At 56.7% G+C, this 56,784-nt stretch carries 55 protein-coding genes, 1 tRNA gene and 4 pseudogenes (2 of these 60 cut by a window edge); 22 read left to right on the forward strand and 38 right to left on the reverse strand.

Annotated features, from left to right (window positions below):
- Positions 1-254, forward strand: the 3' portion of a protein-coding gene (locus tag AC0V6Z_RS12785; protein WP_472638830.1) for a hypothetical protein. Its footprint begins 250 nt before the window's first position; 254 of the gene's 504 nt are visible here — the last part of the coding sequence; the start codon falls outside the window, past its left edge; the stop codon is at positions 252-254.
- A 12-nt stretch (positions 255-266) separates the two neighbouring features.
- A complete protein-coding gene (locus AC0V6Z_RS12790) occupies positions 267-1,205 on the forward strand; it encodes a transglutaminase family protein (RefSeq protein ID WP_472638831.1) in 939 nt (312 codons plus the stop codon).
- 510 nt (positions 1,206-1,715) lie between these two features.
- Here the strand turns inward: AC0V6Z_RS12790 and lepA are convergent.
- The 5 genes from lepA to AC0V6Z_RS12815 form a co-directional block, all read right to left on the reverse strand.
- Positions 1,716-3,533, reverse strand: coding sequence for a translation elongation factor 4 (gene lepA, locus AC0V6Z_RS12795; RefSeq protein ID WP_472638832.1), 1,818 nt, complete (start codon positions 3,531-3,533; stop codon positions 1,716-1,718).
- 86 nt (positions 3,534-3,619) lie between these two features.
- The gene (locus tag AC0V6Z_RS12800; RefSeq protein ID WP_472638833.1) at positions 3,620-4,849 is read right to left on the reverse strand and encodes an EAL domain-containing protein; all 1,230 of its coding nucleotides are present in this window, start codon (positions 4,847-4,849) and stop codon (positions 3,620-3,622) included.
- Positions 4,815-5,819, reverse strand: coding sequence for a diguanylate cyclase domain-containing protein (locus tag AC0V6Z_RS12805; protein WP_486176490.1), 1,005 nt, complete (start codon positions 5,817-5,819; stop codon positions 4,815-4,817). Before AC0V6Z_RS12805 ends, AC0V6Z_RS12800 begins: the two co-directional genes overlap by 35 nt.
- Positions 5,820-5,940: 121 nt before the next feature.
- Entirely contained in the window at positions 5,941-8,676 is a 2,736-nt protein-coding gene (locus AC0V6Z_RS12810; RefSeq protein WP_472638835.1) for an EAL domain-containing protein, read from the reverse strand.
- 207 nt (positions 8,677-8,883) lie between these two features.
- The gene (locus tag AC0V6Z_RS12815) at positions 8,884-11,100 is read right to left on the reverse strand and encodes an EAL domain-containing protein (RefSeq protein WP_472638836.1); all 2,217 of its coding nucleotides are present in this window, start codon (positions 11,098-11,100) and stop codon (positions 8,884-8,886) included.
- 180 nt (positions 11,101-11,280) lie between these two features.
- Here AC0V6Z_RS12815 and AC0V6Z_RS12820 point away from each other — a divergent pair, with 180 nt between their 5' ends.
- From AC0V6Z_RS12820 to AC0V6Z_RS12840, 5 genes and pseudogenes are all read left to right on the forward strand, one after another.
- Entirely contained in the window at positions 11,281-13,023 is a 1,743-nt protein-coding gene (locus tag AC0V6Z_RS12820) for a PHA/PHB synthase family protein (RefSeq protein ID WP_472638837.1), read from the forward strand.
- 137 nt (positions 13,024-13,160) lie between these two features.
- On the forward strand, positions 13,161-14,003 hold the full coding sequence (locus tag AC0V6Z_RS12825) for an alpha/beta fold hydrolase (RefSeq protein WP_472638838.1): 843 nt from the start codon (positions 13,161-13,163) through the stop codon (positions 14,001-14,003).
- A 17-nt stretch (positions 14,004-14,020) separates the two neighbouring features.
- Positions 14,021-14,857 (forward strand): MFS transporter, encoded by an 837-nt coding sequence (locus AC0V6Z_RS12830; RefSeq protein WP_472638839.1) that lies wholly within the window; start codon positions 14,021-14,023, stop codon positions 14,855-14,857.
- Positions 14,850-15,491: an MFS transporter gene (locus AC0V6Z_RS12835; protein ID WP_472638840.1), complete on the forward strand. Its 642-nt coding sequence runs from the start codon at positions 14,850-14,852 to the stop codon at positions 15,489-15,491. The genes AC0V6Z_RS12830 and AC0V6Z_RS12835 overlap by 8 nt, the downstream gene beginning before the upstream one ends.
- Before the next feature lie 75 nt (positions 15,492-15,566).
- Positions 15,567-17,336: pseudogene (locus AC0V6Z_RS12840) on the forward strand (N-acyl-D-amino-acid deacylase family protein).
- A 170-nt stretch (positions 17,337-17,506) separates the two neighbouring features.
- On the opposite strand, the gene AC0V6Z_RS12845 reads toward AC0V6Z_RS12840, so the two are convergent.
- The 11 genes and pseudogenes from AC0V6Z_RS12845 to AC0V6Z_RS12895 form a co-directional block, all read right to left on the reverse strand.
- The gene (locus AC0V6Z_RS12845) at positions 17,507-18,262 is read right to left on the reverse strand and encodes a hypothetical protein (protein ID WP_472638841.1); all 756 of its coding nucleotides are present in this window, start codon (positions 18,260-18,262) and stop codon (positions 17,507-17,509) included.
- A gap of 328 nt (positions 18,263-18,590) precedes the next feature.
- Entirely contained in the window at positions 18,591-18,878 is a 288-nt protein-coding gene (locus tag AC0V6Z_RS12850) for a hypothetical protein (protein WP_472638842.1), read from the reverse strand.
- A 278-nt stretch (positions 18,879-19,156) separates the two neighbouring features.
- Positions 19,157-19,927: a DUF2855 family protein gene (locus AC0V6Z_RS12855; protein WP_472638843.1), complete on the reverse strand. Its 771-nt coding sequence runs from the start codon at positions 19,925-19,927 to the stop codon at positions 19,157-19,159.
- The gene (locus tag AC0V6Z_RS12860; protein WP_472638844.1) at positions 19,914-20,246 is read right to left on the reverse strand and encodes a DUF2855 family protein; all 333 of its coding nucleotides are present in this window, start codon (positions 20,244-20,246) and stop codon (positions 19,914-19,916) included. The genes AC0V6Z_RS12855 and AC0V6Z_RS12860 overlap by 14 nt, the downstream gene beginning before the upstream one ends.
- A 79-nt stretch (positions 20,247-20,325) precedes the next feature.
- Positions 20,326-20,907: a glutathione S-transferase family protein gene (locus AC0V6Z_RS12865; protein WP_472638845.1), complete on the reverse strand. Its 582-nt coding sequence runs from the start codon at positions 20,905-20,907 to the stop codon at positions 20,326-20,328.
- Positions 20,904-21,146 carry a hypothetical protein gene (locus tag AC0V6Z_RS12870; RefSeq protein WP_472638846.1) on the reverse strand — a complete coding sequence of 81 codons (243 nt, stop codon included), beginning with the start codon at positions 21,144-21,146 and terminating at the stop codon, positions 20,904-20,906. The genes AC0V6Z_RS12865 and AC0V6Z_RS12870 overlap by 4 nt, the downstream gene beginning before the upstream one ends.
- A 74-nt stretch (positions 21,147-21,220) precedes the next feature.
- A pseudogene (gene dnaN, locus AC0V6Z_RS12875) lies at positions 21,221-22,350 on the reverse strand (DNA polymerase III subunit beta).
- Between the two features lie 196 nt (positions 22,351-22,546).
- Positions 22,547-23,299, reverse strand: coding sequence for a 3-oxoacyl-[acyl-carrier-protein] reductase (gene fabG, locus AC0V6Z_RS12880; RefSeq protein ID WP_472638847.1), 753 nt, complete (start codon positions 23,297-23,299; stop codon positions 22,547-22,549).
- 63 nt (positions 23,300-23,362) lie between these two features.
- Positions 23,363-24,079: a hypothetical protein gene (locus AC0V6Z_RS12885; RefSeq protein WP_472638848.1), complete on the reverse strand. Its 717-nt coding sequence runs from the start codon at positions 24,077-24,079 to the stop codon at positions 23,363-23,365.
- Positions 24,076-25,014: an ACP S-malonyltransferase gene (gene fabD, locus AC0V6Z_RS12890; protein ID WP_472638849.1), complete on the reverse strand. Its 939-nt coding sequence runs from the start codon at positions 25,012-25,014 to the stop codon at positions 24,076-24,078. The genes AC0V6Z_RS12885 and fabD overlap by 4 nt, the downstream gene beginning before the upstream one ends.
- A gap of 28 nt (positions 25,015-25,042) precedes the next feature.
- Positions 25,043-25,873, reverse strand: a complete 831-nt coding sequence (locus AC0V6Z_RS12895) for an LD-carboxypeptidase (protein ID WP_472638850.1) — start codon at positions 25,871-25,873, stop codon at positions 25,043-25,045.
- Positions 25,874-25,928: 55 nt separating this feature from the next.
- Here AC0V6Z_RS12895 and AC0V6Z_RS12900 point away from each other — a divergent pair, with 55 nt between their 5' ends.
- Together AC0V6Z_RS12900 and AC0V6Z_RS12905 are read left to right on the forward strand one after the other, a co-directional pair.
- On the forward strand, positions 25,929-27,371 hold the full coding sequence (locus tag AC0V6Z_RS12900; protein ID WP_472638851.1) for a glutamate ligase domain-containing protein: 1,443 nt from the start codon (positions 25,929-25,931) through the stop codon (positions 27,369-27,371).
- On the forward strand, positions 27,368-27,649 hold the full coding sequence (locus tag AC0V6Z_RS12905) for a hypothetical protein (RefSeq protein WP_472638852.1): 282 nt from the start codon (positions 27,368-27,370) through the stop codon (positions 27,647-27,649). Before AC0V6Z_RS12900 ends, AC0V6Z_RS12905 begins: the two co-directional genes overlap by 4 nt.
- Before the next feature lie 9 nt (positions 27,650-27,658).
- Here AC0V6Z_RS12905 and AC0V6Z_RS12910 read toward each other — a convergent pair whose 3' ends face one another.
- The 3 genes from AC0V6Z_RS12910 to AC0V6Z_RS12920 all read right to left on the reverse strand — a co-directional run bounded on the left by AC0V6Z_RS12910 (position 27,659) and on the right by AC0V6Z_RS12920 (position 29,655).
- Entirely contained in the window at positions 27,659-28,315 is a 657-nt protein-coding gene (locus tag AC0V6Z_RS12910; protein WP_472638853.1) for a glutathione S-transferase family protein, read from the reverse strand.
- A complete protein-coding gene (locus tag AC0V6Z_RS12915) occupies positions 28,312-29,253 on the reverse strand; it encodes a DUF808 domain-containing protein (RefSeq protein WP_472638854.1) in 942 nt (313 codons plus the stop codon). The genes AC0V6Z_RS12910 and AC0V6Z_RS12915 overlap by 4 nt, the downstream gene beginning before the upstream one ends.
- A 78-nt stretch (positions 29,254-29,331) precedes the next feature.
- Positions 29,332-29,655: a hypothetical protein gene (locus AC0V6Z_RS12920; protein ID WP_472638855.1), complete on the reverse strand. Its 324-nt coding sequence runs from the start codon at positions 29,653-29,655 to the stop codon at positions 29,332-29,334.
- A 232-nt stretch (positions 29,656-29,887) separates the two neighbouring features.
- On the opposite strand from AC0V6Z_RS12920, the gene rpsF reads away from it, so the two are divergent.
- The 6 genes and pseudogenes from rpsF (at position 29,888) to AC0V6Z_RS12950 (ending at position 34,427) form a co-directional block, all read left to right on the forward strand.
- A complete protein-coding gene (rpsF, locus tag AC0V6Z_RS12925; protein ID WP_472638856.1) occupies positions 29,888-30,253 on the forward strand; it encodes a 30S ribosomal protein S6 in 366 nt (121 codons plus the stop codon).
- Entirely contained in the window at positions 30,253-30,477 is a 225-nt protein-coding gene (gene rpsR, locus AC0V6Z_RS12930; RefSeq protein ID WP_299192991.1) for a 30S ribosomal protein S18, read from the forward strand. Before rpsF ends, rpsR begins: the two co-directional genes overlap by 1 nt.
- Before the next feature lie 13 nt (positions 30,478-30,490).
- Positions 30,491-31,144, forward strand: a complete 654-nt coding sequence (gene rplI, locus AC0V6Z_RS12935; protein ID WP_472638857.1) for a 50S ribosomal protein L9 — start codon at positions 30,491-30,493, stop codon at positions 31,142-31,144.
- A gap of 52 nt (positions 31,145-31,196) precedes the next feature.
- On the forward strand, positions 31,197-32,225 hold the full coding sequence (locus AC0V6Z_RS12940) for a hypothetical protein (RefSeq protein WP_472638858.1): 1,029 nt from the start codon (positions 31,197-31,199) through the stop codon (positions 32,223-32,225).
- 2 nt (positions 32,226-32,227) lie between these two features.
- Positions 32,228-32,890 carry a Fe2+-dependent dioxygenase gene (locus AC0V6Z_RS12945; RefSeq protein ID WP_486176491.1) on the forward strand — a complete coding sequence of 221 codons (663 nt, stop codon included), beginning with the start codon at positions 32,228-32,230 and terminating at the stop codon, positions 32,888-32,890.
- 99 nt (positions 32,891-32,989) lie between these two features.
- Positions 32,990-34,427: pseudogene (locus AC0V6Z_RS12950) on the forward strand (AMP nucleosidase).
- A gap of 18 nt (positions 34,428-34,445) precedes the next feature.
- Here the strand turns inward: AC0V6Z_RS12950 and AC0V6Z_RS12955 are convergent.
- From AC0V6Z_RS12955 to AC0V6Z_RS12995, 9 genes are all read right to left on the reverse strand, one after another.
- Positions 34,446-34,895, reverse strand: a complete 450-nt coding sequence (locus AC0V6Z_RS12955) for a YbjN domain-containing protein (RefSeq protein WP_472638860.1) — start codon at positions 34,893-34,895, stop codon at positions 34,446-34,448.
- Positions 34,896-34,958: 63 nt separating this feature from the next.
- The gene (locus tag AC0V6Z_RS12960; protein WP_486176492.1) at positions 34,959-35,513 is read right to left on the reverse strand and encodes a type III secretion system chaperone family protein; all 555 of its coding nucleotides are present in this window, start codon (positions 35,511-35,513) and stop codon (positions 34,959-34,961) included.
- A 20-nt stretch (positions 35,514-35,533) separates the two neighbouring features.
- Entirely contained in the window at positions 35,534-36,643 is a 1,110-nt protein-coding gene (locus tag AC0V6Z_RS12965; protein ID WP_472638862.1) for a Vgb family protein, read from the reverse strand.
- 119 nt (positions 36,644-36,762) lie between these two features.
- Positions 36,763-37,272, reverse strand: a complete 510-nt coding sequence (locus tag AC0V6Z_RS12970; RefSeq protein ID WP_472638863.1) for a hypothetical protein — start codon at positions 37,270-37,272, stop codon at positions 36,763-36,765.
- Positions 37,269-38,015 carry an alpha/beta fold hydrolase gene (locus tag AC0V6Z_RS12975; protein WP_472640919.1) on the reverse strand — a complete coding sequence of 249 codons (747 nt, stop codon included), beginning with the start codon at positions 38,013-38,015 and terminating at the stop codon, positions 37,269-37,271. The genes AC0V6Z_RS12970 and AC0V6Z_RS12975 overlap by 4 nt, the downstream gene beginning before the upstream one ends.
- A 17-nt stretch (positions 38,016-38,032) precedes the next feature.
- Positions 38,033-38,470 (reverse strand): GFA family protein, encoded by a 438-nt coding sequence (locus tag AC0V6Z_RS12980; RefSeq protein WP_472638864.1) that lies wholly within the window; start codon positions 38,468-38,470, stop codon positions 38,033-38,035.
- 17 nt (positions 38,471-38,487) lie between these two features.
- Positions 38,488-39,138: a 2-hydroxychromene-2-carboxylate isomerase gene (locus tag AC0V6Z_RS12985; RefSeq protein WP_472638865.1), complete on the reverse strand. Its 651-nt coding sequence runs from the start codon at positions 39,136-39,138 to the stop codon at positions 38,488-38,490.
- A gap of 48 nt (positions 39,139-39,186) precedes the next feature.
- Complete coding sequence (locus AC0V6Z_RS12990; RefSeq protein ID WP_472638866.1) at positions 39,187-39,741, reverse strand: aspartate-semialdehyde dehydrogenase; 555 nt, start codon at positions 39,739-39,741, stop codon at positions 39,187-39,189.
- Positions 39,742-39,744: 3 nt separating this feature from the next.
- A complete protein-coding gene (locus AC0V6Z_RS12995) occupies positions 39,745-40,770 on the reverse strand; it encodes an aspartate-semialdehyde dehydrogenase (RefSeq protein WP_472638867.1) in 1,026 nt (341 codons plus the stop codon).
- 97 nt (positions 40,771-40,867) lie between these two features.
- On the opposite strand from AC0V6Z_RS12995, the gene AC0V6Z_RS13000 reads away from it, so the two are divergent.
- A complete protein-coding gene (locus AC0V6Z_RS13000; RefSeq protein WP_472638868.1) occupies positions 40,868-41,797 on the forward strand; it encodes an alpha/beta fold hydrolase in 930 nt (309 codons plus the stop codon).
- Here AC0V6Z_RS13000 and AC0V6Z_RS13005 read toward each other — a convergent pair.
- From AC0V6Z_RS13005 to AC0V6Z_RS13050, 10 genes are all read right to left on the reverse strand, one after another.
- Positions 41,757-44,018: a S9 family peptidase gene (locus tag AC0V6Z_RS13005; RefSeq protein WP_472638869.1), complete on the reverse strand. Its 2,262-nt coding sequence runs from the start codon at positions 44,016-44,018 to the stop codon at positions 41,757-41,759. The genes AC0V6Z_RS13000 and AC0V6Z_RS13005 overlap by 41 nt on opposite strands.
- Before the next feature lie 186 nt (positions 44,019-44,204).
- Positions 44,205-44,573 (reverse strand): 50S ribosomal protein L19, encoded by a 369-nt coding sequence (gene rplS, locus AC0V6Z_RS13010; RefSeq protein ID WP_472638870.1) that lies wholly within the window; start codon positions 44,571-44,573, stop codon positions 44,205-44,207.
- Complete coding sequence (gene trmD, locus AC0V6Z_RS13015; protein WP_472638871.1) at positions 44,570-45,436, reverse strand: tRNA (guanosine(37)-N1)-methyltransferase TrmD; 867 nt, start codon at positions 45,434-45,436, stop codon at positions 44,570-44,572. The genes rplS and trmD overlap by 4 nt, the downstream gene beginning before the upstream one ends.
- Before the next feature lie 345 nt (positions 45,437-45,781).
- Positions 45,782-46,744, reverse strand: coding sequence for a carbon-nitrogen hydrolase family protein (locus tag AC0V6Z_RS13020; RefSeq protein WP_472638872.1), 963 nt, complete (start codon positions 46,742-46,744; stop codon positions 45,782-45,784).
- A complete protein-coding gene (locus tag AC0V6Z_RS13025; protein WP_472638873.1) occupies positions 46,741-47,070 on the reverse strand; it encodes a hypothetical protein in 330 nt (109 codons plus the stop codon). The genes AC0V6Z_RS13020 and AC0V6Z_RS13025 overlap by 4 nt, the downstream gene beginning before the upstream one ends.
- A gap of 5 nt (positions 47,071-47,075) precedes the next feature.
- Positions 47,076-47,594: a ribosome maturation factor RimM gene (gene rimM, locus AC0V6Z_RS13030; protein ID WP_472638874.1), complete on the reverse strand. Its 519-nt coding sequence runs from the start codon at positions 47,592-47,594 to the stop codon at positions 47,076-47,078.
- A 96-nt stretch (positions 47,595-47,690) separates the two neighbouring features.
- On the reverse strand, positions 47,691-48,266 hold the full coding sequence (gene rpsP / locus AC0V6Z_RS13035) for a 30S ribosomal protein S16 (protein ID WP_472638875.1): 576 nt from the start codon (positions 48,264-48,266) through the stop codon (positions 47,691-47,693).
- A gap of 43 nt (positions 48,267-48,309) precedes the next feature.
- Positions 48,310-49,806 (reverse strand): signal recognition particle protein, encoded by a 1,497-nt coding sequence (ffh, locus tag AC0V6Z_RS13040; RefSeq protein WP_472638876.1) that lies wholly within the window; start codon positions 49,804-49,806, stop codon positions 48,310-48,312.
- 395 nt (positions 49,807-50,201) lie between these two features.
- Positions 50,202-50,277: transfer RNA gene (locus tag AC0V6Z_RS13045), tRNA-Ala, on the reverse strand.
- A 94-nt stretch (positions 50,278-50,371) separates the two neighbouring features.
- Positions 50,372-50,713, reverse strand: a complete 342-nt coding sequence (locus AC0V6Z_RS13050) for a TIGR02300 family protein (RefSeq protein ID WP_472638877.1) — start codon at positions 50,711-50,713, stop codon at positions 50,372-50,374.
- 188 nt (positions 50,714-50,901) lie between these two features.
- Here AC0V6Z_RS13050 and aroA point away from each other — a divergent pair, with 188 nt between their 5' ends.
- From aroA to AC0V6Z_RS13080, 6 genes and pseudogenes are all read left to right on the forward strand, one after another.
- The gene (aroA, locus tag AC0V6Z_RS13055) at positions 50,902-52,236 is read left to right on the forward strand and encodes a 3-phosphoshikimate 1-carboxyvinyltransferase (protein ID WP_472638878.1); all 1,335 of its coding nucleotides are present in this window, start codon (positions 50,902-50,904) and stop codon (positions 52,234-52,236) included.
- Positions 52,233-52,496, forward strand: coding sequence for a CBU_0592 family membrane protein (locus tag AC0V6Z_RS13060; protein WP_472638879.1), 264 nt, complete (start codon positions 52,233-52,235; stop codon positions 52,494-52,496). The genes aroA and AC0V6Z_RS13060 overlap by 4 nt, the downstream gene beginning before the upstream one ends.
- A pseudogene (locus AC0V6Z_RS13065) lies at positions 52,493-53,114 on the forward strand ((d)CMP kinase). The gene AC0V6Z_RS13060 and the pseudogene AC0V6Z_RS13065 overlap by 4 nt, the downstream one beginning before the upstream one ends.
- 327 nt (positions 53,115-53,441) lie before the next feature.
- A complete protein-coding gene (gene rpsA / locus AC0V6Z_RS13070) occupies positions 53,442-55,151 on the forward strand; it encodes a 30S ribosomal protein S1 (RefSeq protein ID WP_472638880.1) in 1,710 nt (569 codons plus the stop codon).
- A gap of 129 nt (positions 55,152-55,280) precedes the next feature.
- Positions 55,281-56,039, forward strand: a complete 759-nt coding sequence (gloB, locus tag AC0V6Z_RS13075; RefSeq protein WP_472638881.1) for a hydroxyacylglutathione hydrolase — start codon at positions 55,281-55,283, stop codon at positions 56,037-56,039.
- Between the two features lie 5 nt (positions 56,040-56,044).
- A protein-coding gene (locus AC0V6Z_RS13080; RefSeq protein WP_472638882.1) for an NADPH:quinone oxidoreductase family protein crosses the window boundary here: on the forward strand, positions 56,045-56,784 show its 5' portion. Its footprint extends 253 nt past the window's final position; the window shows 740 of its 993 coding nt (coding positions 1-740); it begins with the start codon at positions 56,045-56,047; its stop codon lies off the right edge, out of view.

The following is a 56,784-nucleotide window of genomic DNA, read 5'->3' on the forward strand; positions in this document are numbered from 1 at the left end:
AAGGGCAAGTTAATATTGCTGTACCTACAGATGAAATGAAGGAGAGCTATAATTTTAAAGGTATTGAGTGCCAATCTTTTACCGATCAGGACAATCACGATACATTTTTAATATCCTGTGAATTTGATGCTAAGCGAACGGTTTTTCTATATGGAAGCAAAGGCGTTGAGCGTTATCAAAATATTTGTGACGTCTGCGATTATTCGCTCTATTTTCTGAATAGTCCTGTCGGCATCTTTCCACCTGTTAGTTGAAGGCTTACTCGCGTGAGGTTGTCGAACTTGGCTTGGTGTTTCGTGATGCTGATCGCCGCGATATGCTCTTCTTCAACATCCGCCCAGTCGCCTGCCGATGTGGTGCACGCTGTCCTATCTGCACCTGATAGTGAGTTGAGCTACGAGCGTGCGAAGCTGACCTTCGACCGTATCATCGCACTAGAAATGGACGAGGCGGCGGTAACGGCCGAGATTGACCAGCTCGCCAATGCGGCGACACGCATAGCGGCGGGCGGCAGCGACGTGGATAAGCTCAAAGCAACACGGCAGGTCATTTACGAGGCTGGGGCCTGGAACGCGAACAGGCCATTCGTCTACGACCATGACGATCCCTATGGCCAAGACCTGCGCAACAAGCTCCTCGCAACATACTTTGATACGCGGCGGGGCAACTGCGTCTCGATGCCGATATTGCAGCTTATAGTGGCCGAGAGGCTTGGATTAAACGTCTCACTATCGACCGCACCGCTCCATGTGTTCATGCGCTACACCAGCCCGACAAATGGGCGGAGCATTGCCATCGAGTCTACAAGAGGAGGCCATCCCGCCCGCGAGAGCGAATATTTCGAGCAGATGGGCGTCACACAGGCGCAGGTTGATAGTGGCATCTATCTAGGCGTGCTGACCAAGCGCGAGAGCATTGCCGTGATAGCCAGCACCGTCACTGAATGGCTTATGAGCCAAGGCCGCTATGATGAGGCTATTGCGGTCGCTGACGTGCTTCTCGAATACTACCCGACCGATGTTCACGCGATGCTGACACGCGGTTCTGCGCATGGTGAGCTGCTGCGCACCGAATTCATCGAGCGGTTTCCGAACCCGCAGACAATTCCACCCAGCTTGCGGCCGCGCTTTCAGATGCTCGCCAGCCAGAACGCCGCAGCTTTCCAGCAAGCAGAGGCGTGGGGTTGGGTTACGCCGACCCGATAGGTTCACCTGTGACCGCTTTCACCCGCCAGATGCAGAAGTTTATATCGAGCTTCAGCATTCTCATATAAAGTCAATCAAGACACCCGAACGTCGACATCTAGGAATCGGGCGCAAAACAGGCATGGGATGTCGCTAACACGTCGTCCGGAGTTATAGCCTCTCGTCTCTAGTTTGTCGCTTTCCTGGCCTTCTCCGTCGCGGCCCGGGTCCGCTGGCCCGCCTGGTGGCCTTTGGCCAACTTCGCTTCCGATCCTCGACGCTCCGCGCCGAGGTCGGTCGGAATACGCGATGCGCTAACGCGCACCGGCTTCTAACTTGTCGCTTTCAAGGAAAGCTCTGGTGATGGACAACCAAACCGCCACGCGCCGTTCCGCGATTGCTCGCGCAATCGCTTCATGCGCCGCGTGACGTCAGTCGGGTTCGGCTAAGGCCGACCCGCTGGCCGGAGTTACAGCCTCTCGCTTCTAGCTTGCCGATAGCTGCGCTATCGCCTGCACTAGGCGCGGGGCTTCACTCTTCCCCCATCCGCAGCGCGGCGATAAACGCCTCCTGCGGAATACTCACATTGCCGTACTCACGCATCTTGGCTTTGCCCTTTTTCTGCTTCTCCAGCAGCTTCTTCTTGCGGGAAATATCGCCGCCATAGCATTTCGCGGTCACGTCTTTGCGCATCGCTGAAATCGTCTCACGCGCGATGATCTTGCCGCCGATCGCGGCCTGCACTGGGATCTTGAACAAGTGGCGCGGGATCAGGTCTTTCAGGCGTTCGCACATGCCGCGGCCACGCTCCTCCGCAACCCCTGAATGGACGATCAATGACAGGGCATCAACCGGCTCATTATTGACCAGAATGTTCATCTTCACCAGGTCGCCTTCGCGCAGGCCAATCTGCTCGTAATCAAAGCTCGCATAGCCGCGTGAAATTGATTTGAGACGGTCGTAAAAATCAAACACCACCTCATTAAGCGGCAACTCATAGGTCACCTGCGCGCGCCCACCGACATAGGTCAGATCGGTCTGAACCCCGCGACGGTCCTGGCACAGTTTCAGGATCGCCCCGAGGTAATCATCCGGGCTGTAAATCACCGCCTTGATCCAAGGCTCTTCGATCATTTCAATGCGGTTCACATCCGGCCAATCGGCGGGATTGTGCAGCATGATTTCCTTCGCATCCTCGTTCTTCGTCTTGCCCAATTGCAGGCGGTAAACGACCGACGGCGCGGTGGTGATCAGATCAAGGTCATACTCGCGGCTAAGGCGTTCTTGAATGATCTCAAGGTGCAGCAGGCCAAGGAAGCCCGCGCGGAAGCCAAAGCCCAATGCGGCGGAGCTTTCCATTTCGAAACTGAAGCTGGCGTCATTCAGGCGCAGCTTGCCGATGCTCTCGCGCAGCTTCTCAAAATCCGCCGCGTCGACCGGGAACAGGCCGCAGAACACCACCGGCTGCACTTCTTTATAGCCCGGCAGAGCCTCGCTCGCCCCGCCCTTCACCGTGGTGATCGTGTCACCAACGCGGGCCTGCTCCACCTCTTTGATTTGCGCAGTGATGAAACCGATCTCACCCGGGCCCAGATCGTCCAGATCCTCACGCTTAGGCGTGAAACAGCCGACGCGGTCGACAAGGTGCTGCGTCCCGCCCTGCATAAAGGTGATGTTCTGGCCCTTTTTGAGGAAGCCCTCGATCACGCGAACCAGAATGACGACGCCGAGATAGGGGTCGTACCAGCTGTCGACGAGGCTCGCCTTCAGCGGCTTGTCACGCTCTCCCTTGGGCGGCGGGATTTTGGCGACGACTGCCTCCAGCACGTCTTCGATCCCGATGCCGGTCTTCGCGCTGGACATGACCGCTTCGGACGCGTCGAGGCCGATCACTTCCTCGATTTCCTCGCGCACACGCTCCGGCTCCGCGGCGGGCAGGTCGACCTTGTTGATGACGGGTACAATCTCGTGATCATGCTCGATCGATTGATAGACATTCGCGAGGGTTTGCGCCTCCACACCTTGCGCAGCGTCGACGACCAGCAAGGCGCCTTCGCATGCGGCCAGGCTGCGGCTGACCTCATAGGCGAAATCGACGTGGCCCGGCGTGTCCATCAGGTTGAGCTGATAGGTCTCGCCGTCCTTCGCCTTATAATTGAGGCGCACGGTCTGGGCCTTGATGGTGATCCCGCGCTCCTTCTCGATGTCCATGTTATCAAGGACTTGCTCGCTCATTTCGCGCGCGGTCAGCCCGCCCGTAAACTGGATCAGGCGGTCGGCCAAAGTCGACTTCCCATGATCGATATGCGCGATGATCGAGAAATTGCGGATTTTTGAAAGGTCGGTCATTGGCTGTGCCAATTAGCGAGCCGTGCTGCCCATGTCATTCGCGAAAATCGCAACACCCTCAAAAGAGCATGCAAAACCTGAAGGAACTATGCCGCCTCAGGCTTTGGCGTGTTGGCATAGCCGAACTGCGGCACACTGCCGCCACCTTGGCCTAGCATACCGCCCTCCATGCCCTTGTAGCTCCCCTGAGAGAGCGCCGCTAATGGCGCACCGGCAGATGCCAGAGCATAGGGTGAGACCCGATTGCGCGTGCACAACCCGCCAGAGCCATCATCAATCAAGTGCTGCTCAAACTCGAGGCCTTGGGTATCAGCGCTCGTCCGGATCACAGTCGTAACCGCCAATTGACCGCCGCCAAGGTCGACGACGAACTGAGTGCCCTTAGGAACATCGGCCAGGCCTTGGATCAAAGCGCCAGTCTTCGATAGATTGCGCAAGGTGACCTCATAGGAGTGATCATCGTGGATCACCTGAATCTTGCGAAATACGGTGCGGCGGCGCGCACGCTTCGTACGGTCGCTATCAGGTTCGATGTTCCACGCTTCATCGGTCAGCGCGTCAAAGACAGCGTCGATTGTAATGGGATCGGAGTAAATCGGGCCTTGAAGATAGGATATGCCACATTCACCCAGCACTCGGTGCAATTCCATAGACTCAATGCCATTGGCAACGGTGTTCATTTCCAAAGCGCCAGCTAGTGCGACAATCGCCTTTACCAGGCCCAGCTCGCGGCCATCCTTGTCGGAAGCCTCTGCAATCAAGCGTTCATCGATCTTGATCGTATCGAAAGGCGCACGGCGCAGATAAGCAAGCGAGGAATAGCCGCTGCCGAACTCATCAAGGGTTAGCTGAACACCCAACTTGAACAAAGCAGCCAAAGTCCGGTCTACACCATCAGTGTCACCGAAGAAAACAGCCTCGGGTATTTCCAGCTCGAGCCGTGCGGCGGCAATGTCCGCCTCTTTCAAGGCGTCAGCCACTCCGTCGACAAAGCCGTCAGAATTGAACAATTGCACCGGCACATTGACGGAAACCCGCACGGTCTCTGGCCAATTGGCGGCATCGCGGGCGGCCTGCTCAATAGCCCAGCGGCCGACTTCGATATTTTGGCTGGAGCCCTCAAGGATCCCGGCGAATTCTTCCTGATCGATTTCACCGCGCTGCGCATGGTTCCAGCAGATGTGCGCCTCAAGCGCCTCCACATTCATGCCCTGCGTTGCAACAATCGGCTCGTACTTGAGGAACAGCTGATCCTCGCGCACTGCCTCACCCAGACCTTCTTCAAGCCGCGCGGCGGAAAATCGCCTCGTTTTCAAGCTCGCCTGAGAAGAAGCGGTACTGCCCGCGCCCCCCATTCTTCGCCGCGTAAAGAGCGAGATCCGCTGCGCGAACTACCTCTTCGCGGGAAACACCATCGTGAGGCGCGATGGCAATGCCAACTGACGCCCCGATGACGCAGCGCCCTTCTTCTAGGGAGTAAGGCTGTTTGAGCATCGAGATGATTTTCATCGCGACTTCGCCCAAAACGCCGCGGTCGTCCATGTCCGGCAGAAGCACTTGAAATTCATCGCCGCCCAATCGGCCGATCTCGCACTCATGATCGATCGAGCGTTGGAGCCGCGAGGAGACCTGCCGCAGCAATTCATCACCCGCTGCATGACCCAGCGTGTCATTGACCTGCTTAAACCGGTCAAGATCAAGCATGAGAACAGCGCAACTGCGCTTAGCAGTCTGAAATGCTGTCAGCGTGGAATCGATGATTTGCGCCATCCGGTGGCGGTTTGCGAGACCCGTTAGAGAATCGAATTTCGCGAGGCGAGAGGTCTCTTCTTCGCGATGGAATTCTTGAGTAATGTCGGCACCAGTGCCGCGAAACCCAGTAAAGCGTCCTCGGCCATCTTCAACAGGCCTTCCCGCCAAACGTAGAACGGCATTGGCTTTGCCTTTTGACGCCTCGACAACAAAGCCAGAGAACGATTTGCGTGCGCCGAGCACCAAGGGAAGCGATTTGGTCCGCCCATCCCCCGCACGAGGATTGAAAACACTAGCCAGCGGCTGTCCAATCAGATCCTCCAAAGGAACATCAATGCACTCCGCAAGTGCGCCGCTTAGATAGGTAAGGTTGCCATCGGCATCGCTCGCCCAGAACCATCCTAAGCCGGAATGTTCCAAGTCATTAAGCATTGCCAGTTTTTCATCATCGGAAAGCGCCGAAGCAGCAACGCCGCGCTTGCTGCGTGACGAGCCATTTCCACCCATTGATGATAAGAAACCCTTCAGGGCCACTTTTGTGTTCCTTTTCAATTTGCTCAGACGGCAAACACTATCTGCTGACTAAGATGTAAACCGCGATGGTTACTATTGCCCTAACGGCCGGGCGCTTGATCTCTTTACTGATTGCTATTGGTCAAACGTCACGCAGCACGTCAAAGCCACCATCTGCGCCGCGCTGTAATTGCGCTGCGAATTCAACACCAATCTTGCTTTCTCGGGACCAGCGCACCTGCGCTTTCACTGATCGGTCCTTTGAGAAGTCAATCTTGATCAAGGTGCCCTCTGGAACATTCCAAACCCCATCGATCATTGCCCCGCCTTCTGAAATTGAACGCAGGGTTGCAGGTGCTCGATAGCCGTCATAACTGACCATAATGCGCCGCAACAAGACCTTGCGGGGAGCGCGGGCCGCGCGCGGCCCATCTGCCTTGATGGCGAGATCGCCCGCCACCAGCTCACCCGCATCATTGGCGTTCAAGGCTTTATGATAGATATTGCCCTGAACATGACTGCAGCCGAGCTGCCTGACTAGCTCCAGCTCATCCAGTGTTTCGACACCCTCTGCCGTCGTATCCATCCGCAAGGCTTCGGCGAGACTGGTGATGGAGGCAATAATCGCTCCATTGCGGCTGCCTGTTTCTGTGGCGCCGCGAACGAAGCTCTGATCGATTTTGATCTTATCGAACGGTGCCTTTTTCAGGTACCCCAGCGATGAGTAACCCGTGCCAAAATCATCAAGCGCAAGACGCACGCCAACCCGTTTCAGGCTGGCGAACATGGCCTCGGTACCGGCGCTATCATTGAGGAAAACACTTTCCGTGATTTCCAGCTCAAGCCGCGAGGCCTCAATCCCACTGTGCGCCAAAGCGTTCGCGACAATGGTCGGCAATTCAGGGTTTGAGAACTGAAGCGGAGAGACATTGACGGCGCAGCGAATGCTGTCGGGCCAGCGCGCCAGATCAGCGCAGGCCGTGCGCAACGCCCAAGCGCCGATTTGATCGATCAGGCCAGCGTCCTCTGCAATCGGAATGAATTTCGCCGGAGACTGCCAACCTTTGGTCGGATGATGCCAACGCAGCAATGCCTCAAAACCGGTAATTTTCTCGTTCCCCGCAAAGACGACCGGCTGATAGAACAGTTGTAACTGCCCCTGCGCGATGGCTTCGCGCAGATCTTTTTCCAACTGCGCGCGCGCTTCTGCGGCAGAATGCAGGTCCGCTGCATAAAAACGAAACGTACCCCGCCCAGCATCTTTGGCGGCATACAGGGCCAAGTCGACATTGCGGACCAGCTCCTCATTCGAGAATCCGTGTTCGGGCGAAATCGCAACACCAATAGAAGCACCTATGACAACGCTCTGCCCTTCGATGGAATAAGGCTGAGAGAGGACTGCGATGATTTCATTGGCAAGGTCGCCCAGCATTTCACGCGAATTATATCCGGGAATGATGACTTTGAACTCATCGCCGCCCAAACGGCCACAGCGTCCTTTGCTGCCTACCGTGCGTTCTAACCGCTGAGCCACCTGCTTCAACAAAGCATCGCCCGCCGGATGGCCCAGGGTGTCATTGACTTGCTTGAAGCGATCGAGGTCCAGCATCATCAGTGCACATGCCCGATCACGCTCTCGTGGCGAGCCCAAGATACGCTCCAGCGACTGCGACATTTGCATCCGATTGGCCAGCCCGGTGAGGCTGTCATAGTGGGCCAAGCGTGAGACTTGCTGTTCGCTGCGGCGCTGCTCGGTTAGATCGGAGCCGTGACCGCGAAAGCCGCAGAAATTCTTGAAACTGTCGTAGACCGGCCGCCCGGTTAGGGCCCACCAGCGTTCTGGCGTGGTCCCTGCTGCCCGCAGCTCCACCTCATTGAACGGAGAACGCGCCGAAAGGTGGAACGTCAAGGTGCGTTCTGCCCCTGACGGTCCCGAAGTCATATCGACAATAGCGTTTAGTGGTCGCCCTAGGATGTCTTCAACGGGCTTTTCCAGAATTTCCGCAGCCGAGGGGGAGATATAGCTGATCAGACCGCGCCGATCAGTCTCCCAAAACCACCCTTGGCCGGTTTCTTCAAAGCTGCGAAGAATGTCCTCTGCCCGCGAGGCGAGCCGCTCTCGCGCCTCACGGGCCACTTGGCGGCGATGGGCGCTGAGCCACTCAAACCGCGCGACCAGCATCAATACGATCGCAGCGCCAGCCAATGCCGAGAATGTCAACGGACTTGGATCGACCAAGGCAAAACCGGCCCAAACGCCGAACTTTGCGGTAAACAACGAAACGATGCGCATCCCGAACAGAGCAGCACAGGCAGCGTTGATACAAACGATCGTGCCAACCGCCCACTGCCATGCAAGTCCTTCGAGCACCCACAGACCGAGCACCATACCCGCGCTGAGCATCGGGATGGCAACGCCAGTGAACAACACCACGAGCCGCATGAAATAAGGCGTCTCGTCGCGCCGTTCGAAGGCGGAAAGAGTCCCTCCAAGCGCGAAAATGCCAACAGACAAAACTACGCCAATGATCGCCAAGGCCCCAAGCGGGACCGCGCCCGCAATCGCCCCTGCAATCACATATGTAATGAGCAGAAAGCCCGCGATCACGCGCGGTCGCGGTGGCAGGTAATAGCTATGCTCAGCGTTGGAAGCAGCCTCTTCGCGTACGGTTTCCGGTGCAATCGATGTACGCACACGCTCCGGCCCGCGGCGATCATCGCTGGTGCGATTGGGAGCCTCGGCCCCATTTTTGAGCGATGGAGTGCCGTTGCCCTCTCCACCTTGCTTAGAGATCGCAGTTGTCTGCGCCGAAGGAATACGCGCAGCGCGAGGGCGATTGGCGCCCTTCTCATCGTGGTCCAGATGCAATGGTTTCACCGGCGAATTCATAAACCGGGATTGGCGCGAAGGCGCTTAGGAAACCGTTAATTTGGGCAGCGATATTCGGCCTGATTTTAGCGCGTTTTAACCAAGCCTGCGCGTTTCGAAAAAGAGTGGTTACGGGTGAGCACTCGGTTTCATGGTTAATTTCGGTAAACCATAATTGGGAAGGTCTAAGGACAATACCGCGTTTTCAATAGCCTGCTAGGCTGCGACCCCTGCAGTGCCGCTGATGTCGACCTCGATGAACGCCTTACTCGCCCCTTTGACATTGTCGGCAAGCGCCGCATAGGCATCATTACCCAAGGAGGTCAGCGGCCGCCCAACTGCCTCAATTTGGTAAGGCGACACGCGGTGGCGTGTACACAGACCGTCGGCCCCATCATTAATCAGCGGGGTCTCAAACTCGACACCTTGGCTGAAGCCCTCGGATCGCTTCACAGTTGCTACTGCTAACTGTCCGCCGCCAAAGTCCAGAACGACCTGAGTCCCCAATGGAACATCCAACAGGCCTTCGATCTTTGCGCCCGTTTTGGAAAGGTTCCGCAACATCACTTTGTAACGGTGATCATCGTGGATCAATCCAATCCTTCGGAATTCCGTGCGGCGATCCGGTCGGTATTTTTCAGGCCCCAACGGTTCATATTCAAACGCGCCGCGTTCAAAACGGTCCAAAACCTCTTGCGCTGGCACAGCGCGTGAGAACAAAATGCCCTGCAAATGACTGGCGCCGCGCTTTTGCACCATCGCAAGCTCGTCTTTGTTCTCAACGCCCTCGGCAACCGTCTCCATGTCCAGCGCTTCTGCAAGGCTGACAATGGCAGCAATGATCGCGGCATTGTTGTTGTCATCAGCTGAACAACCGCGAACAAAGCTCTGATCTATTTTAATTTTATCGAAAGGCGCATCACGCAAATAGCTGAGCGAGGAATACCCCGTCCCAAAGTCATCAAGCGCCAGTTTGACGCCGAGTTCCTTGAGCTCTCGGAACAATCGGAATGTCCGGTCCAGATCCCCGACGAATACGCTTTCTGTTATTTCCAGCTCAATCTGAGCAGGATTGACGCCTGATGTTTGCAGCGCGCCACGAACAACTTTGACAAAATCATCGGATGCGAACTGAACTGCCGAAACATTCACGGCCGCACGGACTGACTTTGGCCAGAGCTTTACCTGATTGCACACCTCAAGCAGCGCCCATTCACCCAATTCGCGGATGATCCCGACATCCTCCGCCACTGGGATGAAGTCCCCGGGTGAAATCATACCCCGATCACTATGTTCCCAGCGCATTAACGCTTCCATGCATTCGACCGTATGCTTCTCAGCCGTTACGATCGGTTGATAGTGCATTTGCAGTTCGTTTTTGGCGATCGCATCGCGCAGATCTTCTTCAATCCGGTGGCGGTGTTTCACCCCTTCTTTGAGATCGCTGGAGTAGAACCGGTATTGCCCGCGCCCTTCACCTTTCGCCGAATACAGCGCTAGGTCAGCGGCCTTTACCAATTCGTCGGCATCGATCCCGTCATAGGGCGCAATTGCGATGCCCATGGAAGATCCAATGACCGCGCGCATACCATTGATCGAGTAAGGCTGTGAGAGCATTTGAATCACGCGCTGCCCTAAATCACCAAGCACCCCGCGATCATCGATGTCAGGCAAGATGACTTGGAATTCGTCACCACCAAGGCGCCCTATTTCCCCGCGATCACCGATCAGCCGCTTCAGCCGCGCTGCAACCTGTTTGAGCAGTTCATCACCCGCGGGATGTCCCATGGTGTCATTGACTTGCTTAAAACGGTCGAGGTCCAACATCATCAGTGCAACACTGCGTTTCGCGGACCGGAAGGCGGTCAGCGTCGAAGTCAGCTGCTTCGTCATGCGGTAACGATTGGAAAGACCGGTTAGCGAATCGAATTTGGAGAGCTTTTCCGCATCACGGCGGCTTTCATGCGTGGCGCTGATGTCCTTCGCGCTTCCGCGGTAACCAGTGAAATGATCATTCTCGTCAAACTGCGGTTTGGCAGCAATTTCCCACCAGACCTCGCCCTGCGTCCCAGCAAGTCGAACCGTCATCGGAGTAATCGAGTTTCTTGCCGCGAGTACAAATTTCAGTGGCCGTTCAGAACTTTCGGCGGCTTGATCATTGTCCGGCAAAAACAGTTCGGAAAGGGGCATTCCGACCGCGCTTTGCCCCTCTTCAAGCCCCAATTTTTGGGTCGCAGCCTCAGAAAGATAGATCAGCCGACCTTTGGAATCACTCGCCCAAAACCATCCAAGGCCAGCGCTTTCCAAACTGTCGAGCAGCTCCACCCGACGTTGCAAATCGCTCGCACTGATAGGCTTGAGCGGCGCTGGTTCAGGCACTTCCTGTTCCGGCTCCGCTGCGGATTTGGTTAGTTTTGAAAACAATCCGGCCACTGAAGTGACTGTCCCTTCCGAATGTGCAGGCGATCTGCGTAAATTCACTTAGGGGACGGCAAATAGCCAAAAATCGTTGAGATTGTTCTAAGTCGCCCTTCACGGACGCGATTGCCCAGCAAAAACTTCAGCCTATTGCCCCTGTTAGACATTGAGTTAGAGTGTGGCTGAATCATGTAAATGGATGATACCAATGGCTCCGCAGAAGCCAGCAGAGGGGATGAGATGCCAGAAAGCACCGTAAAACTCGAAAACGAAGCAGCCCAATCGACCAATGCCTTGGGCCCGTTAATTGGTGTGGCGCGCGAGGATTTCGTCGGCGCGGTCGCTTTGCTGCTGCGTGAGACCGCATCTGATCCGAAACGCCTTATGAAGCACGCGCAAAGCATGGGCGAAGACGTGGTCAAGATCATGACCGGCAAGAGTGAGCTGGCGCCAGACCCCAAAGACAAACGGTTTATGGATCCCGCCTGGCAGTTCAATCCATTCTTTAAGGCGGGCGCACAATATTATCTGGCGGTGCAAAAGGGAATGCGCAGCTGGCTTGAGGAGTTGGAGCTTGATGAGCTGGAGCGCAACCGCGCCAATTTCATTTCCAACATCATCCTAGACAGCCTTTCGCCAACCAATTCGCTAATCGGCAATCCAATCGCGCAAAAGCAGGTGATCAATTCCGGCGGCCTGTCGCTGATCAAGGGTTTGCAAAACGCCTATAATGACCTCGTGAATAACAAAGGCATGGTCAGCCAGGTCGATAAGCGACCCTTCAAAATTGGTGAAAATATTGCAATTTCAAAGGGCTCCGTCGTGTTACGCACAGACATGATGGAACTGGTGCATTATGCCCCGACCACAGATGAAGTGCATGAAGTCCCGCAGCTGACCATCCCGCCACAGATCAACAAGATGTACATCAACGATCTGTCGCCCGATAAATCCGTGGTGAAGTTTCAAGTTGATAACGGCATCCAAACCTTCGTTATCTCCTGGCGCAATCCGACCAAGGAACAGGGCGTGTGGGGCATGGCGGACTACATCCGGTCATGCGAAGAGGCGATGGAAGCCGTGGCTCAGATCACTGGTTCTAAAAAGGTGAATGTTTCAGCGGGCTGTTCCGGCGGTCAAACCGCCTCGGTATTGGCATCCAAACTGGCCGCGCAAAAGAGCGATCTGCTCGGAACACTGACGCTGATGGTTTGCGTGCTGCACCCCAAGCCTACGGACGTGGAGGCAGCGTCGCTCGTATCTGAAAACGGTATGGCGCTGGCCCGCAAACGCGCGGAAAAGGCGGGCATTATCAAGGCGGATGACCTCGCCCGCGGCTTTGCCTGGCTGCGCCCAAATGACTTGATCTGGAACTATGTGATCAACAATTACCTACTTGGCATGGATCCGCCAGCCTTTGATGTGCTGTTCTGGAATGCGGATGCAACCAACCTTTCAGGTAGTCTGATGGCTGACTTCCTCACATTGTTTGAAACACTCGCCTTCACAAAACAGGGTGAAGTTGAGATGGCCGATCACAAGGTCGATCTGTCCAAGGTCAAATCCGACATGTTCATTCTGGGCGGGGTCACAGACCACATCACCCCTTGGAAGGCGACATATCGCTCTACCGAACTGTTTGGATCCAAGGATGTAACCTATGTCCTGAGCCAGTCAGGCCATATGCAAGCGATCCTGAACCCACCAGGCAATCCCAAGGCCAAGTACTTCATTCAAAAGAAGAAGGGTAAGCTACCGCCGACCGCAGATGAATGGCTGCAAGGGACCGAAGAGGTCAAAGGCAGCTGGTGGCCGTATTGGATGGAGTGGGTTCAGAAACGCTCTGGTAAGACAAAAACTGCACCGCAAAAGCTGGGGAGCACAAAGTACAAGCCGCTGGACGCAGCCCCTGGTCTGTACGTAGTGGAAGAGGTGTAACGCCCAAAGCGCCTTTAGCGAAAGCATGGGGGCTGCAAAAAATTGCAATTGAGGCGGTGTTCATGAGGGATCGATGAATGCCGCGTCAGCCGTATTGAAGGGAATAGAACTTGGACCGGGCCTCGAAAGACGACGCAATGAAGGACGCCGTAGTCGGCCTGCGTGATGTAGGCGGTCGCTCCCTGCGCGTCGCTACGTGGCGGCTGGATAGGGCATCGGAGCATCCGCCCGTCCTGTTTTTCAATGGCATTGGCGCGAATATCGAAGCGGTTGCGCCGCTGGCCGCTGCTCTGCCAGAGCGCGCCTTTATCATGTTCGACATGCCCGGCATTGGCGGATCGCCTGATCCGCTTGTTCCTTACACACCGTGGACGATGTCTTGGACGGCCTCAAAGCTGCTCGATCAACTGGGCGTCGATCTGGTTGATGTGATGGGCATCAGCTGGGGCGGCGGTATGGCTCAGCATTTTGCCATTCAGCATCCTGGCCGCACTCGCCGTCTCGTGTTGATCGCGACCAGTGCAGGTATGCTGATGATGCCCGGCAGCCCGAAAGCGCTGACGAAGATGGCCAATCCGCGCCGTTATATCGATCCTGCTTTCATGCAGAAGAACTTTGAAACACTGTATGGTCAAGGCCTTGGCGCGGGTCCGGGTAAATCCGGCCATATGTCGCGCCTCACCCCGCCTTCCCCGCGCGGTTACATGTATCAACTGCTGTGTATGCTCGGTTGGACGAGTGCGCCTGCCCTGCCCTTCATGAAGAAGGACACACTGATCATGATGGGCGACGATGATGCCATCGTTCCGCTGACCAATGGCAAATTCCTGGCCAGCCTGATTCCCAATTCTGAATTGGTCGTGATGGAGGGCGGAGGGCATCTGTTCCTGCTCAGCCACAAGGATGAAAGCGTGGCGGCAATCCGTGGTTTTTTAGACCCGCCGGAAACTGATGAAGAGCTAGAAGCGCAAGCAGCTTAACTGTCAGGATCGAAGCTATGCAAGCGCCTGACCCTGCCCCGACAATTCCTGGCCGCCCTGCTCACGGTGAAGGGGGCGCGTTAAGTAGAACCGGGTTTGCCTGGGCTGTCTTTGAGTGGGCGCGCAACCCGTATTACATCCTGATCGTCATCTACATTTTTGCACCCTATTTCGCGCGAGATATTATCGGCGCGGACCTGCTCGCGAGCGGGGAATTGGACAGCCTCGATCCACAAACCGCACGGCAAACGGCGAACGCTCAAGGTCAGGCGACCATCGCTTCGGTTACCAAATGGGCTGGATTAATTGCCGCTTTGACCGCTCCATTTCTGGGCGCCGCGCTGGATCGTGGAGGACGACTGAAACCAGTACTCGCGCTCTCACTGGGCACAATAGTGGTCTGCTCCGCCTTGCTCTGGTTCGCCCAGCCCGGCGGCACTGGCCTGCCCGTATGGGCGATCATGATGCTGCTGGTGATCGCCTATGTTAGTTATACCTATTCTGAGGTCACCCATAATGCGATGCTCTCGGTCGCGGGTGAGCCACAGCGACTTTCGATGATTTCCGGTCTTGGCTTGGGCCTCGGCAATTTGGCGGCGGTGCTTATCTTCCTTGCCATCGCCGTATTGTTCATTCTGCCCGGCGCAATCCAATGGCCGTTCCTCAAGCCGCAATTCGGTTTTGACCTTTCCAGCTTCGATCATGCCAGGATAGTTGGGCCCATCTGCGCGGTTTGGCTCGCAGTCTTTTCCATCCCGTTTTTCCTTCATGCCAAGGATCCCGGTGTAGCTAAGCGCAAGTTGGCGAATTGCCGTTATCACGGGGTCTCAAGCTGTCCTGAAGACCGTGCGTGAAGCGACCAAATATCCGGATCTCGCGAAGTTTCTAGTCGCTCGCATGTTCTATCAGGATGGCATGGCAGCACTACTGGCATTGAGCGCCGTTTACGTCGCGTTGTTCCTCGATTGGGGTTTCCTCGAAATGCTCTGCTTTGCGATATTCGCATCAGCCTGGGCCTTCCTTGGTGGAATTTTCGGGGGCTGGTTAGACGGGAAGGTTGGTGTGAAGAACGCGCTGATCATCGAGATTCTGGGCATGGTGCTGGCCTTTTCGCTTCAGCTCTCCGTCACGCAAGAAAGCCTGCTCTTTGGGTCGATCGCAAACTATCAGGTGTGGGATGGTTTGGTCTTCCAGTCACTCTCGGACCTGGCCTATCTGTCTCTCGTCAGCATCGTCGCGGTCATGGCCACTGCCAGTATTTCTTCGAGCCGCGCGATGCTCGTAACCTTGGCCCCGCCGGGCCGCAGCGGCGAGTTTTTCGGACTCTACGCGATTGCAGGAACGATTACTGTTTGGATGGGACCATTGCTGGTGGAGATATTTACCACCGCTTTCAACGACCAGAGGATCGGAATGGCCTCCATTTGCTTGCTATTCTCCGCCGGATTGGCTGCGTTGCTATTCGTCAGGATGCCGCATCGAACCTAAGCTAATCATGCCATGATGCACTGGACATAGCTCTGCACTTGAGACACTTTCGTTCTCTATAGAGGAGAGAGAACCATGCCAGCATTCGATCTGATCATCAGGGGCGGCACTATTGTCGATGGCACCGGGGCTGAAAGCTTCGCAGGCGATGTGGCAGTCCGGGACGGTATCATCGTGCAAGTTGGCGACATTCACGGTGACGCCGCGGAAGAGATCGACGCCAGCGGACAAATCGTTACGCCCGGTTTTGTCGACATCCATACCCACTATGATGGTCAGGCCACATGGGACCAGGAAATGGCACCATCTAGCTGGCACGGTGTCACCACCGCCGTCATGGGCAATTGCGGAGTTGGCTTTGCGCCCGCCAAGCCGGATCGACACGAATGGCTGATCAGCCTGATGGAAGGAGTGGAGGACATTCCCGGCACGGCTCTGGCTGAGGGCATTACATGGGATTGGGAGACATTCCCCGAATATCTTGATGCGCTAGAGAAGCTGCCGCGAACCATGGATATCGGCACACATGTGCCTCACGGCGCAGTGCGCGCTTATGTGTTGGGCGACCGCGAACAACCCGGAGCGGTCCCGACCGATGACGACATTGAGGCGATGGGCAAAATCGTTGAGGAAGGTGTACGTGCTTAGGCGCACTCGGTTTCTCCACCTCACGCACGGTTCTGCATAAATCCGTCGATGGTGAGCTTGTCCCTGGCACAACAGCCACAGCTGACGAGCTTGTCGCAATTGGCCGTGCCATGGGACGTGCGCAAGCGGCCGAGCGGCCATGCCGTGTTCGAGATGGCTAGCGACCTGCAAAAAGACTGGAACGAGTTTGAGTGGATGGGGAAGTTGAGCCGCGAGGCTGGTATTCCGGTTACATTCGCTGCGCTGCAATCCATTGCCAAAGAGCTACCTCTGGAAGAACAAATCTCTGAAATGCGGGCGCAGAACGACAATGGCGCGAACATCGTTGCTCAGATCGCGCTGCGCGGAAATGGCATCATCATGGCGTGGCAAGGGACGGTGAACCCCTTCGCCTTCCGTCCTAGCTGGCAGGAGATCAAAGATCTCGCTTGGCCCGAGCAGAAGGCAAAACTGCTCGATCCCGCCTTTAAGGCCCAGCTTTTGTCGGAGGCAAATGACTATTCTGAGGCCCCGGCCGACATCATCCAAGTCGTGATGGTCATCACCCAAGGTTGGGCGCTGCAATATGAGATGGATCCCGATTTCGACTATGAACCGGATGCCAGCGCCAGCGTGAATGCGCGGGCAATCTCGGCAGGCGTCGATCCTCAGGAATACGCCTATGACATGCTGTGCCGCGATGATGCGACCGGCTTCATCTACCTGCCCATCCTGAATTATGCCGATGGTAATCTCGACTTCCTGCTGCCCCTGCAACAGGCCGATGACACAGTGAATTCCCTGTCCGATGGCGGCGCGCATTGCGGCACTATTTGCGATGCTGCCTCGCCCACCTTCATGCTGCAGCATTGGGTGCGCGACCGGAAACGCGACGGAAAGGTCAGCCTTGAGCATGCGATCAAGCGACAATGCCGCGACACCGCCGTGCTGTATGGTCTGGAAGATCGCGGTGTAATCGCGCCGGGCTATCTCGCGGATCTTAACGTCATCGATATTGAGCGCCTAAAGCTGGGCCGCCCATGGCTCGCCTTTGACCTGCCCGCTGGCGGCAAACGTCTGCTGCAAAAGGCAGATGGTTACGCCTATACGATCAAGAACGGCGTGGTGACCTTCCGCGAGGGCAAATGGACCGGAGAAGCACCCGGCGGTCTCATCCGCGGCCCGCAAAGAGCAGAGTTGGCTGAGGCGGCGGAGTAAGGGCGGACGAGGTCGGCTGATTGAGCACTGTTTATAGGACCAGACTTTCAGCTTACGACCCAACTGCGGACATTTGTAGCCGCTAAATCAGATAGGCAGCCTTCTTTGAACGATATAGTTGCTGATTGCACTTCGAGCGCGCCATCAATTCAATAAGACAAAGAGCGGAACTATCTGCCAAAAAGCCTTTGCCAGATTGTCTTTGTTTTTTGCGGGCCTGAGGGTTGTGAGGCCTCGTCTTCTGAGGCAGCACTGGCGGTTTCTTGCTGAAAATTCGGCGCTTGATCGTCAAAACGCGTTTTCTCAATTGGGCGCCAAAACACATTAATGCAATCAAGAATAGTTCGTTCGTTCAAATCATAGAGGTTGAAAAGGTCGGATTGAATCACACGCTCGTGCTCGTCTGGGTTCAGGTACAAGAACGCGACCCCATCTTCGAGATAGTCGCATTGCACGCCATAAAATGAACCTGCTGCTCCCGTCTTTGCGAAGGCAGCAAAAATTGGCCTCAGAAAGCCGAAGTGCAGCCCTCTTCCACGGTTCAGCTCAGCCACAAACTCTCCTTGGTCAGTCTCGATCTTTAGTTCAAAATCATCCCCGTCCTTCGCTGCGCAATAGCCATCACTGACATGCAAGATATTGATGAGGTCACCCGCAATTGCGTTCAAATCTCGAACTGCATCGGCATAGGGTTCGCCTTGGTAGAGATCGTCCTTCCAGACCGTTTTGCATACATGCTCCAAAGAGCGCAAAATTTGGGTCACAGCAATAAGTTCAGAATCAGCGCCAATCTTCTCGAAAACGAACTCAAGCGCTTCCTGGCCATAATAGGGGCGTGGCCCTAGCACGGCGAGGATGTGATCGATCGCAGTCCTGCGATCTTGCGGTGTCTCAAGACTATGAAAATCGATAGCTGGGGTGTCCACAGGCTCTTGGTCCTCCTTGTAGTTCTATCGCCCAAACATCTGCGAGAAGACCATTTGGGTGAAGAGCAGTAAATGAGACTAACCCGTGTACTGTTGGTATCAGTCAAACTTCAAAAGACGACCGGCAAGACCCGCTGTTAGACCTCAAGAGCCAAAAGCAGTTGCCTGCTCTAAATCCATTTGCGGTTGCAGTTTGAGCGCGCTGTGTCAGTTTAGTCTTTCGCTCCACAACAAGCAGAAATTCGGCTAACGACCCAATTGCGGACATAGGATCGGGAATTAGCTGTTAGCGAGAATTGCGCATTGCCTTCCAGTTCTAACGGCTTTCCTAGAATAGCTTCGTAACAAAAAAGGCCGCTGAGAACGCGGTCAAGAATGCTATCAAGGTGGGTAGCCAGTTTCTTTTTAGAAGCTGCATAAATGCCCTGCTTGCATTGGCTAGTGTATCGAAATTCGCCCTATTCAAATATCCGTCGATAAATCTGCGAAGTGCCTCGCTCGGAGTGTCCCCTTGGGCGTCACATGCTTCTTGAAATTCTCGCTTCTTGGAGTGCGCGAGTCGCACTTCCAAGCGTTCGCTTTTCTTCTCCCAGTCCTCGGTTTTCGCATCGGCCATCTTATACTCCTAGTTTGCCTTAACTGATCGATAAGCGCCGACTGGCCGTTTCACCAGTCAAACACTACCCGTACATACGCAGATTGATGTCCGTACAGCTCTGAACCAACCATATCGTGTTCAAATTTGACCTAGGGAGCTTTAACTTGCTGCTGTGTCCGTTATCCACCCATTGGCTGCCGTTCGAAAACTTGCCGCTGCTAAGTTCCGCTTTCACCCCCAACTTCAGACCAACAGAATTAATCTAACGTCACTCTAAAGCAGGTGCGAACCCACCCCTAAGGTTCGATCACGATGCCTTTGGCTGGATCGACATGGCCGCCCACCATTTCCAGATAGGTCGTGCGCGCGGCATCCAGACCGGCATGCCTTTCGATCTGAACCGAACCGTCCACTGCGCCAAGGAAGCCGTGCCATGTCTTTGCGATCATCATCCCCCCTTCGGCTGGACCATGTTCTTTAAAGAACGATACGAAATGATCCGGGGCAAAGAACAAAGTCGGCTTCGGCCCGGGCAGCCCGCGTTCTGCGCGCATTCCGCCCTCGCCGCGTTCCTCAATATGGGTCGCGCCGACCAGACATGAGTATTTCAGCGCATCGGAAAAATGCTCGTGAATCTTTGCGAGCAGTCCAGCGTTGCCGGCAAAATCTACCACGACCGCTGGCAGCAGGCTGATCATAGCCACCTCATCATAGGAGCAGACCTTGTCGTACAGACCGGTGCTCTCAACAAATTCGACATTGCCCGGCGAGGTCAAACCGACCCGCTTTACACCCGGAGAATTCTGCTGCGCGACACTGGCAAGGCCCATGGCCGTCTTTGACGATGCGCTGGTCAGGATCACCTGCTCGGCCCCGAACCATTGGTTGTTGCGCATGAAATAGTCGATGATGAAGCCCGTTTTGAACAGCGGGCCATAGATCATCCGTTCCGCCTCTTTACTGGCGTCATGCTCCGGATCTGCGGCGAGACGCGAGTATTGATTGTAAACCGGGCTCATTGGCTGGCGATAATCGGTGGTGTCGATGAAGCTGTTAAGCCGACACATTGCCCGGGATCACGTCGAGGTGCGTTGCCATTGGCAGGTATCCATAGACCCGCTCACCCACTGCAAAATCCTCAGAATTGCTCTCAATGACTTTTGCATGTCCCCACATTGGTACGATGCCGCTACCCTCGGGCGCGGGGAAGAAATTCCAATAGCCAAAGCCGTCGCCGACCACCGCATAGGTGATGTTGTTGGCCGTGACAGAGAAGCTCTCAATTTCGAGCCGAACTGCGCCGCTGACAAGCTCTCCATTGTCGAGCTCAACAAGAGCGGCGTTGGTGAGTTCATCCTTGCGAACGTGGACTTGTTGGACTGTCATGACTGATCTCCTCTTTACGCGGCATGCTAGACGATCACGGCTCGCTTTCCCACCGCGTTGAGGCGATTGAGGGACGTTTTTAGCACATGCGCATCCACTGCTGGAGGCCATCGCATTGCTCAATGCCCACCGCACCTTGCGGGGTCATCTCCAAACCGCGCAGTATGGGGTACAGAAACACATCAGCCAGATCGAATGGCTCGCCGGTCCAGGCACCATCCTTGTCGATCTCCGCTTCTAGGAAGCCAAGCGCCCGGCTGATTTGAGGAAGCGCGCGCTCAATCTTTGCCTGATCCAGGGGATGTCCGGCGTAGCGGTGCATGATCCATGGCATTACCAGACCAATTTCAAACAGTGGAAACAGGTAGTTATTGGCGATTGCGACCCATTTATCCATCACCGCTCGTGCCGCCGGATTGGTGGGTTGAAGGGCGCCGTCGTTATGCGCATTGTCGAGATATTGCGCGATGGCGACGCTCTCAATGAGCTCCAGCTCATCAACCTCAACCACCGGGATTTTGCCGAATGGATGGCGGTTTTGCGGGCTTTGCGCAGGCGTCGGGGTGACTTCGTGCGACAGGCCAGCCTCCTCACACGTGATCTCTACGATCCGCGTGTAAGTCGAAATGACAGTTCCAAAGATGTGAACCTGCGCCGTCATTCCATTTCTGCGCACTTGACTTGAAACAGGTGCACAGCCCGCTCGTCCCATCGATGAAGAAGTTCACGTGCAGAACTGGGAATATGAGCGACCGTTGCATCCGGTCCAACGAGCTTCTTGATCGCTTCTTCGTCATTGAAGCGCAAGATCGTGGTGAATTCCGACTCCGTGCTCAAATCCCGCCGCAATATCTCATAGCCCAAGAAGCCAGAACCCCGCTTAGCTGCGATATCTGGCATGATTTCCTGCTTTAACAGGCATTCATACTTCTCAGTATACTCAAATTTGACCCAACCATGCCAAACTCGCGCGATCACACCCGCATTGGCATCAGGACATACAGAGCTTAGCGACTTATCATCCTTGCGGATCAGAGTCGGCGCCCCGGCATCGGCCAGGTGCAGCTCGACCGTATCACTGTCGATTTGGCTAAGAATGTCCTTCAAGTAATTGGCGTTAAAGCCAATCTCAAAGCCTTCAGACTTGTATTCACCAGCCAGCTCCTCCGCCGCGGTGCCATTGTCAGGTGATGTCACTGACAGGGTGACCCGGTCGGTATCGAGACCCATTTTGACTGCACGCGTTTTCTCTGTTGCGATGGTCGCAACCCGGTCAACACCGTCAAAGAAGCTCTTCGGATCAAGCTTGAGCAGCTTATCATTCCCGGTCGGGATAACCCGGCTGTAATCTGGGAAGGTGCCGTCGATAAGCTTAGAGGTCAGGACAACGCCGCCCTCTCCGCCGAGCGTGAAGCGAACTTTGCTCGCCGACAGGTCGATCTGGACATTGCCGTCCATCGCCTCTTCCAGCAGCTTGCGCAGCTCCGCAACCGCTTTACGCGGTACGATGACGTCCGGCATGCCCTCTGCACCTTCTGGACGGGCCAGAGTAAAGCGCGCAAGTCGGTGGCCATCGGTCGCAGCAGCCTTAAGCACGGGCTCATCATCATCGGTCACGTGCAGGAAAATGCCGTTGAGGTAATAGCGGGTTTCCTCGGTGGAGATAGCAAACCGGGTCCGGTCAATCATTTCTGCCAAAGTGCGAGCCGAGCAGCTCAAAACTGGTCGGCAGATCGCCTTCGACGATCACAGGGAAGTCATCGCGCGGCAGGGTTGGCAGCTTAAAACGGCTACGGCCTGCCTTCACTTCCATCCGATTTTCAGCCGTTTCCAAGCTGACCTGACTGCCCTCTGGCAGCTTGCGCGCAATATCGAACAGCAGGTGCGCGGAAACGGTGATCGCCCCTGCCCCTTCGACCGAAGCGGCAGCCATGGTTTCAACGACCTGCAAATCGAGATCGGTCGCCATCACCTTCACACTGCCGCCATCGCTGGCATCGATCAGGACGTTGGACAGGATCGGAATGGTGTTGCGGCGTTCAACAACCGACTGAACATGGGAGAGACAACGCAGGAGCGTCGCGCGTTCGATCGTAGCCTTCATTGCTTAGCCTATTACCCTTACTTTGCATGACGCGCTCTAAGGGCAGGAATCGCCCAATCGCGCCGGAATTCCTCCGAAGACCTTAGCGGGGCTGAACCCACGGGCAAGCTTGGGGTGTTACCTGCGGCGATTCCTTGGGGATAACGGCCCGTTTACCAGACAATGACCATCAGCAACGGCCGCCCGCACGAGTGAGTTACCCGAGCATCGCCATGCCGCCGTTCACGTGCAGCGTCTCGCCGGTAACATAGCCAGCCTCGCGGCTCGCCAGAAAAGCCACAGCCGCACCAATATCAGTGCCCTCGCCCATTTTTCCCGCAGGAATACGGGCATTGAGCGCGTCTTTCTGAGCGTCGGGTAATTCCGCCGTCATCGCGGTGCGGATAAAGCCCGGTGCCACGCAATTGGCGGTGATCCCGCGCGAGGCAACCTCTTGCGCGAAGCTCTTGGTCAGGCCCGTCAGGCCAGCTTTCGCTGCGGCATAGTTCATTTGCCCGGGATTGCCAGTGCTGCCGACCACGCTGGTGATGTTGATGATCCGACCAAAACGCGCCTTCATCATCGGGCGGGCGCTGGCCCGCATCAGGCGCATGGCGGCCTCGAGATTGACGGAGATCACTTGGTCCCATTCCTCGTCCTTCATCCGCATGGCTAGGTTATCGCGGGTGATCCCAGCGTTGTTGACCAGAATGTCGATCCCGCCGAGCGTATCGAGCGTGGCTGGGATCAATTCCTCAACCTGGGTGCTGTCGGACAGGTTGCAGGTAATCTCAACGTGATCGCCGCCGATTTCATCGATCATCTGTTCCCTGAATGCGCGCAGCTTGTCACCGTTAGAGCCCGACAATGCGACACGCGCGCCTTGACTGGCCAGCGCCATCGCGATCGATGAGCCAATGCCGCCGCTCGCGCCCGTGACCAACGCATTCATACCAGAAAGTGAAAACATACTATGTACTCCGAGGTTGGGCGGTAAGCCTCTTACCGATGCAGTAGTCCTGCAAATTGTCGGCTATCGATTGGGAGGAGGAGGCGGTATATCCGTCAACTCTCTCGGCGGTGCTTGAGATAAAGGAACCTCTTCGGGAGCCGCATTAGCAAAGACTTCAGCAGACAGATCACCCATGGTTTTTGTGAGCAAAAGAGCTATTGCTCCTTCTCTTGTCTCGTCGGACACATCGGGAGCCTTTTGCTCGAGAACCTGAGTTAGCGTCCCCAGAGCCAGCAATGTCAAGAACGATGGCTGCTCTTCCGCCCCAGACACGCTAAGGTCGGTCAACGCATTTGATGCGAGCTGCTTTGCTGCAGTGGCGACCCTCCTGTTTTCGTCTTCATTAAGTTGCTGCATCACTGCCGCCAGACTAGCAGAGGCTTCTGGGTCGGATTTTTCCATTTTGAACTGGGTAAACCGGACCCCAGCATACACTTGCGAAGCGAAGGTTTGCTCTTCGTTCCAACCCAATTGCCGCGCGCATTCATTGGATTTGCTCTTGATGATGTCCAAATTTCCGCTTTTCTCTTCTTCGTCGACAGCTTCGTCGACAGCTTCGTCCTCATTCTCGTCTTCGGACGGACTAGGCGAGCGTAATTGCGCCTCTTTTTGAGGGGTGTAGCCCGTCAAGACACAATCAATCTCATTTGATTGTCCGAGCACAGGCACAGGAACAACCGCTGCGCAAACCGCACTACCAAGAAAAAACCGCAAAGCGTTTTTGAACGGAACTTTCATGTTCTCTCCTTCGCAAAACCTTCGAGGTCTTCCATGGTGACGAGGCTGACGGTTTCCGCCTCGCCAGCGATCTTTCGGATCATTGGGGCGAGCACTTTGCCGCCCAGTTCAACAAATTCATTCACGCCGTCGCTGTGCATTTGCGCCACACTTTCGCGCCAGCGCACGCGTCCGGTGACTTGCTCAACCAGCAACTTCTGCTCCTCGGCCGGGTCGGTCACTTTGGAAGCGGTGACATTGGCATAGAGTGGCAGCGCCAACGCGGCAGGAGGAGTCACGGCCAAAGCCTCTGCCATGCGGTCAGCGGCAGGTTGCATCATCGAGCAGTGGAACGGCGCGGATACGGGCAGCAATACGCCGCGTTTGATCCCATGATCCTTCACCATGCTGACAGCGCGCTCTACCGCGCCCTTCTGGCCGGAGATAACCACCTGACCCGGATCATTGTCATTCGCGATCTCACACACTTTACCTTCCGCCGCAGCGGCGGCCAATGCGCTTGCTTTCTCAATATCTGCGCCGAGCAGGGCCGCCATCGCGCCCTCGCCCACGGGAACCGCCGCCTGCATCGCGCTGCCTCGGAGTTTCAATAACCGCGCCGTATCCGCCAGCGAGAATGCGCCAATCGCGCAGAGCGCCGTGTATTCGCCAAGCGAATGGCCTGCGACACAATCGCCCGCCTCGGTCAGCGATACGCCGAACTCAGTTTCGAGTACGCGCAAGGTTGCAATGGCATTGGCCATGATCGCTGGCTGGGCATGTTCCGTGAGCGTTAGCGCATCTGCCAGCCCTTCGGCCATGATCGCGGACAGGTTCAGAGACAAAGCTTCATCGACCTCTTCAAACACGGCCCGCGCCGCAGCGCTCGCCGCCGCAAGCTCTGTACCCATGCCTACCTTTTGGCTGCCCTGTCCCGGAAAAACGAATGCTCGCATTTAAGAAACTCCTCTTCAGCCCGCGCGGTTACGAAGCCTTGGATGGGCTGGCAAGACCGAACGGCACAACCCTGTTGGCAGAGGTGTGGCCGATCTCAGCGCGACCTAGATAGGGTATGCCTGCACGCGCGCACCAGAACTTGGCGATCTCCTCTGGGCTTTGGGTGAATTCACGGTAGTTTTCCGGCACATTGGTCACCGAGCCAAGCCGCAATCCTGCGACCCGTGGCAGCGAACCAGCCAAATTGAAGAACAGCCGGTCGATCGAATAGAGGTGCTCGCTCACCTCCTCTACCATCACCACATGGCCAGACAGATCGGGCATCATCGGCGTGCCCGCGATCATTGACAGGGTGATGAGGTTGAAAGCGACCACTGGGGTCTTGCCATCAACACTTGGTTCCAGCCCGCTGTTATCGCCCGCAAACCAGCGCAGCACGCGGCGTACAGCCTCGCGCCCGCCTTCGCTGCGCGCACTGACCGGCATAGAGCCATGAACGCTCTGCCCAATCCCATGGCGATAAAGCGCAGCAAGCAAATAACCTGCATCTGAAAAACCGACATAGGTCTTAGACCGAGCCGAGGCATTCATCTGCGCCACCGCAGCCTCCGCAATCCGGTTGGAGCCATAGCCCCCTTTCGCAAACCAAACCGCGTCATAGGCGGGATCATTCGCGCATTCGAGCAGCGCCTCTAGCCGCCTCAAGTCAGGGCCAGCAAAATGACCATCCAATTCAAAGCACTGATCGTGGAACGTGACATTGTGCATCGGGAACTCGGCCGCCACCAGCTCATTCAAGGCATCCGCTTGCTCGCGAGTGATCGGCGTCGCCGGGGCGCAAATCGCAATATTCGTCATACGGCCCAACTAAGCCCCTTGTTTTGACAGTCACATCTTAATAGCGGTGGTTCGCATGGGCAAAGGGATCGATCAAGCGGCGCTGACACAGCGGCCATTCTTTTTTTGCGGCATCGGCGGATCTGGCATGCTTCCGCTCGCACAAATCCTGCGCGGCATGGGCTGCGAAGTCGCTGGCTCTGACCGATCCTATGATCAGGGACGCACGCCGGAGAAGTTTGCATGGCTTGCGAGCAATGGTTTCACCTTGCACGCGCAGGATGGCAGCGGGCTGACCTCAAGCAATCAGGTCTTGGTCGCCTCCGCTGCGGTTGAAGACACTGTTCCTGATGCTGCGCGCGCTAAAGAGCTGGGATGTGAGCGACTGACCCGGGCCGAAGTGCTCGCGATGCTGTTCAACCAAGCGGGATATTCGGTCGCGATCGGCGGCACATCCGGCAAATCGACTGTTACTGGCATGATCGGCACAATTCTGGCCGCTCAGGATTATGATCCGACGATCATGAACGGTGCGGTGATGAAGAACTTCATCGCAGCGGACAATCAGTTCGCGAGCGCGCGTGTTGGCCGCCCAGAAATTTTCGTCAGCGAAGTGGATGAAAGCGATGGCTCCATCGCGCTATACCGCCCCACGATCGGCGTGCTCCTCAACGTCAGCCTCGACCATAAGAGTCTGGAAGAATTACGAGATCTGTTTGGCAATTACCTCGCATCATCAGGCTGCGGCGTCGTCAATTTCGACAATGACGAGGCGCGCATGCTTGGCCAAGCTAGCATGGCCGATGGCAAGGGGCAGATGATATCCTTTGCAGTGGACCATCCGCACGTTGATATCACCGTCGAGGCGGGTTCGATTGTCGAAGGCCCCTTCACGCTTCAAGCCAAGGTGATCGACAGCCGCGCGAACGAGGCTGCGGCGCTAACTCTGCCAATGCCTGGGTTGCACAACCTTTCCAACGCTTTGGCGGCAATTGCTGCGGCAAATGCAGCGGGGATTTCGGTGGCGGATGCTGTGGCTGCTCTCAATCAGTTTCAAGGTCTGGCGCGCCGTTTTGACGTGATCGGCACCAGCCCCAGCGGCATCACCGTGATCGATGATTTCGGCCATAATCCGGAAAAGTGCGCCGCCACATTGCGCACTTTGAAGGGCACGCCTGGCCGGGTAATCGCCTTCTTCCAGCCCCACGGATATGGCCCACTTCGCCAGATGGGCGATGAACTCGCTGAAACCTTCGCGCGCGAACTTGACGCGAATGACATCACCGTAATGTGCGACCCAGTTTACTACGGCGGAACGGTCGACCGCAGCGAAGGTACTGAGCGGATCATCAAGCTGATCGAGGATGCTGGCGGATCAGCGCGCCATATCGCAGCGCGCGAAGATTGCGGCGCGCATATTGCCGAGATCGCTCAGCCGAGTGACCGGATTGCGATCATGGGCGCCCGCGATGACACGCTTACAGGCTTTGCCAAGAGCCTGTTCAGCCAGCTTAAATGACGGTTTATTCGCTCGCTGTGCGGCACGCCCGATTGATGGGCGCAGCCATGCTGGCAGCTTTCCTGTTCGTGATTACAATTGACCGGATGTTCGGCCATACGAGCTGGGCGTTTGCCGGGGCGATCATCATGCTGGTGCTGGTCAATGCGCGCATGCGCCTGTTCAATTGCCCCAATTGTGGAAAGAACTTGTTCTTTCGCGGGATATTCGCGGTCCCCTGGCCCAATCGCACATGCACCAAGTGCGGGATGGAACTGGATAAAAAGGATGCTGAGTAAGTCGCTTGCTTAGGTGCTTTTTAGAGCCTTTCGCCCCTCTTCCTCTCGCTCAACTGCACGCTTGTAAGCAGGACGAGCGACTAAGCTCTCGCGGTAGGTCTTCAAGCTATCAGGAATGCCATCATCGAGCCCCACATTCTTGGCCAAAATCAGCGCATAGCCGACGCATATGTCCGCGACGGTAAAACGATCTGCGCATAGATATTCACGTCCTTCAAGACGCTGCCCAACCTTAACCAACCGCTTGTGAAACCACTTGGCATAGGCCTCACCCGCCTCGGCCAGGCCCTTCTCCTTTTCAAAAATGGCAAATCGCATGTAAACGGTTTGGGGAAAGGTGATCGTCGCATCGGCGTGATAGGTGAAATCGCAATATTCCGCATAGTCCGTCTGACCTGGGGCGATCGCCATATCTGTCATGCCGTTGCGGGTCGCAAGATAATGCGCAATCGCGCAGCTTTCCGTCATCCGCACGCCGCCATCGACCAGCATAGGAACTGTGCCTAACGGATTGATCTCCATATATTCGGGCGCAAGATAGCGCGGAGGGAACGGCAGTATCCGCAAGTCAATGTCAGCGCCTGCCTCCTCTGCCGCCCAAGTCGCGCGCAAACCGCGCGAGCCAGCGCAAGTGTAGAGGAGCGGAGGAACGTTACTTTGGTTCAATGCGCACCTTCATAACCGATCACTTTGTGCAGTACGAAGGCGATGACCGCGCCCAGCGCGAGGCCGAGTACCGCAGAGATGCCCGCATAGGTAAACCATCCCAGGATACCGCCCATCGCGCCCGTGCCGCCGCCAACTGCTGCCTCTGCGCCATGCGCGATGTCATAGAACAGGTGGAAGCCGACCTCATGCGTGCCGTGAATGATAATTCCGCCGCCGACCCACAACATCGCAATCGTACCGATAAAGGACAGTGCAATCAGCAGCTTGGGAACCGAGTTGACCAGCAAGTGGCCAAATTTCTGCGCAGCAGTGCTATCTTTCTTCGTTAGGTGCAGGCCAACATCATCCATCTTCACAATCAGCGCGACAGCACCATAAACCGCAACGGTAACGGCGATTGCAACGATGCCGAGCGCAATTGCCCGCTCCCACCACACATCAAGGTCGAGCTCGTTGAGCGTGATCGCCATGATCTCCGCTGACAGGATCAGGTCGGTCCGAATAGCGCCAGCGACCCGTTGATTTTCGAAGGCCTCGGGATCCGTGATCTCATCATCCACGGTCTTGCCGTGTTTTGCCCCGCCAAGCTTTTCCATAACCTTCTCAGCGCCTTCGTAGCAAAGAAACGCGCCGCCAAGCATCAATATCCAGATAATCAGCGAGGGCAGGAATTCCGACAGCAATATCGCCCCGGGCAGCAATATGATCAGCTTGTTGAACAGGCTGCCCTTGGTTATTTTCCAGATGATCGGCAGCTCACGCGCTGGCGAAAGCCCGGTAACATAGCTCGGTGTGACCGCAGCATCATCGATCACAACGCCAGCGGTTTTTGTGCCCGCTCGCCCGGCCGCCGCCGCAATATCGTCAATCGAAGCCGCCGCGGTGCGCGCTATGATCGACACGTCATCCAAAAGTGCAACCAATCCTGATGGCATGTCGTTGTCCTACCCTGCTCTATTATTGTTCATTTCAAATGACGCCGCTGCCAGGTCCAAGGCGTTGGCGCGGTTCAATTATTCGCTGATTGGGCCAAAAGTTTTCACCGGATTGGCCGCCAACGGATCATCAACAACTCGGTATTCATGCGTTGCGCCGCCTTTGTCCACCTCGGCATATGTTGCCACCAATTGCATACTCCCATCAAATTCACACAGCAGTCCAATATCGTCGAAGATACGAACGCTCTGGCCCTCCATGATCGCTGCACGGCTTGGCGGGCCATCGCAGGCGCGCTCGCTCGGCGCATCAGCAGCGATGTAATAGGAGCTTTCGGTGGTGGCCAAGACCCCGCAGGCGCTTAGCGTTAGCAAAGCGGCAACCGCAGTGAATTTCTTCATTGATCGACCCTCCCATGACGAAAATCATGCAAGCCCATCAATTATAGCCCCCACGCATCAGGTCAACCACACGGCCACCGTCTGCAAACAGCCGTATTCGCGCTTGCTTTTGGCGGCAAAGGCGGTATGTGCGCCCATCGCCTGATTTAGGGCGTATGAAGAAAGCCGGAGGGGCACTCGCGGATCCGCTGCGAATTGGCCAACGATCGGTAGCAATATGAAAGGATGCGAGATGGCTCATTACGAGCATATCTTTCTCGCGCGTCAAGACCTGAGCCAAGCTCAGGTAGACACGCTGGCGGCGACCGCCACAGAAATCGTAGAAGCGAACAGCGGCAAGGTTACCAAGACTGAAACTTGGGGCCTCAAATCGCTCGCCTATAAAATTGACCGCAACCGCAAGGCACACTTTGTGCTGCTCAACATCGATGCCCCGGGCACCGTGGTTGAAGAGCTGGAGCGTCAGACCCGTATCAACGAAGACGTCATTCGCTACATGACTATCCGTGTCGAAGAGCACGAAGAAGGTCCAAGTGTAATGATGCGTAAGAACGAGCGCGACCGTAAGCGCCGCTCTGACAGAGAGGAGCGCGACTAATGGCACGTCCTTTTTTCCGCCGCCGCAAATCTTGCCCGTTTTCGGGTAACGAAGCGCCCAAGATCGACTACAAAGACGTTCGCCTGCTGCAAGGCTTCATGTCTGAGCGTGGCAAGATCGTTCCATCGCGCATCACCGCCGTTTCTGCTAAGAAGCAGCGTGAACTCGCCAAAGCCATTAAGCGTGCACGCCACATCGGCCTGCTGCCTTACATCGTAAAGTAAGAGGAGAGACGACATGGATATCATTCTCCTCGAACGGATCGAGAAACTCGGCACCATTGGTGACGTCGTCACTGTTAAAGACGGCTATGCCCGCAACTTCCTGCTTCCGCAGAAGAAGGCCCTGCGCGCTAACGACGCCAACAAGAAGGTGTTTGAAGCCAACCGTGAGCGTCTTGAAAAAGAGAACGCAGAACGTCGCGGTGAAGCTGAAAAGGTCGGCAGCAAAGTCGACGGTGCAGAAGTTGTGCTTATCCGCGCAGCCTCCAACACCGGCCAGCTCTATGGTTCTGTCAACGTCCGCGACATGATCGCTGGCCTGACTGAGCAAGGGCACGATGTGAACAAGAAGCAGGTCATTATGGGCAGCCCGATCAAAACGATCGGCATGCACGATGTGACTGTTGCTTTGCACCCAGAAGTGCACGTCATCGTTAAAGCAAACGTTGCGCGCAGTGACGACGAAGCCGAGCTGCAAAGCCAAGGCGTCGACGTTCTGGCTCAGCTGTTTGAAGACGAGCAGAAGGAAATCGAGGAAGCGGCCGACGCCAATCGCATCGACCCTACCCTTGAGCCAGGCGAAATTCCCGCCGAACTGCTCGAAGACGGTGCTGCTCCTGCAGAAGAAGCGGCAGAAGAAGAAACCACCGAGGACGCCGCAGAAGGCTAAACTCGGGATGGCGTTTTGCCATCGATAACAAGATAAGAAAGGCCGGTGTCCTATGGGGTTTGCTCAGGATGCCGGCCTTTTTGTTCATCAGCTCGATTTTGTGAAGGACCACGCCCTACTCGTGGTGATGAAAGAAGCGGATTATCGCTCGATCAGCTTCCTCGATAGTCGAATGCTGCAAGCTGTGCCGGGGCAGCCCCAACGTGAAATGCAGTGGGCAGAATGCACCACCCTAGCCGCGCAGGGCGAAATACGCGACGACGCGCAATTCATCTTCCATATTGGCCACGTGGGTTCGACGCTTATCTCCCGGCTTTTGGGAGAAGCAAGCGACACGTTAGCTCTGCGCGAGCCTCTGATACTCCGGCAATTCGCCGAGCTAAAGCCATTGCGCGGCCTGCCTCACTTGCCCATCTCACCTGAGCGGTTTGACGAGCGGCTAAACCTATCCTTGCAATGGCTTTCACGCACGTTCCGCGAGGACCAACGCAGCCTCATTAAAGCAACCAGCTTCGTAAGTGAAATCGCGCCTGAAGTGCTTGGTGACACGCGCAAAGCAGTGTTTCTAACCTTATCACCAGAACGCTATCTCCAAACCATCCTTGCTGGTGAAAACTCGCGCAAGGAATTGGGCGTGCTTTCCAGCGCTAGGCTAGAGCGTCTCCACCGGCAGATTGGCGCTGCCCCGTTCAAGCTTTGGGAGCTTGACGAAGCAACCAGAGCCGCCATGGCATGGGCCTGCGAAATGACCGCACTGGAAGCAGCTTCCAGCGAAAATGTCCTATGGGTCGATTTTGACGCATTTATAGCTGCTCCTGCCAGGGAGCTGCATGCCATCGCCAACTTCCTCGACATAACTTTGTCACCCAATGAAGCCGCTGCCCTTGTCGCTGGGCCGCTCATGCAGCAATACTCAAAAGCTCCAGAACATGGCTATTCGCCACAATTGCGTGAGAACGTCTTAGCTGGTGCTGCGCGCACGCGTGCTGGTGATATTAGCAGCGCGCTGGCATGGCTGGATCAAAGTGCGAAAGAGCATCCCGAGATCGCTCAAGTTGTAGCTCGCACTGCGAAAGGATAATGATGTTTAGACTTATCGAAAACGTGCTGACCTCGCAGCAGGTCACTGAACTGAAGCGCATTGCCGATCAGGCTACGTTTGTAGACGGAAAGATTAGCAACCCTCACAATAAATCTAAGAAGAATTTGCACATGCACGATGATGAATTGCAGAAACCTGCAGTTAACATCATTGCGAATGCGCTATTTGCCAACGAAGATTTTGTAAATTTTGCGGTGCCTGCGCAATTCGCTCCGCCACTCATCACCCTTTATAAGCCAGGGATGAAATACGGCCTTCATCCAGATTCTGCGTTGATGACGATTGGCAATGTAACCATTAGATCTGATCTTTCGTGCACACTGTTTTTAAACGACCCCGAAAGCTATGAAGGGGGTGCCTTGCGGATACAATTGGGGACCGAAAGCGTGCGCGTCAAAGGCCCGGTCGGTTCCGCGATAGTCTATCCTTCCCACACCCTCCACGAGGTTGAGGAGGTTACCAAAGGCGAAAGGTTAGTAGGATTGACCTTTATCCAAAGCCAAATCGCCGATACATTCAATCGCGAACTGCTTTATGAACTGAATGAGGTCGCGGCGCTGGAAGGCAACTCAATGAGCCACGAGAACTACACTAGACTTCAGGCGATTCAATTCAATTTGAAACGGATGTGGACCCGAGGCTGAGGCTGATTCGCCAAGCAGAGAAGCACAATAGGCGTTCTCGGCTGCATAAATTCGATTTACACCTTTGTTTTGTGGGCTCTTGCGCGCTAAGCGGCTCACATGAAATCAATCGAAAACACCATCGCGCAGCTACAAAGCATTTATGACGAAGCGGTTTCCACCCTTCGCGAGGATGTTATGGCTTACGGAACAAAGGGCACCATCCCGCCTGCGAGCCGCCGCGAAGATGGAAGTTATGCCTATCCAGAGTTGACCGTGCATTACTCCGGCATTGGCGAGCCGCTCGACCGCAGCCGCGCCTTTGGCCGGTTGGAGCAATCCGGCACCTATCAGACGACCATCACCCGGCCTGACCTGTTCGCAGGCTATCTGGCGGAACAACTGAGCCTGATAGCAGGCGAATATGAGATCGAGGTTGAAGTCCGCCGCTCTCGCCAGGAAATCCCCTTCCCCTATGTTCTGGATGGTGACGCGGGTGCAGCGATGGTCGGGATCGCACCTCAGGATATCGCCAAGCATTTCCCATCCACCGACCTTGCTCTGATCGGTGACGAACTCGCCGATGGGATTGAGTTTGATGAAGCGGAAACCATGCCGCTATCGCTGTTTGATGGGCTGCGCACGGATTATTCGCTTGCTCGCCTCGCACACTATACCGGCACAAAGGTGGAGGATTTTCAGGATTTTATCCTGTTCACCAATTACCACCGCTATGTCGATGAGTTTGTGAATTGGGGCGCTCAGCAAATCTGCGAGGGCGGCTATACCGGCCTAACTGGCGCTGGCGGTCTGAACATTCACGAATGCACCGACAACGCGCAGGAACAGCTCAATGATACTGCATGGCGGCGGCACCAAATGCCAGCCTATCACCTTATGCGTGAAGATGGGCGCGGCATCACGTTGGTCAACATCGGCGTCGGCCCATCCAATGCAAAAACAATCTGCGATCACCTCGCCGTGCTGCGCCCGCACGCCTGGATGATGATCGGACACTGCGGCGGCGTACGTTCGAGCCAGAAGATCGGCGATTTCGTACTCGCTCACGCCTATTTGCGCGATGATCATGTGCTCGACGGCGTGCTTCCGCCAGAAATTCCAATTCCTCCGATTGCTGAGGTGCAGCAGGCTCTTGCAGGCGCAACCGAAGAAGTGGCTTAGCACTCAGGGCGCGAACCTTAAACAGCGCATGCGCACGGGCACGGTCGTCACCACGGATGACCGCAATTGGGAGCTGCTGTACTCGACCTCAGCCAAGCGCTTCTCTCAGAGCCGCGCGATCGCGGTCGAAATGGAAAGCGCAACGATTGCCGCGCAGGGTTACCGCTTCCGCGTGCCCTATGGCACCTTGCTGTGTGTGTCAGACAAGCCGCTTCACGGCGAAATCAAACTGCCCGGCCAAGCGAACCAGTTCTACGAAGAAGCCATCGCCGCTCACCTGCAAATCGGCCTAGAGGCATGCAAGCGCCTGCGCGATGAAGGCGACCGCCTTCACAGCCGCAAGCTGCGCGCCTTTAACGAGCCGCCGTTTAGGTGAGCCGTATCCTCTAGATTCCTACTCGTCGGCAAAGACGATGTCGGCCGTGGATTCGACGGTACTGCTGTATTTTAGAACCGACTGCAAGAAGACGCGCGATGGTATACCGTCACCTGTAAAGACATCCCATGAAATATAAGGATCGCCCTCGTCATCCAACGATACAGCGGCAAAGCGTAATTTCTCGCTGATCTGGATGGCTTCGCCCTTAGTCCAAGGCTCTTTCCTGTCAAAACCAGTGGTAAATTGCACCGAGTCACAATCCGAATTAGTTTGTTCGTCACAGCCATAGAAGACCAAACGTGTTGTCATGTTTGCCAGTTCGGTTCTAATCATCGGGTCACCTTGCCTATCGGTCGTCAGCTCGGCTTCATAACCCGCATCCATCAATACTTTCGCTAAACCCTCAGGGTCTTGCGCACTCACCATTGGCTCGGCAGTTTGAGCGCTCAAAGAAGTCGTCGCCATTAGCATTATGGTGCCCAAAAGGCATTTCGTCATATTTATATCCCCCCATCTCATCACTAAAAATCACCGTGACTGCGCAGCAAACTCAGTTAAGCTCGCTCGCATCTTTTGAATTTCCTGACCAAAGACCAGCAATTGCGCCTGCGCATTGGCATAGCTGATGCCATAGGCAGAATTGACATAGCCCTGCAGGACGATCGCCTGATCGCCTGCACGAACGGCTTTGCTGCTCGCATTGAGATCGTTGTATTGATTGATGAATTCATTGATTTCCGCACGTGGGCGAGCGTCTTCACGCACGAATGTAGCCACCATCAGCAGGCCAACACACCCCTGCTGCGGCATACATCCCCGCGGGGTCAGAGCAAAGCTGATCCCGGTTCCCGACTGCGCGCGGTAAACCGTTCCGCCATTCGCATCAGTTTCGACCTGCCAAGTTGTTTGCACATCGAGCAGCAGACGCGAGATTGTGGCCGCGTCAAACTGAGTCACCACCTGCGGGTTTTGCGGGGCCACCTGCGTTTGCGGTTGCCCCTGGGCCTGAGCCTGTCCGGCACTAGGCTGGATCGCCAACACTGCACCAACGGCCCCGATAACCGATAAAAAACGCACAATCATTACCCCCAAATCTCAACCGATCACGGTGAGAAAGACTCCGTCATCCCAAGAATGGCCATTCCATCCCCGCCGTCACCGGTGGGCAAACGGCGCAATACCTTACCGCTTTCATAGTCAACTTCTGCGACAGTGTCGCTAGCCGTTTCAGCAACATAGACCCGCTGGCCATCATCGGACCACAGGATCGTGACCTGGAAACGTTGCTGTGCTTCCTGAGGACCTGAAACCGCAATGCTACGAACTACCTTGGCAGTTTTCAGGTCGATAACAGTCAGCCCGCCATCCATCAGATCAGATGTGACCGCGACATCGCCCTGCGGACGGATTGACAGGCGCAAGGGAAAGGCTCCTGTATCAACCGTGTTGCGCACTTCCATCGTGACTGGATCGAGTTCAAACGCCTGATTGGAGCCGCGTGCCGAGACCCACAAAGATTTGCCGTCAGGAGCGAGTGAAATGCCCTCCGGTTCCTCGCCCACTGTGACTGACAAAGGCGGAGCTTCGCCAACCAAGTCGATGCGAGTGACTGTCTTTGAACCAAGATCTGTGGTCCAAGCCGCGCTTTCATCAGGCGCGACGACGAGCATGTGGCTGCCCTGCTTGCCGGTGGGATACTCCGTGAGCGCAGGACTACCCTCGCCGTTATCGGTAATCCGGAAGATCGACTGCCGCCCTTCTGCAGTTGCATAGATCACACCGCTATCCGTCCACACGATGCCATGCGGACGGGCATTTTCGCCCAGCTCCACGCTTGTGACCCGGCTTAAATCCTCGACATCAAAGACATCGATCGTGGTACCGCCATAGCAAGCGAGCGCGACCAGATTGCCGTTTGGCGACATCGCTAACTCATGAGGATTGGTGCAGCTGTCTTTGCGCAGCACCTCTTCCCCGGTCGTCAGGTCAATCTTCGACAGCGTATTGCCACGCTTGTTGGCCACAAACAACAATTCACTGGCCGTACCAGACTTTGCCTCGCCAAGCGGTTCGTAAACGGTCCATTCGGATTGTTTATTGTCGCTTCCCACGGGCGCGCAGGCGGATATTGCCAATGCAACCGCGCCAATCAGTCCAGCTCGTTTGCCAGTCACCATCCCGCCTGCTGCCCTTCGTTTTATTCGCTCAGCCATTCCACCATTCCCATACCGCTCATTTGGGCCTCATCCGGCGATTAGCTCTCGGCCAGCGCCGGCGACGATCCCATCATGAAATTAGTTTGAATGGCGAGTCACTTGGTTTCAAGTGTCAATCATCGAAAACGTTCGACCGCTAAAGCAGCCAAAACTGCCAGAAAACCGCCAACCCACGCCGCCATCTTTATCGGCCTCAAGGTCGATGCGAATGAGGCAAGCTGATCGTCGCCCGCAAAATTCCGCAACTGGATAAATTGCGAAATGGTCTCACCGTAATCAGTCGCCAAAAATACAAGTCCCGATGCAAGTGCCACCCGGCCAAGGCCCGACAAAACCCGCGATCGGTGGGTTCGGTAATATAGACCTGCGAGGACGCAGCCTATCCCATAAATGCCAATGAATATCAGATCCGATATCATCGCGGTCGCAGCCGAACTGAGCAATCCATCATTGCTCCAGGCGCGCTGAATGGCGTCCACCGTCGCCGCATCTGGCGCCCGTTGATGATCTAGAATGCCGCCCGGCACGCCGTCGATGACCAAGGGCGCATGAAGCGTCAATGTGATTGCGAAGGCAATCAGGCCACCGACCCACCAAAGCAATGCGGCCCGCTTTGAGACCGTCATAGCGCGCTCAAGAACTGTGTAATCGCCTCGCCCAATTCCGGCTTTGTCGCGCTGTCGAGGTGCGCGCCAGGCACGGCGCGATAGGTCGCATTGGGGAGCAATTCGGCCAGTTCCGCCGCGGAACCATTGTCTTGATCATCAACACCGCAGGCAACAAGCGTCGGCATGCTGACATTGGAAAGCTTAGCAAGGTCGAGATCGCCCATCGCATCCAGCAACAAACGCGCTGCGACCCGGTCAACCCCTTGTGACTTCAGGAATTGACGTGAGAAATAGGCGGGATCTCCGCGCTCAATGGTGTCAAACTCATCAATGACACGTTTGAAAAAAACCGCTCGTTTTTGCCATTCGGACAGACCAGATACCCCCATCCCGCACACCACCAATTTGCGCGGAGCAAGCACCTGCATAGCGGCCGCATGTAAGGCCGTGCGCGAACCGAGCGAAAAGCCGACGAGGTCATACCCACCGTCTTCAAATCCTAAATGCTCCACAAGTGAGACCGCATCGCGCACCAAAACATCGCTCGGGTAATTGATGGGATCAGTCGGCGCCTCGCTCTCACCATGCACGCGAAAATCGAGCATGATCGCCTCAAACCCGGCCTCGGCAAGACGCGCAGCGTGACCCCACTTGATCCAGTTCATGTCAGCACTGGAGAACAAGCCATGGAGCAGAATAACCGGCGCGCCCTCGCCCATCCGATGCACCGCGAGACGGGTGCCGTCGAAGGAGGTAAACATCGCTGTTGTTTGATCGCTCACGAAAGCAGTTCCATCCATTCTGACTGGGTCTGCGGCTGCGTTTCCCATTGCGGCACGCCTTCGGGCAGGACAAACCAAGACTGCTTACTGCGGGTCCAAATATGCGCAACCGGTTCAAGCTCCCAAGCATTGTCCAGCGAGCCGCCTTTGATCGTGACCATGCCGGGGCGGTTTTCTCCTGCATGATAGATGCGGCTGCCGCACCGCGCGCAGAAGTGGCAATTGGTATGTGATCCACTATCGGTCGGCCGACGCCAGCTGGCGGTATCGCCTTCGATTTCAAGACTGGCAACAAAGACGGGTACCGAGAGACCGAATGCACTCGCCGACTGCATCTGACACTCGCGACAATGGCAGGCGTAGGCAGTCAGGCGCTCCGCTTTGATCGTGTAGCGCACTGCGCCGCATTGGCAGCCGCCGGTATGTTCGGTCATATTAGACGCCTTGCCATTCACCGCTTCATCAACCCCTTTTGCTCCATCCGCCATTTCGCCATATCGATGCGGTCCTGGCCAAAGAAGGGCTCGCCATCGAACACCAGGGTCGGTACGCCCCAATGGCCCGCCGCCTCCAGCGCGCTCTGATTGTCAGCGATTTCGGCATCCAGCGCAGCTGCATCACTCAGCACTTCCGCATCAAGTTCAGCGAGGTCCAAGCCCGCCCGAGAGGATGCGTCCGCTAGGTGATCGCCTTCGTCCCATCCATCGACTTCGCCGGAGAAGATAATCCGAGATACTTCATCTGCAAACGCCAGGCCCTTGCCCCGGCGCGACGCAGCCTGGCCCAATCGGCAGATGCGGCGGATAAGCGGCTGCTCAGCCGCGATTTCGCGCGTCATCAGGTTTTGGTTCACAGGGTCAGGACGCGGCCAGCGATAGGGAATGCCCAAATGTTGCGCGACCCGCATCGAGTCCATCAGAATATAGCGCGGCGCCGCCGGATTTCCGGTGAACAGCAGTTCAGGGGCACGGATCGCAATCGGCCAAACAGTGCGAAGCGCAATCTCGAGATCAAATTCCTCTGCCAGTGCGCGGTAGCGGCCAATGGCGAGATAGGAATATGGGGAACGGAAGCTGAAATAGAGGTCTGCGTTTAAAGTCATCCGCGCAGACTAGCGTGAGGCCCCGCAAAAATCTCTACCCAAAATGCGTCACCGAAAGAAACACTGCGTCCCGGCGTAAAGCATGGTCAGGCGGTCTTCCTCTAGAAAGCCGCCAATCTTGCCGCCCAGCGCAAATTCTTCACCCAAGGTGCTGTCCGTGATCCGGGCAAATCCCGTGGTGCTTTCTACCTCGCTGCGCGGCGCTCCGGGTTTGAGGCCGCTTTGCAAAGCGATATTCGCACCCCCTTCTTGTTCGCCCAGAACCCAACCGACCATAAAACCGTCCTGAAAATTGACCGTCAACGCGCCGGGAAAGCTGGTGAACTCCATACGGCCCGCACCGCATTCCTCGCCTATGCTGCGGCCCTCTGGCTCACCCAGGCTTGCTGTAAGAGCGCCTTCGACCTCGCTGCGCCCAGCGGAAAAGAAAAACGCCTCTGACCCGGCAGCCAATCCTTCTGCGCGCAGCTCAACTGCATCATCAGCGATTACTGGCACTGCAGGTTCGCCGCGCTCATTCATGCGTTCGCTCGGACTTGGCACGGTGCCGCTGTCGCAAGCGGCGAGCGCGAATGCCGACAATATGATCACCAAGCTACGCATGCTTTATCCCTTTTTCAAATGCCTCCGCCCGAGCAATTCAGCGATCTGTACCGCGTTCAATGCCGCACCTTTGCGCAAGTTGTCTGACACACACCACAAAGTGATTCCGTTCTCGACGGTCGGGTCTTCGCGAACGCGGCTGATGTAAGTCGCGCCATCGCCCGCGCTTTCGGTTGGTGTGACATATCCGCCGTCTTCACGCTTATCGATCAGCATGATGCCCGGTGCCTCGCGCAGAATTTCCTGCGTTTGCTCCGCCGACAGCTCATTTTCAAACTCGATATTGATCGCCTCGGAATGGCCGACAAATACCGGCACGCGCACGCAAGTCGCGTTGAGCTTGATTTTTGGATCGAGGATCTTCTTCGTCTCGACCATCATCTTCCATTCTTCCTTGGTCGATCCATCGTCCAGGAACACATCGATATGCGGGATCACGTTGAACGCAATCTGCTTGGTAAAGGTCGCAGGCTCTACCGGATCGCCGACAAAGATCGCGCGGCTCTGGTTGAACAGCTCGTCCATGCCCGATTTGCCCGCACCTGACACCGATTGATAGGTCGAGACGACGACGCGCTTGATCTTGGCCGCATCATGTAAAGGCTTCAGCGCGACAACCAGTTGAGCCGTCGAGCAGTTGGGATTCGCGATGATATTGCGCTTCGTATAGTCATCAATCGCGTCCGGATTGACCTCTGGCACGATCAGCGGGACGTCCGGCTCCATCCGGTAAAGCGAGGAGTTGTCGATCACGATACAGCCTGCTGCCGCCGCCTTCGGCGCATATTCCTTTGCTGGGCCGGACCCAGCGGAAAACAGCGCAATATCCCATTCAGCCCAGTCAAAATGCTCGATATTTTGGCATTTGAGCATTTTGCCTGTGTCACCGAATTCCACTTCGCTGCCCTGCGAACGCGAGCTGGCCACAGCAGCGATTTCCTCAATCGGAAACTCGCGCTCTGCCAGCACTTGCATCATCTCGCGTCCGACATTGCCGGTCGCGCCGACCACTGCCACCCGGTAACCCAAATCACTTACTCCAATGGAAATTCAACTTCACGTTGTGCGCTGCCGCGCCTAGCGTGCCTTGGCAAGTGTTTCTTGGGTACGTCAGGAGGGGAAACGTATGCAAAGCGGTATTGCGCATTGGCGCGAGAAAGCGAGCTATTTCGGCTTTCAAGGGCACCAGATTGCCTATTGGACCGGCGGCAATAGCGATGCGAGGCCGTTATTGCTGGTCCATGGTTATCCCACATGCTCGTCTGATTGGGCCCGGACGTGGGATGATCTGGGTGAAAAGCACCATTTGATCGCATGCGATATGCTAGGATTTGGCCTGTCGGATAAGCCCCGCGGCGGCTTTGGCGGCAATGGCTATACGATCCATGGCCAGGTCGATGTGCAAGAGGCCCTGCTTGCCCATCTCGGCATTAGAGAATTTGACGCACTCGTGCACGACTACGGGGTGTCAGTTGGCCAGGAGCTGCTCTCTCGCCAGCAAGATGGCACCGGCGCACAGCAGCTCGGAATGATGGTGTTCCTGAATGGCGGGATATTCCCTGATCAACACCGCGCAAGACCAATCCAGAAACTAGGCGTTTCACCGTTCGGATTTCTGGTCGGCCTATTGATGAACCGCAAACGCTTTGGCCAGAGCTTCTCCGAAGTGTTTGGGTCAAACACTCAGCCCAGCGAGTCAGAATTGGACGAGTTTTGGGAATTTATCGCGCACAATGGCGGCAACCGGCTGACCCACAAGCTGCTGCACTACATCGCGGATCGACGCACGCATAAAGAGCGGTGGAAGGCGGCGCTGGTCGAGGCACAGGACAAGATCGGCCTGATCAATGGTGCGCTCGATCCGGTCTCTGGCAAGCATGCCTATGACAAATGGCGCGAGGTTGTGCCCGAGGCGCGTGCGCATCTCATCCCCAACGTGGGACACTATCCTCAGGTCGAAGCGCCGAGCGAAGTGGCCGCCACAGCGCTGGAATGGCTCGCCCAGTCGCGCGTACCTATTCCGGTGGGGTCACGCCGTTCCGTTCGAGGAAAGTGAAGATCGTGTTCCACAAATGCGGAGAAATATTCTCGCCAGAAACTCGGTGTGTGTAGCCGGGATAGAGCATCATTTCGAACGGCACGTTGTTTTCCTGCAGAACCGAAATCAGCTCGGATGAATTTTCGAACACCACATTGTCATCCGCCATTCCGTGGATCAGCAGCAAGGGATCGCTGATCTTGGTCGCATTGGGAATAGCGCTGGCCTCTTCATAGGCCTCTGGCACTTCGCGTGGATCACCCATGAAACGCTCGGTGTAATGGGTGTCGTACAGTTCCCACTTGGTAACCGGAGCGCCGCTGATACCTGCCGCATAAAGCCCCGGATCGGCTTGCATCTGCTTCAGCGTCATATAGCCGCCATAGGACCAGCCATAGAGCGCAATCTTGTCTCCATCGACAAAATCGAGGGTCTTGAGGAACTCCGCACCTACCTTCTGGTCGCGCACCTCAACCCCACCCATCGCTCGGTAGAGCGGTTGTTCGAAGTCGACACCGCGATTGGCCGTACCGCGATTGTCGAGCGCGAAATAGATGTAGCCCTTGTCCACGATCGCCTGAGCCAGCGCCCCGCCCCAAGTCCGGTCGACAATTTGAGGGCCTGGTCCAGAATAGTGATAATAGAACACCGGATATTTCTTCCCCGGCTTCATCCTCGGACGGATGATCATGTAGTGCAGCGGTGTGCCATCTTCCGCGTTAATAGTGCCGTATTCCGGCGTTTGATGATGCAATACATAGGGCGCATAGGCGTGGTTATCGTCTAGTTTATTCTGCTCCACCCATGTCAGCCTCTTACCTTCCCCATTGGCTAGATAGCTCTGTGGGGGTTGGTTCGGCGCTGATCGTGTGACCATCAGAAGCTGGGCGGATTTATCCATTATCGCGGCGTTCGTATAGGCTGGATCAGTCAGGAGGGTAGGGTCTCCGCTGCCGTCCAGATTGGCCCGATAAATCTGCTGTGTGAGGACGTCTTTGGTACCTTGGAAATAGAAAACACCGTTGCCCTCATCCACACCAATGAGCTCGGTTGCAGGAGATGTGCCTGACGTAAGCGGTTGAGCCAGGGTCATGTATCTACGCTCACCGCTAGCTAGAATCTCTTTTTTCAATCCTATGAGATAGAACTGACCATATCCGCTACGCTCGCTCCACCACAGCAGGCTACCATCCTTCAGGAAACGATAACTGTCGGAGAGGTTGATCCAGTAATCCTCGCGTGCGGCCTTCTCCGTGAAGACCAGTTCACTCTTGCCTGTCGCTGGATCAACGCTCAGCATATCCAGCTCAGTCTGCTCGCGGTTTTGGCGCTGGACATAGAGCGCACCATCTGGCCCCCAATCGACACGCGCAACGTAGATATCGGTCTCATCACCCAGATCGACCTTCACACGGTTTCCGCCATCCGGGTCCATCACAAACAGCTCAACAATCGCATTATCACTGCCCGCAACGGGATAGCGTTGATCAAACACCTTGGTCCCGGTCGCGCCAATCGCTGCGCGAGTCACAATGCCCACTGGGCTTTCATCCGTACGCTGCACGACCAGACGGCTATCATCGGGCCTCCACCAATATCCGGTCAGGCGACTCATTTCTTCTTGAGCCACAAACTCCGCCTCACCCCAGCGAATTGTATCGCCTTCCTTCGGCGTAATCGGCACGGCTTCCTCGCCGACCTTGCCAACCCACAGCTGGCGCTCGCGCACGAATGAGACAGAGCTGCCCTTGGGGCTCAGCTTGGGGTTAAGCTCGCTCTCTTCAGTGTCCGTTAGACGGGTCACCTCGCCGCTCAGCTTCGCTAAGTACAAATCACCATCGAGCGGCACGAGCACGCCCGAACCATCACTGACCCATTGATAGCTGATAATGCCTTTAAGGTTGCCAACCCGCGCACGCTCTCGCTGCATTTTTTCGTCTTCGGACAGCTCACGGCCCGAACCCAGCGCCTTGCTATCGACCAACATAGTCCATTCGTTGGTTTCCCGGTCATAGCCCCACAGGTCATAACGTTCCCGATCATCATCGCGATTGCGCAGAACGGTGAGATAGCGCCCATCGGGCGACAGTTTTGCCTGACGCGGGGCTGGCCCATTCAGCGATGGTGAGGCAAAGACGCGCTCAAACGTCAGCTCTGATGCGCTGGTCACTGTGTGATCATCCGCGATGGCTGGAGCGGCAAGAAGCGTCGCAGCGGCGGCCAGTATTGAAATGCGCATGTCAAGGATTGCCCCATCTTCTCGTCATTGCGAGCAGCCACAAGGCTGCACGGCAATCCAGGGTCAGACGCTGGATTGCTTCGTCGTTATCGCTCCTCGCAATGACGAGAGAGAAAATCAACATCCCCAACGAAAAAGGGCGCCCTGGTTTCCCAGAACGCCCCTTCAAATCTCTCGGTATGAGACTTACGCCTTTGGCGCATTCTCACGGCGCTCAGCAATACGAGCCCGCTTACCGGTGCGGCCGCGCAGATAGTAAAGCTTCGCACGGCGCACAACACCGCGGCGAACCACGGTGATGCTGTCGACGATTGGCGCGTAGAGTGGGAACACACGTTCCACACCTTCGCCAAAGCTCATTTTGCGCACGGTGAAATTGCTGTTGATGCTGCGGTTCGAGCGCGCAATGACAACGCCTTCAAAGTTCTGGATACGCTCGCGGCTACCCTCGGTGACTTTCACGCCGACACGCACGGTGTCTCCGGCCTGAAACTCAGGAATTTCTTTGGTCACTTTGCCGATTTCTTCGGCTTCGATTTGCTGGATCAGGTTCACTGGTCCGTTCCTTTATCTTTTTGCCGCGCGCCAGAGGCAGACTGGACCCGAGCATCCTCATGACGCTCCCATAGATCCGGTCTGCGTAACCGAGTGTGATCTTCCGACATGGCTTTGCGCCAAGCGGCGATCTTCGCATGATCCCCCGATCGCAGCACTTCAGGGATCGTGCGCCCTTCCCATTCTTGAGGTCGGGTGTAGTGCGGATACTCAAGGAGGCCTTCTTCAAAGCTCTCCTCAGCACCGCTAGAAGGCGCGCCCATTACGCCGGGAAGCAGCCGAATGCAAGCATCAAGTATGGTCAGCGCGGCCATTTCTCCGCCTGATAAGACGATATCGGCCAGGCTGACCTGCTCAATCTGAGGCCGCGCTTCGAAAATGCGCTCGTCAAAGCCTTCAAACCGACCGCACAGCAGTGTGACGCCGGGACCGGCTGCGATCTCTCTGATGCGCGCTTGAGTAATGGGTTTGCCGCGCGGTGTCATGGCCAGGATTGGGATTTGTGAAACTAACCGTTCGTCGGACCCTTCGACAAGCTCAGGGCGAACGGTTTCTTGATAGGTTGGGTTCTCTAAGTCCGTTCGTGCTGAGCCTGTCCAAGTACGAGCGGCCAGGTGCTTTGCTGCCTGCGCTTCTGCATAATCCACCGCTCCAGCAAGCACATCGCATTTCAGCACCATGCCTGCGCCGCCGCCCGCTGGCGGACTGTCGACATTATTGTGCTTATCCAGCGCAAAATCGCGGATTTGCACGGTGTCACACGACCATTTGCCCTCGGCCATAGCCTTTCCCGCCAGACTTGCGCCAAGCGGCCCAGGAAACATCTCTGGATAGAGAGTGAGGATGGTCGCGGCGAACGTCATGAAATTCCTATTCCGTACTCTCGTCGCGTTGGCCCGGCGTTGAACGCTTGATGGCCAACCAGCTGATTAGGGCGGCAGAAATGGCAACCGCGCCCATTAGCGCATCAAAAGTTCGGGTCGTCTCTACTTCTGATGCTCCGAGTTTGAATAGGAGTAAGGGCAAACCGCACCCCAGAGCTGCCGCAAAAAAGGAAAGTAAAACGGGCGATGCCAAAGGGAGCCGCGCTGATAGGAAAATCGCAATACAGCGAGTCAGCAGAAGCGGAACAAGTAGAAAGAAGGCGCTGCCAAACAGAAACACCGCAGGATCGGACATATCAATATGAATTGCCGACGATACAGTCCTCAACCCCAATTCACCCCATCCTTTGCCCGCGTATCCACACTAAGCTCAAACACGTCTGGACGTGAGTAATGGCCATCGGTGTCGAGACTCGTCAAATTCGCGCCGATCTCTGACAGGTTAAGCTCCGCGTGGAGCGTCTCTTCGGCCTCGCCCGCTTGTGCCAGCACGCGCGCATCGGGGGCGGCGATGAAGCTGCCGCCGCAGTTCAGCACGTCACTACCAATCGCTTCGATCAGCTCGCGCGCCGCGCCCACATCGGCATTGCCGGTTTCTGCCAGCTCCAGGCCTTCAAACATATCCGCCTTCTGCTGCACCAGACCCGCAGCGAGCACGAAGCAGCGGCCCTCAAACGCGTAATGGCGCGAATTGAGCGCATATTCCTCGCGCACGGTCGGCCACGCGGCAACATGCACCGCTTCGCCAAGATTGTGCATCGCCGCGCGCGCTAGCGGCATCCAATGCTCCCAGCAGATCAGATTGCCAACCTTGCCCCATTCCGCCTGATGCACGCCCAGGGTGGACCCATCCCCGCGCATCCAGATCAGGCGTTCGCCATGCGTGGGCACCAGCTTACGGTGGTCCAGCGGAACCTGACCAGGGCGAAGCATCAACTGATTGTTGTACAGGCTGGAGCGCATTCGCTCATGCGCGCCGATGGAGATGCAGGCGTCATGCGTGTCGCACAGCTCTTGCAGCGGCAGCAGACGCTCATCATTCGCAACAATCGCATTTTCCAGCATGATCGCGTGGCATGCACGTGTGCCCGGATGGTCCCACAAAGCCGCGCCGGGGGACTCGTCCAGCCACAGCGGATAACCTCCTAAGAAGGTCTCACCAAAGGCAACCAGCTTTGCGCCGTCTTTGATCGCCTTTTCAGCGAGTTCGGCGGCCTTTTTGATGCCTGCTCCAATCGCTAAGGGGATCGGTGCAGCTTGGCAAATAGCGACGGGGAGTTTGGTCATTCAAAGGTTTCCGGATTAAATTTAGTAAGACGATCAAGCTTGCGCGTAGCGAAGTGGGCTGTGGGATAGCCTATAACCGCGAAAAACAAGAGGAGCAGGATTGCAAGCCCGATAACTCCAGCAAACACGTCATCACCGTCACCGACAAGCGCCAAGCCAATCACGGGGAACAGAAGAATTCCCGGTCCAAAGAATGCTGCCGCAAACGTCCGGGCAGCAGTGTCAGCTTTGGTCATAAAGAAGCGCACAAGCAAAACCGAACCCAGCGTCGACATTGCTACAAAGACGATCAAGGCAAAAATCGTGACTGCAATTTCGATTATCATGCTGATCAGCCTTCAGCGAAATCGGCCGCGATCACAAGCCTGCTTGTATCCCATTCTATCACTGCCGCATCGATCAGCGGCACCATAAAAGTCTTGGTGCCTTTCTCAGGCGGCGGTTCGCGCACGATCTCGATAACATCGGTTGCGCCAAAATTCTCGACCGCCACGACGGTGCCCACGCGCTCTCCCGCGTCGGTGAAGGCTTCCAGGCCAAGAAGGTCAGCGTGGTAAAATTCGCCCTCGGCAAGGTCTGGCAGGGCCTCTCGCGGCACCATCAGCACGGTTCCGCGCAATTTCTCCGCATCATTGCGCCCCGCAATTTCGGCGAAACGGGCGACCGCCCCGCCCTTATTGTCGGAGCGGATTTTCCTGAGCGTCAGGACACGCCCGTCTTTGCCGGCGACGAAACTCTTGTGCTGCGAGAGTGCTTCCACGCCCTCGCCAAACAGTTTCAGCCGGACTTCGCCCGCCACGCCATGCGCGCCAGTGATGGCGGCCAACTCGATCTGCTGTTGACTTGTCATGCTCGCAACCGCTCGTGCTGAGCTTGTCGAAGTACGAGCTGCTCCCCCATTCGCCCTTCGACATGCTCAGGACGAACGGGGAAACAACGCGTCACTTTAGCCCTCAGACTTTTCTTCGCCAGCGTCTTCCGCTGGTGTTTCTTCAGCAACAGGCTCTTCAGCTGGCGCTTCTTCGGCTGGTGCTTCCTCGGCTGGTGCTTCCTCAGCAGGAGCTTCTGGAGCAGCTTCTTCAGCAGGCGCTTCTTCCGCAGCAGGCTCTTCTGCTGGTGCTTCTGCAGCAGCCTTTGCCTCTTCTGCGGCGGCGTTCTTCGCCTCTTCTTCCGCTTCCTTAGCGGCAGCAGCCTTTTCAGCCTTCTCTTCAGCGCGCTCGGTCGCTTTTTCGCCCGGCTTCGCTTTGTTCGGGTTGTTGCGAGCTTCACGCTCACGGATGCCAGCAGCATCGAGGAAACGCGCAACCCGGTCGGATGGCTGTGCGCCAACGCCGAGCCAATATTTCGCACGGTCTTCGTTAAGCTTTACGCGGCCTTCGTCGTCCTTGGCGAGCAGCGGGTTGTAAATCCCGATTTGCTCCAGATACTTACCATCGCGTGGTGCGCGGCTGTCTGCCGCAACGATCCGGTAATAAGGACGCTTCTTTGCGCCACCGCGCGAGAGCCTCAGTGCAATTGCCATTATAGATACCTTTCCAGTCTCAAATTATTGAAATTGTTTAAAATCACTTCTTATTCAACATGTCGCGTAGTTCAGGGGGCAGCGTGTTCGGATCAACACCCGGAGCGCCGGATCCGCCGCCCGGACCGCCCAGCCCTGGCAAACCACCAGGGCCACCGGGAGCACCGCCGCCCATGCCGGGTAGGCCGCCCATTCCACCGCCTCCGCCAAACATGGATGCGAGGCCTTTCAGCCCGCCCATTTTCTTAATCTGTTTCATCGCACGGCCCATTTCCTGATGCATCTTCAGCACCTTGTTGACCTGCGGAACTTCGGTGCCGCTGCCCGCAGCAACGCGGCGCTTACGCTTGGCGTTCATCAACGCGGGATTGGCGCGCTCCTTGGCCGTCATTGAACCAATGATCGCGTCCATATGGAGCAGCACTTTGTCGTCCATATCGGCGGCGGCCATCGCCGCCTTCGCCTTCTTCATGCCGGGCATCATCCCCGCCAGCATGCCGAGGCCGCCCATGCTTTGCATTTGCTGCAATTGCATACGTAGATCATTGAGGTCGAATTGCCCCTTTGACATACGCTTGGCGAGCAGCTCAGCATCTTCTTCCTTGATCGTCGCAGCGGCTTTTTCGACCAAGCTGACGACATCGCCCATGCCCAGAATGCGGTCAGCCACGCTACCTGCGCGGAAGGCTTCAATCGCATCGAGCTTCTCGCCCGTACCCGCAAACTTGATCGGCTTGCCCGTCACCGCGCGCATCGAAAGCGCCGCGCCGCCGCGTGCATCGCCGTCCATCCGGGTGAGCACTACGCCGGTCAGCGGCACTTCACCGCTAAAGCTTTGTGCAACGTTTACAGCGTCCTGCCCGGTCAAGCTGTCAACCACGAGCAGCACTTCAGTTGGCTCAGAAACGCTGGAAACGGCCTTCATTTCAGCCATCAGAGCTTCATCAACATGCAGGCGGCCTGCGGTATCGAGCAGCAGCACGTCGAAATTCTGAAGCCGCGCAGCCTCCATTGCGCGGCGTGCGATGTCCACCGGCTGCTGGCCAGCGACGATCGGCAAGGTCGCAGTTTCGACCTGCTCACCCAGCACCGCCAGCTGCTCCTGAGCAGCCGGGCGGTTAACGTCGAGCGAGGCCATCATGGCCTTCTTGCCGTGCTTTTCCTTGATGAGCTTTGCGAGTTTCGCAGTGGTCGTCGTCTTACCAGAGCCCTGAAGACCGACCATCATGATTACAACTGGCGGCTTCGCCTCTAAAATCAGGCCTTCGGTCTCTGGCCCGCCAAGCATGTCGACCAGCTCGTCATGGACGATCTTGACGACTTGCTGACCAGGGGTGACCGATTTCAGAACGTCTTGGCCAACGGCCTTTTCCGTCACTGCATCGATGAACCGCCGCGCCACGGGCAATGCCACGTCGGCTTCGAGCAAAGCCACGCGGACCTCGCGCATTGCATCGCGCACGTCTTGTTCTTTGAGCGCGCCGCGACCCTTAAGCCGATCAAAAACCCCACCAAGGCGGTCGGACAAATTGTCAAACATTGCCGCATGCTCCTTGCTTGCGTTCTATCTGGTCGCGTTTCCGAACCGCAAAACCGGTCCCCACTTTTGCTGGAAACGCTCCGCTGAGCCGATCGAAGACCCCGCCAAGGCGGTCGGACAAATTGTCAAACATCGTCTTCAACTCCTCACTTGCCGCGCACGGCGAGAACTAAACGCAAAAAACAGCCGGCGAACGAAACCTCGTTGGCCAGCGCGGGGATATGCCCCAATTTTACCCATGTATCCGGGTGTGTTGATATTCGGTCAGTACCTCAGCGAAAAGGTGGCTCCCGAGAACCGGAGCGCAGCGATCATAAAGATCGTGAGCACCGAAAGCGCATGGGAGCTGCTCTTTGCAGCCCGGTAATGGCCGGATACCAACATATCCGGTTCGATGGTGGAGCCTAGCGGGATCGAACCGCTGACCTCAACACTGCCAGTGTTGCGCTCTCCCAGCTGAGCTAAGGCCCCTATCATCGATATGCCTGGCCTATCGAGATAAGACCAGCGCCCCGCTTTCGCAAGGAGGCAGCCCATTATGGGCTACCCCCTCGAAAGGCAAGCCTTAATTCTCGTGATCTTCCTCGTCGCCTTTGCCCTTGGACACGCCAAGGTCATCATCGCCGCCCAGATCAACGTCATTGTCCGGTGAATCTTCGCCGTCATCGATGTTCTCGATGTCTTTCAGCTCATCATCATCGTCACCGCCCAGATCGGTATCGGCTTCGCCATCCTTCTTCTTGTCATCCGCTTCAAATGGAATTGGCTGTTTGGTCTTGAGCACGGGCTCAGGGTTCCAAGTCTCACCGCATTCAATGCAGGTGACCGGCTCATCATTGCCGAGATCGTAAAAGCGCTCTCCGCATTTGGGACAAGAACGCTTGGTGCCCCATTCTGGCTTCGCCATCAATTAATCCTCGAGTTAACGCCGCGGGCCGCGATTGGCGCGGGCAAAAATATGGTGTGGTTTGTGGGGCCGATTGAGATGTAGTTCAAGAACCCCGCTCCAAAGTCGGCGCGCCTTGCCAGATGCGTGGGTGACTGTCAAAGACGCCGCGCTGATTTCATCGCCTATATTTTTCAGAAAGCCGCATCTTGCCTGCTCACACCTTTGCCCCTCTTGGTCCTTTGCGCGGAAATCTGCGCGTGCCCGGCGACAAGTCGATCAGCCACCGTGCCTTGATGTTTTCCGCTCTTGCCGTGGGAACAAGCACCGCAACCGGCCTGCTGGAGGGCGAGGATGTGATGGCCACGGCCGCTGCGATGCGGGCGATGGGCGCGCAGATTACCCGCGATGACGACGGTTCTGGTAATGTCACTTGGCAAATTAACGGCGTTGGCGTTGGCGGATTGCTGGAGCCTAGCGAAGCGCTCGATATGGGCAATTCAGGCACTTCGACCCGCCTGCTGATGGGAATCATCGCCAGCCACGGGATCAAAGCGACATTTACTGGCGACGCCAGCCTGTCGGGCCGCCCCATGGGCCGCGTGATTGATCCGCTGAGCTTGATGGGCGCGAGCTTCGAAAGCTCCAAAGGCGGCACTCTGCCGCTAATGATGCGGGGCGTCCTGCCCGCTGTGCCGATTGAATACACCCTGCCGGTGGCCAGCGCCCAAGTAAAAAGCGCGGTTCTGCTCGCGGGTCTCAACACACCGGGCATCACCACTGTGATCGAGCCAGTGCCCACCCGCGACCATACCGAGCGCATGCTGAAGGGCTTTGGCGCGAAGCTGGACGTGGAACAGCAAAACGATGGCACCCGCGTTATCCGCATCCACGGCGAAGCTGACCTAAAGCCGCAGCACGTGACCGTTCCGGGAGACCCCTCCTCCGCGGCGTTCTTCATGGTCGCGGCCCTAATCGTTCCGGGCAGCGATCTGCTGATAGAGAATGTCGGCCTCAACCCGACCCGAGCTGGCCTGGTACAAGTGCTGCGCGAAATGGGTGGCTCTATTGAAGAGGTAAACCCGCGCGAGGTTGGAGGCGAGCCTGTTGCCGATCTGCGCGTGCGCCATTCCCAATTGAGCGGAATTGATGTTGATCCAGCAATCGCGCCGAGCATGATTGACGAGTTTCCCGTCCTTTTTGTCGCCGCATCGCTGGCAAAGGGCACGACGCGCACCAGCGGGCTTGAAGAATTGCGTGTGAAAGAAAGCGACCGGCTCTCAGCAATGGCCGCAGCGCTCACATTGGCCGGAGTAAGCATCGAAGAAAGAGAGGATGGCCTAGTGATCCATGGCAGCGGCGGAGAGCCTCTGTCCGGCACGCCTGAGGACCAAACGGTCACAACACACCTAGATCACCGTATCGCGATGAGCATGGCTGTCGCGGGCCTCGCCAGCGCGGGCGGTGTCGCTGTGGACGACACTTCACCCATCGGCACGAGCTTTCCGAGCTTTATGGACTTGCTGATAGGGGCGGCGCAGTGAACACCCCTCTCGATATCTATTCGATCATCGGCTTCGTCGGCACGGCCTGCATCATCGCCGCCTACGCCTATCTGACGGTCAAGGATAAGCCGAACCCGTTCGTCCTTCACGGTACGAACCTGACTGGCGCAGCGCTGCTGACGATCAGCCTGCTCGTCCACACCAATTGGCCCAGCCTAGTGCTGGAGGGCTTCTGGGCGGCGATCGCGATATTTGGACTGGTGAAGGCGCTGAGGATGAAGAATAAGTCCGCATCATGATCATCGCTGTTGATGGCCCCACCGCCTCTGGCAAAGGCACCATCGCCATAGCACTGGCGGCTCATTTCGGCCTGCCGCATCTCGACACGGGTCTGCTGTACCGCGCCGTTGGCCTAGCAAGTCGCGATCAATCAAGGCAATCCTGATGACCCCGCAGACGCTCTGGCCGCCTGCGAATTTCCCGATACTCTGCTGGCCGATGAGCAATTGCGCAGCGAGGAAACCGGCGGGCTTGCGAGCCGTGTCTCAATCCATCCGCAGGTCCGCGAGGCGCTGTTCGCGCGCCAGCGCGCCTTTGCGACGCAGGAAGGTGGCGCGGTGCTGGATGGCCGAGACATCGGCACCGTGATTGCGCCGGACGCCCCGATTAAGCTCTATATCACCGCCAGCGTGACCGAGCGCGCGCGCCGACGCTGGCTGGAGATGACGGGACGCGAAATCGACATCCCGCTCGCGGAGATTGAGCAAGACATCATCGCCCGCGACAACCGCGATATTGGCCGCAAGGACGCCCCGCTAAAGGCTGCGCCCGATGCAATGGTGATCGACACCACTGCGCTCGGCAAAGAGGAAGCGATCGCTGCGGTGATACAAGCCGTCGAAGAGTATCTTACTTGATCGGCTTCAAGCGCCAGCGTTCACATCCGTTCGCTCGGCTTTCCTCGCTCACGCGACCTGAAGGTCGCATCGCTGCGGGCGGGCGCCCTTGCGGCACCGCGTGCCGTTTCGCCCCTGCAAAATCCTTGCATTTGCGCCGCCCTTCGCCTAAGCGCGCCCCCGTTCACCCAATCACACCCGATTGTTTCGAACCCGCATGAACGCATTCGGCCTCATGCGGATTACGGCCCTCTTGCCCCGTTAGGCTGAGCAATGGTGCTCAGAGACGGTTTAAGACCCCGGAAAAACCGGTGGCCGGTAGCAAATGTAAACAGGATTTCCTGACCTATGGCGACTTCGCCCAACCCTTCGCGCGACGATTTCGAAGCGCTTCTTAACGAACAACTCGGCGGTGCAGATGACGGCGGCTTTGAAGGCCGCGTTGTAAAAGGCACCGTAACAGCCATCGAAAACAGTATGGCTATCATCGATGTGGGCCTCAAATCAGAAGGCCGCGTCGGACTCAAAGAATTCTCTCGCGGTGATGACGACCACGGCCTTAGCGTTGGTTCTGAGGTTGAAGTGTATGTCGACCGCGTTGAAAACGCCGATGGCGAAGCCATGCTCAGCCGCGACCGCGCCCGCCGCGAAGCCGCTTGGGATAAGCTCGAAAACGAATTTGGCGAAGGCAAGCGCGTCGAAGGCCGGATCTTTGGCCGCGTCAAGGGTGGCTTCACCGTCGATCTAGACGGCGCCGTAGCCTTCCTTCCTGGCAGCCAGGTCGACATCCGCCCAGTGCGCGATGTTACCCCGCTGATGGAAGTGCCTCAGCCGTTCCAACTGCTTAAGATGGACCGTCGCCGCGGCAACATCGTGGTGTCACGCCGCGCTGTCCTCGAAGAAACTCGCGCAGAGCAACGCAGCGAGCTGATCGACAAGCTGGCCGAAGGTCAGGTTATCGATGGCGTCGTCAAGAACATCACCGATTACGGCGCATTCGTCGACCTCGGCGGTATCGACGGCCTGCTGCACGTTACCGACATGAGCTACAAGCGCGTCAATCACCCAAGCGAAGTCATCAATATCGGTGACACCGTGAAGGTCCAGATCGTCCGTATCAACTCAGAAACTCAGCGCATCAGCCTTGGCATGAAGCAGCTGGAAAGCGATCCATGGGACGGCGTTGCAGCCAAGTACCCAATGGGCGCGAAACTCTCTGGCACCGTCACCAACATCACCGAATATGGTGCATTTGTTGAGCTGGAGCCAGGCATCGAAGGTCTGGTCCACGTCTCTGAAATGAGCTGGACGAAGAAGAACGTTCACCCAGGCAAGATCGTCAGCACTTCGCAAGAAGTCGACGTGTTGGTCCTCGAAGTGGACAGCGACAAGCGCCGCATCTCGCTCGGCCTCAAGCAAGCTCAAGGCAACCCTTGGGACGAGTTCGCAGAGAAGCACCCAGTTGGCACAATCGTCGAAGGCGAAGTCAAGAACGCAACCGAATTCGGTCTGTTCGTTGGCCTCGACGGCGATGTCGACGGCATGGTTCACATGTCCGATATTGCTTGGGGCATCTCTGGCGAAGACGCCTTGGCGCTCCACCGCAAGGGTGAAGAAGTCAAAGCCATCGTTCTTGACGTTGACGTTGAGAAAGAGCGCATCAGCCTTGGCATGAAGCAGCTCGAAAAAGGTGCTCCAACCGCAGATGGCGCTGCTGGTGCAGAAACACTGCGCAAGGGCCAAACTGTCACTGTCACTGTTCTTGAAGTTCGCGATGGCGGCCTCGAAGTGCAGGTTGGCGACGACGGCGCGACCGGCTTTATCAAGCGTTCGGATCTCGGCCGCGACCGCGACGAGCAACGTCCTGATCGCTTCCAGACCGGCAGCAAGGTTGACGCCATGGTCACTGGGTTTGACCGTTCGAAGAAGCCAAACTTCTCGATCAAAGCGCGTCAAATCTCCGAAGAGAAGGAAGCGGTTGCACAGTTCGGTTCATCCGACAGCGGCGCTTCACTCGGCGACATCCTTGGCGAAGCTCTGAAGAAGAGCGACGATTAAGCCAGACAGCCAATTAGGCAAAGAAACGGCCCGCCTGCTCGAATGAGTGGGCGGGCCTTTTCATTGGTGCTTCCATAGCGCGCACGAGAGGCGTATCGTTAGTGTGCAATCCCCTTTGAGAGACCCGAGATGACGATCCAAATCCACCAGTTCCCCTGCTTGTCCGACAATTACGGCTTCCTCGTGCACAATTCTGTGACTGGCGAGACCGCAGCGATCGACACGCCTGATGCGAAGGAATATCTGCGCCAGGCAGAGGCGATGGGTTGGACAATCACTCACATCTGGAACACTCATTGGCATCCAGATCACGCTGGCGGGAACACAGAAATCGTTGAGGCGACCGGTGCGCGCGTGCTTGCACCAAAGGAGGTGGAGAAACTCTCCCCCATCGACCGGGTTGTTTCGCATGGTGACAGCGTCAATCTGGGCGAACACCGCGCAGAGATCATCGACGTTTCCGGCCACACCAATGGTCATATCGCCTACCATATCGTTGAGGAAGGCGTTGCCTTCGTGGGCGACGCCGTGTTCGCGCTCGGCTGCGGACGGATGTTCGAAGGCGAGCCGAAGCAATTCTGGACCAGCCTAGATCGGATTCGGCGCATGTCGACCGAGACAACGCTCTATTGCGCGCATGAATACACTGAGGCGAATGCCAAGTTCGCGCTGCACGCCGACCCGGACAATGCGGCGCTGCACGACTACGTGGCCGAGATCAAAGACAAGCGCGCTCGCGGTGAGCCAACCGTGCCCACCGTCCTGAAACGCGAGCTTGCGACGAACCCATTCCTGCGCGCGGATGATCCAGCGATGATGGCGAAATGGGGCGGCAACGAGCCGCATGAGACCTTTGCTGCACTGCGTAGCGCCAAGGATAATTTCTAAGCCCGATGCAGGCGCTCACAGTCGAAACGCTATCGAGCGATCTATCAGGGGTGACGCTGATGGGCGCGCCAGAGCCTGTACGCAGCGATGGCGAGGTTTTGCTGCGGGTGCACGCCGCATCGCTCAACTTTCCCGACCTGCTGATGACGCGCGGCGAGTACCAATTTAAACCACAGCCACCCTTTGTCAGCGGGCTGGAGCTAGCCGGAGAAGTGATTGAGGCAGAGCCGGACAGCGGCTTTGCCCCCGGCGACAGGGTCATGGGCGGTAATAAGACCGGCGCCTTTGCCGAACTCGCAAGCATCCCCGCGCGAGGCCTATCACCCCTCCCCGCCAGCGTGAGCTTCGCTGAGGGTGCAGCCATGGGCGCGGCTTACTCGACGGCCTACACCGGCCTAGTGGAGCTGTGCGGGCTGTTAGACGGCGCTAGCGGCGAGAAATGGGTGCTGGTGCACGGAGCAAGCGGCGGTGTCGGTCTGGCCGCTGTGGATCTCGCCAAGGCTTTCGGCGCGAAAGTCATCGCCACAACTGGTGTGGATTCCAAGCGAGAGCGGATCGCCGCGCTCTATCAGCCCGATGCCGTGATTCTGGCCGAAGGGCGCTTTCGAGAGCAAGTGTCAGAGATAACCGGAGGAAAACTGTGCGATATTGTATTCGATCCGGTTGGCGGTGATGTGTTTGATGAAAGCACCCGCTGCGTCAGCTTCGCCGGAAAACTGGTGGTTGTTGGCTTCACCAGCGGGCG

It is taken from the genome of Erythrobacter sp. SN6-5 (assembly GCF_057364945.1).

Bases quoted from the DNA above. Each gene is read 5' to 3' on its own strand.
- AC0V6Z_RS12850 (WP_472638842.1), bottom strand. From the start codon at position 18,878: ATGGCCGATGCGAAAACCGAGGACTGGGAGAAGAAAAGCGAACGCTTG.
- trmD (WP_472638871.1), bottom strand. From the start codon at position 45,436: ATGACGTTCGCCGCGACCATCCTCACTCTCTATCCAGAGATGTTTCCT.
- AC0V6Z_RS12945 (WP_486176491.1), top strand. From the start codon at position 32,228: ATGTTTAGACTTATCGAAAACGTGCTGACCTCGCAGCAGGTCACTGAA.
- AC0V6Z_RS12860 (WP_472638844.1), bottom strand. From the start codon at position 20,246: ATGACAGTCCAACAAGTCCACGTTCGCAAGGATGAACTCACCAACGCC.
- rpsR (WP_299192991.1), top strand. From the start codon at position 30,253: ATGGCACGTCCTTTTTTCCGCCGCCGCAAATCTTGCCCGTTTTCGGGT.
- AC0V6Z_RS13000 (WP_472638868.1), top strand. From the start codon at position 40,868: ATGCAAAGCGGTATTGCGCATTGGCGCGAGAAAGCGAGCTATTTCGGC.
- lepA (WP_472638832.1), bottom strand. From the start codon at position 3,533: ATGACCGACCTTTCAAAAATCCGCAATTTCTCGATCATCGCGCATATC.
- AC0V6Z_RS12905 (WP_472638852.1), top strand. From the start codon at position 27,368: ATGACGGTTTATTCGCTCGCTGTGCGGCACGCCCGATTGATGGGCGCA.
- AC0V6Z_RS13005 (WP_472638869.1), bottom strand. From the start codon at position 44,018: ATGCGCATTTCAATACTGGCCGCCGCTGCGACGCTTCTTGCCGCTCCA.
- AC0V6Z_RS12870 (WP_472638846.1), bottom strand. From the start codon at position 21,146: ATGCCAGATATCGCAGCTAAGCGGGGTTCTGGCTTCTTGGGCTATGAG.
- AC0V6Z_RS13025 (WP_472638873.1), bottom strand. From the start codon at position 47,070: ATGATAATCGAAATTGCAGTCACGATTTTTGCCTTGATCGTCTTTGTA.
- AC0V6Z_RS12830 (WP_472638839.1), top strand. From the start codon at position 14,021: ATGCAAGCGCCTGACCCTGCCCCGACAATTCCTGGCCGCCCTGCTCAC.
- AC0V6Z_RS12920 (WP_472638855.1), bottom strand. From the start codon at position 29,655: ATGAAGAAATTCACTGCGGTTGCCGCTTTGCTAACGCTAAGCGCCTGC.
- AC0V6Z_RS12900 (WP_472638851.1), top strand. From the start codon at position 25,929: ATGGGCAAAGGGATCGATCAAGCGGCGCTGACACAGCGGCCATTCTTT.
- rpsF (WP_472638856.1), top strand. From the start codon at position 29,888: ATGGCTCATTACGAGCATATCTTTCTCGCGCGTCAAGACCTGAGCCAA.
- fabG (WP_472638847.1), bottom strand. From the start codon at position 23,299: ATGTTTTCACTTTCTGGTATGAATGCGTTGGTCACGGGCGCGAGCGGC.
- AC0V6Z_RS12970 (WP_472638863.1), bottom strand. From the start codon at position 37,272: ATGACGGTCTCAAAGCGGGCCGCATTGCTTTGGTGGGTCGGTGGCCTG.
- AC0V6Z_RS12855 (WP_472638843.1), bottom strand. From the start codon at position 19,927: ATGTGTCGGCTTAACAGCTTCATCGACACCACCGATTATCGCCAGCCA.
- AC0V6Z_RS12895 (WP_472638850.1), bottom strand. From the start codon at position 25,873: ATGACGAATATTGCGATTTGCGCCCCGGCGACGCCGATCACTCGCGAG.
- AC0V6Z_RS13020 (WP_472638872.1), bottom strand. From the start codon at position 46,744: ATGACCAAACTCCCCGTCGCTATTTGCCAAGCTGCACCGATCCCCTTA.
- rimM (WP_472638874.1), bottom strand. From the start codon at position 47,594: ATGACAAGTCAACAGCAGATCGAGTTGGCCGCCATCACTGGCGCGCAT.
- AC0V6Z_RS12955 (WP_472638860.1), bottom strand. From the start codon at position 34,895: ATGGCGACGACTTCTTTGAGCGCTCAAACTGCCGAGCCAATGGTGAGT.
- AC0V6Z_RS12915 (WP_472638854.1), bottom strand. From the start codon at position 29,253: ATGCCATCAGGATTGGTTGCACTTTTGGATGACGTGTCGATCATAGCG.
- AC0V6Z_RS12885 (WP_472638848.1), bottom strand. From the start codon at position 24,079: ATGAAAGTTCCGTTCAAAAACGCTTTGCGGTTTTTTCTTGGTAGTGCG.
- rpsP (WP_472638875.1), bottom strand. From the start codon at position 48,266: ATGGCAATTGCACTGAGGCTCTCGCGCGGTGGCGCAAAGAAGCGTCCT.
- AC0V6Z_RS12965 (WP_472638862.1), bottom strand. From the start codon at position 36,643: ATGGCTGAGCGAATAAAACGAAGGGCAGCAGGCGGGATGGTGACTGGC.
- AC0V6Z_RS12940 (WP_472638858.1), top strand. From the start codon at position 31,197: ATGGGGTTTGCTCAGGATGCCGGCCTTTTTGTTCATCAGCTCGATTTT.
- AC0V6Z_RS12865 (WP_472638845.1), bottom strand. From the start codon at position 20,907: ATGACGGCGCAGGTTCACATCTTTGGAACTGTCATTTCGACTTACACG.
- gloB (WP_472638881.1), top strand. From the start codon at position 55,281: ATGACGATCCAAATCCACCAGTTCCCCTGCTTGTCCGACAATTACGGC.
- AC0V6Z_RS12825 (WP_472638838.1), top strand. From the start codon at position 13,161: ATGAAGGACGCCGTAGTCGGCCTGCGTGATGTAGGCGGTCGCTCCCTG.
- AC0V6Z_RS12960 (WP_486176492.1), bottom strand. From the start codon at position 35,513: ATGATTGTGCGTTTTTTATCGGTTATCGGGGCCGTTGGTGCAGTGTTG.
- AC0V6Z_RS12975 (WP_472640919.1), bottom strand. From the start codon at position 38,015: ATGTTTACCTCCTTCGACGGCACCCGTCTCGCGGTGCATCGGATGGGC.
- rplI (WP_472638857.1), top strand. From the start codon at position 30,491: ATGGATATCATTCTCCTCGAACGGATCGAGAAACTCGGCACCATTGGT.
- AC0V6Z_RS13050 (WP_472638877.1), bottom strand. From the start codon at position 50,713: ATGGCGAAGCCAGAATGGGGCACCAAGCGTTCTTGTCCCAAATGCGGA.
- AC0V6Z_RS12990 (WP_472638866.1), bottom strand. From the start codon at position 39,741: ATGCGTAGCTTGGTGATCATATTGTCGGCATTCGCGCTCGCCGCTTGC.
- AC0V6Z_RS12820 (WP_472638837.1), top strand. From the start codon at position 11,281: ATGGATGATACCAATGGCTCCGCAGAAGCCAGCAGAGGGGATGAGATG.
- AC0V6Z_RS12980 (WP_472638864.1), bottom strand. From the start codon at position 38,470: ATGACCGAACATACCGGCGGCTGCCAATGCGGCGCAGTGCGCTACACG.
- AC0V6Z_RS12985 (WP_472638865.1), bottom strand. From the start codon at position 39,138: ATGACTTTAAACGCAGACCTCTATTTCAGCTTCCGTTCCCCATATTCC.
- ffh (WP_472638876.1), bottom strand. From the start codon at position 49,806: ATGTTTGACAATTTGTCCGACCGCCTTGGTGGGGTTTTTGATCGGCTT.
- fabD (WP_472638849.1), bottom strand. From the start codon at position 25,014: ATGCGAGCATTCGTTTTTCCGGGACAGGGCAGCCAAAAGGTAGGCATG.
- rpsA (WP_472638880.1), top strand. From the start codon at position 53,442: ATGGCGACTTCGCCCAACCCTTCGCGCGACGATTTCGAAGCGCTTCTT.